Source organism: Bacteroides intestinalis, from assembly GCF_003464595.1.
GTDB lineage: Bacteria > Bacteroidota > Bacteroidia > Bacteroidales > Bacteroidaceae > Bacteroides > Bacteroides intestinalis_A.
Genome location: NZ_QRZF01000004.1, coordinates 403,698 through 461,368, shown reverse-complemented (window position 1 = coordinate 461,368; position 57,671 = coordinate 403,698). Strand labels below are relative to the sequence as shown.

Sequence of the window (57,671 nt, the reverse complement as noted above, 5' to 3'; positions counted from 1 at the left end):
GGAGGATTTTATGAATGGAAGGAAGCGGAGTCTGAGTGCATTACAAAGTGAAGAGTTTGAGATAAAAGATTATCGCCGGTTCGCTTCAGAATATCAGGAACTTTATATGGCTTGGTGTCAGATGAATGAAGATCAGCAGGAATTGGATCGTGATATAAAGGAGAAATACAATAATGAAGTTCTGAAGAATGAAAACCAGAGGATTAGAAACGAGTTGCTGAGCCGTAAGGTATGGTTGTTGTCTATCGGCTTTGGAGCAATGTTTTTGGTTGTAATTGGTTTTGTGTCTTTCCATTTATATAAACGGAATGTTCAGAGGCGTATCGAAAGTTTGCTTGCCCGCCTGAAAGAGAATGAGAAACAATTGGATGAAGGAAGGGTGGAATCGGAAGAAGAACGGGAGCAATTATTGCAAGAGAATAAAGAGTTGTCCCAACAGATAGAAAGATTGTCAGTCCGGCAAAAGGATAAGGATGAACTGAACTCTTGTTTGCAGAAACTGAATATATCCTATACAAAACAACTGAAAGAATATCAGGAAATTCATTCGTTATTGCCTGTTGAACGTACACTTGCATTGAGCCAGTTATGTCAGTTGCGTTGCCAGCCGCTATATGGATTGGTGAAATCGGATGAGGAGTGGATGGAGATATTTGCTATAATCGATACCCTTTATGGTGATATATCGGCAAAACTGGATGATTATAAACTTGGCATGCAGGAACGGAGGATCTGTTATCTTATCCGTGCCGGGTTCACTAATGCCATGATTGCTACTGTTACTAATGTGACCGCAGATGCTATTGCGAAGTCAAAGCAACGTATGAAGGGTAAGTTTTTGTTGTCCGGCGGTGATGCTTTTGATGACTTTATACGGAAATTGTAGAGAATAAGGGGAATGTTTTGTCCGGTTGAGGCTCTTCTTTTTGCTTTAGTTTTGGGGTTAATATATTGATTTTTAATATTATAATCTATTTGTTTTTTGTCCGGTATCTTTTCTTGTTTAAGTGTAGCATCCTGCCTACCTTTGTTATATTCCAAGTGGAGATGTTAGCTGCATTTCAACTTTGATGCTGATACCGTAAGGCTTTGATCATAATGGAGTAGCTGGCTGTTATGATGGATAGGGCGGAGTCTTTTCTCTATTGTTTTACTTAAAATTGAATGCTTATGAAAAAGATTTTAAATGTCTCGGAAATGAAGCAGGTGCGCGGAGGGGCACAACCTTCCAGCATGTGCGGTGAAGGTGAACAACTGTATTTTTGTAGAACCTCTTTTGAAGGAGGGGCTATTAGTACAGGTTCAGTTTGTGCTAAAAGTGCTGCGGCTGCTAATGTTGCAATAATAAAGAAATATATGGATGAAGCGCAAATTGCTGCTACTCCTCAATGTTTTTGATACTTTAAATTAGTACTGATGCAATAAATTGAACTATCATTCTACTGTATTTTGAGAGACTTTTGTTTTTCTTATTTTAATTTGAAAAACGACGTTTTACTATAAAAATATTTATATCATGTGGTACAATGATAATAATAAAATTTATTGTATCAATAGTATTTTTTAATAATGAATATGGGTTCTATGCTTTAAGGAAAAGTGGAAATGGAACCCATATTTTTAATATGATATACAATGAAACAACTTTTCTTGTTAATAGTAACTCTTTTGTTTCTTGGTTGCAATCATCAGCAAAGTACGGAACTTCTGGAAATAAAGCCGATTGATGAATTGCTAACTGAGATACCTGTATCAGAGTTTGCAGATAGTGTTTTTTTGATACAACTTGATAATAGGTTTCTATTGTCAAGCTATGGGAATCCCTGTTTTACTGATAGTTTTTTTTTGTTAGCGTAACAGAAGGTGTTTTGAAGTATTCATATACCGGAGAGTTTCTTATGAAAATAGGAGGAATAGGACAGGCCCCAATGGAGTATAATAGAAATAAATTAATGGCAGTTGATACTTGTAATAAGCGGATTCGTGTTTATAGTATACCGGAAAAAGTGATGATTAATTATTCTTATGATGGGGTGTTTCAGAATCGTGTTTATTATGATTTACCAGATGATACTTATGGCTATCCAATGATGATGCGCATTCTTGGTAACAAGTGCTATTTCTTTTATCCATCAATGTCAGGTTTGTCTGATCCCTATTATTGGGTGATAACAGATACTTGTGGGCAAAGTTTAGAAATTAAACAAAAGCATGGGGAGCCTGTGTTAAAGAATGGGTATGCATGTGGAACTTATTGTGGTTCTTCTTCTAATAATTCTTTGTTATATTATAATCTGTTTAATGATACTATTTTTCGATTTACGGAACAGAGTGTTACACTTGCTTTTTTGTGGGAACGGGGGAAACATCGTGTGTCTGCATTGAATGAAGACATAAGTGAAGATATGATGGTTTTTACGATGTTTGCTGAGACAAAAAGATTCTTGTTTTTTAAGTGGATTGATGCTGGCTTTAAAACTTTCTCTTCTTTTGGTTTCTACGATAAAAAAATGCAAATATTTATGGGGACAAAGAAACTTCTGGATGATTTAAATACTCAAATAAATATTCCTTTAAAATGGGTATTTTCATACTCTCAAAGAGCTAATAGAGATTATATGATAGGAAAGATTGAACCATATGAATTACCGGAAGAAATATTGCAAAGAGAGAATATCGATTCTGAGGGTAATTTAGTCATGATAATGATTCGATTGAAAGATGAATAAAAATCTATAAATCATTGAATGTATGAAAACACTTTTATCAACCTACTTGCGTGAGTTACATATTCCTTTTACCAGAAGCTATGCCGATAAACTGTTTGCAGAACATTCACGTCGTTATAACTTATATGGTTTGTCAGATATGCTATCTGTGTATAAGATAGAAAATGCCGGAATACAGGTGGAGGAAAAAGACTTAAAAGAATTAGCTTCTCTTTTTGTGGCGCATGTCAGTAATGATTTTGTAGTAGTAAGGCAAATGTCTGGTCGGGGAGTCGATTATGTTTAGTGTGAGAAAGAAATATCTATCATATGATGTTGTGTTGTAGTGTTTTAACACGATATCATGTTGTTTACATCCGATAAGGTATGATAAAGATTATTTGTATTATATGCCTCTTTTTGTGTTCATGCCACAGCTATTCAGATACCGGTCTGGTTGTTTGGAATTATGATGATTTCATAAAGAGAGAGATGAAAATGTCTGATATAGCCGATGAGATGACAATCATTCAGCCCGGCTCTATCGATTATAAGGGAGCCCGAATTGTACATGCTTCATCTTTTTTCTTGGCTGGAACGGAGCAAGGAGTATTGAGGTATGATAAAGAAGGGCATTTTATGAACAGGATAGGGGCTATAGGGCAAGGGCCGGGTGAATACAGAAGATTTTATAATATGGCGATAAATGAAACAGACAGGATTATTTATGTTTACTGTATGGACACCTCTACGCTATTATCTTTTTCTTATGAAGGTAATTTCCTTAATAAACATTCTCTTCAGCTTCCTAAAAAAATGGCATGGAAATTCTATTGTTTGAAGGATAAGCTCTATTTCTATTATAGTATAGATGTCGACGATGAATCACTACCCTATATGTATGCAATAACAGATACAATAGGGAATTTATTATATTCTAAATTGGATGAAAGTTTACATTTTGCTTCGGGTAATTATCTTAGTTTTCCATCTGATCATATAGGACTGTTTGGTGACACCATGCTAGTCTGGAATCAATATAGCGATACTATCTATCGAGTTTCAGAAAAGGGAGAAGAAGCTTTTGCAGTATGGGGTGAGTGGGATAAACGATTGACTCCTGCCAAAGTAGAAAAGGAAGAATGTAATCAATCTATGATAATATCTACCATTTTTGAAACAGTTAATTATTATTTATGTATATGGCGTCCCTATGATATAAGGAAGAATAAATGGAATTATTGTTTTTATGATAAAGCATCCGGGAAGTTGTTTAACTCGGAAGGAATCACCGATGACTTATGGGGGCTTCCTTCTGTTTTTCCTTATAATTATTATGTGATGGATGGTCGTGAATATTTGGAATGTGGCTATCCTACTTATAAATTGTTGGATGCTTGGCTAACTTCTGATGATCCTAAGATACGAAAGCAAGCTGAGAGTATAGATGAAGAAGGTAATAACGTATTGATAAGGATTCGGCTGAAGAAAAAATAATATTGGTTTCTAATGTGGCTGCCGATGCTGTTGAGACGTTGAAGTAACGTATGAAGAGTAAATTTTGTTGGCTAACAGTGATGCTTTTGATGATTTTATATGGAAATTGTGGAGAATAAGGAGAATGTCTTGTCCGGTTGATGCTCTTCTTTTTGCTTTAATTCTTGGGATAATATATTGATTCTTAGTGTTATAATCTATTTATTTTTTGTCCTGTATCTTTTCTTGTTTAAGTGTAGTATCCTGTCTAACTTTGCTACATTTCAAGTCGGGATGTTAGCTACATTTCAACTTTGATGCTGATACCGTATAGCATTAATTGTAACGGAGTAGCTGGCTGTTATGATGGATAGGGCGGAGACTTTTCTTTATTGTTTTACTTAAAATTGAATGCTTATGAAAAAGATTTTGAATGTCTCGGAAATGAAGCAGGTGCGTGGCGGAGGCGTAGTTTCTAGTTTATGTGCTCCAGATGAATATTTGTATTCATGTACGACCTCTTTTGGAAATGGTGCTTCTTCAAATGGTAAAGTTTGTGCAAAAAATAATTTTGTTGCTTCGGAGAAGATATTGAATAACTATAGAAGAATGGCACCTGAAATGGTGGAATTAGGAATACTTGCAGATTGCCGGTAATTTCAAGGATGTGGTAAAAGTAAATATTTTCTTTTGCCACATTTTCTATATTATATTTTGATTTGAAATGCGCTATCCTATACTGATAATATTATTTCTATTATATGCTTGTTCAGAACGACATTCTGAATCATGGATTTATGCGATAGAACCTACTGGTACAGTAATTTCTTCAGAAGAGGCTTATAGGCACATTGTGGATACGATATTTTATGTTCAGATAGATGATTCTGTTTTGATTCCTTCTCTTGGAGGTGACTATCACTGCATTACAGATAATTATTTATTCTTTAATACTAAACAGGGATTGTTGAAATATGACTGGAATGGAAAATTTCTGCAAAAGATAGGGGAAATAGGAGAAGGCCCTAAAGAATATTGTCAATATCCGAATATCGCTGTTGATAATGATAACTGTTGCCTTTTTGTATATAGTCGTCCCAAAACTATCCTTGTTTATTCTTTTGATGGAATCTTATTGAATCGTTATCATATTGATATGCCGGAGGATGGGAATTATCCTAAACACCTATATTATTATGATGGATGTTTGTATTTCTTTTATACGAATGGGTTGGGTGGAGATAGAGATAATTATAAACCTTTATTTTGGGTGATTGCTACAACTAATGGGACGATTCTTTCTATTCGTCGGGCTTCACAAGAAAAAGTGAGACAGACATCTTATAAGCTTTACAATAATTTGTCTGCTAATCAAACGTATAGTGATTCATTTATATTTTGGGATTTATTTAATGATACTATATTTTATGTGAATTCAGAGAAAGTGAATACGGCCTATCTGTGGAAAAAAGATAATTATCGTGTTCGAGAGTCAGACTATGATTCTTTGGGCAATAAGAGGTTGTTTTCTCTCAACCTGTTTGATACAAAGAGGTTCTTGTGGATTTTTTGGACAAGTATGGATGTTTCTGATTTATCTAAAAAAAGTATGACTTTATATGATAGAAAGACAAAACAAATCTATCGTTTTGATAATTTATATATTTCAGAGAAAAATTCTAATGTTAGATTGCCCATTAATTTGTCGACTTATATGCAATATAAGGGCCGTGAATATATACTATTTGAAATGAAGTCTAAAGATTTATATAATATTCCGGGTGCATTACGTTGGGGGATAGATGAAAATGACGAGGAAGGTAATCCGGTATTAGTCTTGATTCGATTGAAAGATGAATGAAAATCTATAAATCATTGAATACATGAAAACACTATTATCAACCTATTTGCATGAGTTACATATTCCTTTTACCAGAAGCTATGCCGATAAACTTTTTGCAGAACATCCGCATCGTTATAACTTATATGGTTTGTCAGATATGCTATCTGTATATAAGATAGAAAATGCAGGAATACAGGTGGAGGATAAAGACTTAAGAGAATTAGCTTCTCCTTTTGTGGCGCATGTCAGTAATGATTTTGTGGTAGTAAAGCAAATGTCTGATCAGGGAGTCGATTATGTTTGGCGCGAGAAAGAAATATCTGTATCCGTAGATGAATTTAAAAAGCTATGGTCAGGTATCGCACTTGTTGCTGAACCGGGAGAATCTTCAAGAGAACCAGAATATGAGAAGCACCGGAAAACTGCATTTTTTAATTCTGTTCAGAAAATAGGCGTAATTATGATTTTAGTTATTTTATTGGGCTTGGGGAGTTGGGAGCATCATTTACTCTCTTCTATAACAGGTGGCTTCTTATTGTTTATTAATCTGGCAGGTGTTGGTGTAAGCTTTCTGTTGTTATTGAAACAAGGCAAAATACAGAGTGAGTATACAGATAAAATTTGTTCACTGTTTAAACAAGGTGACTGTAACAGTGTGTTAGAATCTGATGCTGCAAAATTATGGGGGATGTTTAGTTGGAGTGAAATAGGGCTCGGCTATTTTATTTCGAGTCTTACTTTGGTGGTATTTTACCCTCAATGGATGCCCTATTTAATGCTTGTCAACTTATTAGCTTTGCCTTATACAGGTTGGAGTGTCTGGTATCAGTATAAAGTTGCTAAACAATGGTGTCCGTTATGCCTGTCTGTGTTATTGCTTTTGTGGATGACGGCTATTGTGAATGTGTTTGGGCAATGGCGACTACCAACTTTTGAGATGCAAGATATGCTATCTGTGGCAATACTTTATTTACTTCCTTTCTTGTCTTTACATCTGTTGTCAGAACGTTGGTTTCGTTCGGAACAGTTGGAGAATGTGAAGTATGAATTGAATAATCTGAAAGCGTCAGATAGTGTTTTTCTTTCTCAATTGGAGTTACAACCTCATTATGACGTAAATCCAGCTATTTCTCAAATAGTCTGGGGATGTCCACAAGCAAAGTTGCGTATTACGCTCTTGACTAATCCTCATTGTAATCCATGTGCGCAGATGCATAAGCGCATTGGTGCGTTGTTGAAGGAAATGGGAGATAAGGTTTGTGTTCAGTATATCTTTTCTTCCTTTAATAAGGAACTTGAAAAGAGTGCCCGATTTCTTCTTGCCGTTTATCAACAAGAGAATCATGAGAGAGCTGAAGCAATTTATAATGATTGGTTCGCTGGAAAGAAATATCTGGGAGAGACTTATATACTAACGTTTGATTATGACTTGGAGTCTGTGGAAGTTAATCGTGAGCTGAGTAAACATAAAGAATGGCAATTTGAAAACAGATTGACAGCAACTCCTACTGTTTTAATAAATGGTTATCAATTGCCGGATAGTTATAAAGTTGAAGATATGAGACATTTTGGAGATTTAAATATCAATTGATATATAAATGTTACTGTGGAATATCGTAGGGCAGTAACAGTAATGGAATAGCTAACCATTATTATAATTCATACGGTAATACTTAAAATTTTATGCTTATGAAACGAGTTTTAGATGTTGCAGAAATGAAGCAGATTCATGGCGGTGCAGCAGTTTCAAATCTTTGTGCTTCAGGTGAAAAACTTTACACTTGCACTACTATCTATGTGGGTAGCGATGTAACAAGTAAAGGTGTGGTATGCGCCTATAGTGCAAGTGGTGCAGAATTGTTAATTACGATTCAAAGAGAATCGGAAGGAACTGAAGCTTTGGCTTCTTGTCACTAATTAATATAATATCAGTGGTAGGATAAATCTTACCACTGATAAATCACTGACATTATGAAAGTATGTATATACAGTTTGTTTTTAAGTCTTCTCCTTTTATCTTGTTTTAAGAGTGAGAAAAGCCCGTATTTGATTCTTGATCCGAAAGAACATATTTCTGAGTTCATCAGTATTTCTGAATTTGTAGATACAGTTATGTATATTCCTTTAGATACGTCCATACTGATTAAGGGAATAGGAAGACATTTTTTGATTGATGATGACTGTATGTTTTTTGATACTAGTGAAGGAATTTTAAAATATAGTAGACAAGGAACTTTTCTACAGAAAATAGGTCGCGTCGGAGGTGCTCCCCAAGAGTATACCAATTATAAAGCTATAGCAATGGATAAAGAGAATGAAAGAATATATGTCTACAGTTTACCAAGGAAGCTTATAGTTTATAATTTTGATGGAGAGTTTCTGAATTCCTTTTCAGTAGAACTTCCCGATGATGGTCTATATCCTATACAAATGTACTATAGAAATGGATTGATATATTTTTTTTATCGAAATTGTTTGGGAGGTGAGACGCGTAAGTCTTTATTTTGGATAATTACGGATACTAAGGGACAGATGAAGACATATCGGCGTAGTAATGAGATTCAACTTGGAGCTGATTATGCAGCTTCGTATGGGTTATTTGGTGTTAATGTAAAAGATAAAGATTCGTTTGTATATTGGGATCTTTTTAATGATACCGTTTTTCATGTTAATGGGATGGAAACAGAGATAGCTTATCTATGGGACAAAGGAAAGTTTCGTTTGTTGGATACTGACAATTTTGAAGTTCCTGATGATGACCGGAGAATATGTACGGCTCTCGTTGATGCTGATCATTTTTTATTACTTCGTTGGAATACAATGAGGCATGTCAGTGCACAAGTCTTTTTATCTTATTATGATAAAAAGGAAAAGAAAACTTATAAATTGGATGATTCACATGTAGTGCCGAAAAGTAAGTTGTCGCTTTTGAATCACTTTTTTGCTTATGAACGAATAGATGGGCGCGAATATCTTTTGATGGGAGCAAAGGTAAATGAGTTACCGGATGATATGAAAGATTCTTTGGGGAATTTATCATATGAGGATGAGGATAATCCTATTTTGGTATTAATAAGGCTGAATAAATGAAACACTCGTTCCCATATTATCATCAGGCGGATGCAATGGATTGTGGTCCTACCTGTTTGCGGATGATTGCTAAATACTATGGTAAAAGCTATTCATTACAGACATTGCGTGCACGCTCATTTATATCCCGTGAAGGAGTATCATTATTGGGGATTAGTGATGCGGGAGAGGCTATTGGTTTTCGGACGTCAGGAGTTTATGTATCATTTGAACAATTTATTACGGATGTACCGTTACCTTGCATCTTACATTGGGATCAAAACCATTTTGTAGTTTGCTATGGCATTAAAAAAAGAAAAGGGGAATATTGGTTTCAGATTGCTGATCCCGGAAAGCAGATGGTGACTTATAATGAACAGGAATTTAAGAAGTGCTGGCTGTCGACAAGGACAGAGGGGGAAGATGTCGGTACTGCATTGATATTGGAACCCGGACCGGACTTTTATCATCGTGAGGATGAACCGGAAATTAGGGAAAGAGGATTGCTTTTCTTTCTGAGATATCTCACCCCTTATAAAAAACAATTGATACAGTTGATATTGGGGATGCTAACAGTCAGCTTGTTGCAATTGATTCTCCCTTTTCTGACGCAATCATTGGTGGACGTAGGTATCCGTGATAGCAATTTGAATTTTATCATTCTGGTACTGATAGCACAAATCATAATTTCTGTTTCGCAACTTTCGGTAGAGTTTATTCGCAGTTGGATACTATTACATGTTAACACACGTATTACTATTTCTTTAATATCTGATTTTCTGGCTAAGCTAATGAAATTGCCATTGCACTTCTTTGACTCAAAAATGGTAGGTGATATTATGCAACGTATCGGTGATCATGAACGTATCAAAACATTCCTGACAGGGTCATCCATTACCACACTCTTTTCCTTTGTTAATTTCTTTATTTTTGGCTTTGTACTTGCTTATTATAATTTGACAGTGTTAGGTATCTTCTTATTGGGCAACACTTTGTATGTGTGTTGGATACTCGTTTTTATGAAGTATCGGCGGGAATTGGATATACGCCGTTTTGCACAAGCGGCAGGCGAACAAAGCAACCTGATACAAATTGTAACTGCTATGCAGGAAATCAAACTAAATAACTGTGAGACTCAGAAACGCTGGCAGTGGGAACGTATACAGGTGAAACTGTTCAAAATTAGCATAAAAGGTTTGGCACTGGGACAAATTCAGCAAGTGGGTTCCATATTCTTTAATCAAACTACCAACATTGTGATTTCCTTTATTGCGGCAAAAGCTGTAATAGATGGACAGATGACGTTGGGTATGATGATGTCTCTGACCTATATTATCGGTCAGTTGAGTTCTCCGGTATCTTCTTTTATTGGTTTTGCACAGCAATTTCAGGATGCCAAAATTAGTTTGGAGCGTCTGAACGAGATACATGGACGGAAAGACGAGGAACAGGATATTTCGTCAAAACTTACAGTGTTACCGGAAAAAGGAGATATACGGCTAGAGAATGTTTCATTCAGTTATGACGGTGCAAACAGAGATTATGTACTGGATGATGTTTCTTTCAATATCCCTCAGCATAAAGTGACGGCGATTGTAGGGGCAAGTGGTAGTGGTAAAACAACTTTGATAAAATTGATGCTTGGCTTTTATACTCCCAATAAAGGAGCGATAAAGATACAGGATACTCCGTTAGAGAACATTAATCCACATTTATGGCGTGCCCGAACCGGGTCTGTGATGCAGGATGGTTTTATATTCTCCGAGACAATTGCACAGAATATTGCGGTAGGTGAGGAGCAGATTGATATTGAACGTTTGAGACATGCGGTGACCATTGCCAATATTCGTGACTTTATAGATTCCTTACCGTTGGGATACAATACTAAAATCGGTATGGAAGGAAATGGCATCAGCCAAGGGCAGAGACAGCGTATTTTGATAGCCCGTGCGGTGTATAAGAATCCGGATTATCTGTTTTTTGATGAAGCTACCAATGCACTGGATGCGAATAATGAGCGCGAGATAATGGAGCATTTGCATGTATTTTATAAAGGGAAAACAGTTGTTGTTGTGGCTCACCGGCTGAGTACGGTGAGAGATGCAGATAATATCATAGTACTGGATAAAGGCAAAATAGCCGAAGAGGGAACCCACAAGGAATTGGCGGAACGGAAGGGTTTATATTACCAGTTGGTAAAGAATCAATTGGAGCTGGGTAATTAGAAATTGGTAATTTAAGATAGTGGAAGAGGAGAAGAAATATAAAGAGATAGAACTGCGCAGCGAGGAAGTGCAGGAAGTGATGAATCACATTTCACCTTGGGTGGTGAGATGGGGGATAACTGTGCTGTTCATTATTCTGTTAGCTTTACTGGCAGGGGGCTGGATTTTTAAATATCCGGATGTTTTGCAGGCGGAAGTGACACTGACCACTGAGGAACCTCCAGCTTTTATATTGGCACGTTCTATGGGTAAAATAGATACTTTATATGTACACAATGGCGATACGGTGAGGGCAGGCGAACATTTGGGAGTCATTCAGAATGCTTCTGTTACGGAAGATGTACTATGGCTGACAGACCGTATGAAAGAGTGGGGAATAGCAGGTTATGAACCGGCGAAAGGGGCTGAATATTTTATAGGTAAGCGTTTGCAGTTGGGAGAATTGCAGTCTGCATATGCTTCATTTATGATTGCTCTTTCAGATTATGTTCGCTTTATCCAGCAAGATTATTATGCAAAGAAGATGGATGCAGGAAAGAAACAACTGGCTGGGCAACGCTCTTATCTTAACTTGGTGGAGCGTGAACATACACTGACCGAAAAAGAAATGGAACTGGCGCAGAGTATGTACGACCGGGATTCCATTTTGTATGCGAGAAATGCAATGATTGTGGCAGAATTTGAAGAGTCGGGCAGCCGTTATTTACAGAGTTTACGTACCAGAGAAACTTCCGGCATGAGTTTGCTGCAGGCTGAAATGCAGTTAAAACAACAGGAGGAAAACTTGCTGGACTTGGGTAAACAGGCTTATGATGAGGAACAGAACCGCAGGCTTGAATTGAAAAATGCAATTGAGCAGCTTCAGGCACAACTGAGTTCGTGGGCACAGAACTATCTGTTTAGTAGTCCTATTTGCGGTAAGATAACTTTTATGACAGTTTGGAGCCGCAATCAGAATGTACAGTCGGGTGAGACTGTTTTTGTGGTTCAGCCTTCCGAAGAGTCGAAAGTGGTTGGTAAAGCCAAACTCCCTTTACAAGGTTCGGGAAAGGTGCAAGTAGGACAGAAAGTGCATATCCGTATGGATAATTACCCCGATCAAGAGTTTGGCTATGTGAGAGGAAAGGTGGAAAGTATCTCTCCGGCTCCGACGGAAGATGGACTTTATGTAGTGGAAATAGTATTGCCGGAAGGTTTGCACACGAATTATGGTAAAACCCTTCCGACTTTACGTGAATTGAAAGGCACGGCAGACATTATATTGGCAGACAGAAATGTATTGGAACGTTTATTAGCCCCGTTAAGGAAGATAGTAGAATACGAAGACTAAATAAAACCTTTGCTACTTTCCGCCAACTCCCGAACTTTTTCGTACTTTTGCCCATTCAATTAGTATGAACGATGGAAGTAACTTTAATCGTTCAATCGTAAATCGTCTAATCGTAAATAATCAAATGTTAACAAAAGTAATAGAACAAGCCAAAATAGATCGTTTTGCCAGATGGATGGGGCATGCGGAGAGAATTGTAATTGTAGCCCATGTAGCGCCGGATGGCGATGCCATAGGCTCTTCATTGGGATTGTGGCACTTCCTGAATTCACAAGATAAAACGGTAAATGTCATTGTGCCGAATGCTTTCCCCGACTTTCTGCGATGGATGCCGGGTAGCAAAGATGTATTACTCTATGACCGCTACAAAGAATTTGCCGATAAGCTGATTGCTGAGGCTGAAATAATCTGTTGTCTGGATTTCAATGCTTTGAGTCGTATTGATGCAATGGCGGATGCAATAAAGGCAGCAAAAGGGAAGAAGATTTTGGTAGACCATCATCTGTATCCCGAAGATTTTTGTGATATCACAATTTCACACCCCAATATTTCTTCTACTTCGGAGCTTGTATTCCGCTTGATATGCCGCATGGGGTATTTCAATGAAATAACCAAAGAAGGAGCAGAGTGCATCTATACCGGTATGATGACCGATACGGGTGGATTTACTTATAACTCCAATAACCGGGAGATTTATTTTATCATCAGTGAATTACTTTCCAAGGGTATCGATAAGGATGACATTTACCGGAAAGTTTATAATACTTACTCTGAAAGTCGCTTGCGACTGATGGGGTATGTGCTTTCAAATATGCAGGTTTATCCCGATTATCATTCTGCCTTGATCTCATTGACAAAAAATGAGCAGGGACGTTTCAATTATATCCGGGGAGACAGCGAGGGATTTGTAAATATTCCTTTGAGTATAAAAGACGTGGTTTTCTCTTGCTTCCTGCGTGAAGACACGGAGAAGCCGATGATTAAGGTTTCATTGCGTTCTGTGGGTACATTTCCTTGCAATCAATTAGCTGCTGAATTCTTCAATGGAGGCGGACATCTGAATGCTTCCGGTGGTGAATTTTATGGTACGCTGGAGGAAGCAAAGAAAGTCCTGGAACGTGCTTTAGAGAAATTCAAGCCTTTATTGAATGCGAAAGGATAAAAAAAGAGGGGCACAAAGGTTAAAAGATACGAACTTTCCTCGTAGAGCTTTCAACTTTCAACGAAATCGAATACTTTTGTACGGAATTACTAAATAACAGATAATGAAGAAACTTACATTATTCTTTTTGTCTTTGCTGGCATGTGGTCTGGCTTTCCAGGCTTGTGATAACACCAAGACTTATGCAGAAATGCTGGAGGAGGAAAAAGATGCCATCAAAGCATTTATAAAGGACAATAATATTAAGGTTATATCCCAAACGGAGTTTTACAGAAACGACTCGACTACGGATACACTAAAGAATGAATATGTGCAACTTGCCAGCGGCGTATATATGCAAATACGGGATAAAGGCTCTAAAAATCCTGCTGATACAGTAAAAGCGAACGACCAAATATTGGTACGTTTCATGGAATACGGCCTCATTCAAGGAGATACGACAATGTCTAACTTAGGATTTGCGGAAGTAGTGGATGAATTTAATTACCGGGTAACGAGTTCTTCCATTGCCGGTCAGTTTACTCAAGGATTGATGTATTCTTATTATGGAACTTCTGTTCCCGCAGGCTGGTTGGTGCCGTTGACCTATGTACGTGACATGGCACACGTCAGACTGATCGTTCCTTCAAAGATGGGACACAGCACAGCTATGCAGTCCGTATACCCTTATTACTATGATATCCGTAAATACCAAATCTATAGGTAATTATAGTATATAACCAACAATCTTTAAATCATTAACCTAATGACTCTAATCAAATCTATCTCTGGAATCCGCGGAACTATTGGCGGAGGAGCCGGTGTGGGCTTGAATCCGCTTGACATTGTGAAATTCACATCAGCGTATGCCACACTTATTCGCAAAACGTGCACGGTAAAAAGCAACAAAATTGTAGTAGGACGCGACGCCCGTATTTCGGGTGAAATGGTAAAGAATGTAGTAGTAGGTACCCTGATGGGTATGGGATGGGATGTAGTGGACATCGATCTGGCTTCTACACCGACCACTGAATTGGCCGTAACTATGGAAGGCGCCAGTGGTGGTATTATCCTGACTGCTTCGCACAATCCGAAACAATGGAATGCCCTGAAATTGTTGAATGAACGCGGCGAATTTCTGAATGCTGCCGAAGGTAACGAAGTACTCCGCATTGCCGAGGCTGAAGAATTTGACTTTGCTGATGTAGATCATCTGGGATCATATCGCAAGGATCTGACTTACAATCAAAAACATATAGACAGTGTGTTGGCGCTTAGTCTGGTAGATGTAGAAGCTATCAGAAAGGCGAACTTCCGCGTGGCTATTGACTGTGTGAACTCTGTGGGTGGTATTATTCTGCCTGAGTTACTGGAACAATTGGGTGTACAGCATGTAGAGAAACTCTATTGCGAACCGACCGGTGATTTCCAACATAATCCCGAACCACTTGAAAAGAATCTGGGTGACATTATGGACCTGATGAAAGGTGGCAAGGCTGATGTGGCTTTCGTAGTTGACCCTGACGTAGACCGCTTGGCAATGATTTGCGAAGATGGAAAAATGTATGGCGAAGAATACACGCTGGTGAGTGTAGCCGATTATGTGTTGAAGCATACTCCGGGTAATACAGTTTCTAACTTGAGTTCTACACGTGCTTTGCGTGATGTAACCCGCAAGTATGGCAAGGAATATTTTGCTTCTGCCGTAGGCGAAGTAAACGTTACCACCAAGATGAAAGAAGTGGGTGCCGTAATTGGTGGCGAAGGTAATGGCGGAGTCATTTATCCGGAAAGTCACTACGGACGTGATGCGCTGGTTGGTATTGCCTTGTTCCTGAGCCATCTGGCACATGAAGGCAAGAAGGTGAGCGAGCTTCGTGCAACTTATCCTGCTTACTTCATGGCAAAGAATCGCGTAGATCTGACTCCAGAAACGGATGTGGATGCTATTCTGGCTAAGGTGAAAGAAATTTATAAGGATGAAGAAATCAATGACATTGATGGTGTGAAAATAGACTTTGCCGATAAGTGGGTACACTTGCGTAAAAGTAACACCGAGCCGATTATCCGCGTGTATAGTGAAGCGTCTACAGCAGAAGCGGCAGAAGAAATCGGTCAGAAGATAATGAAGGTGATTGAAGATTTAGCGAAGTAAGCTGAATTAAACGATAATGACAAGTCCCGCTTTTCCAGAAGAGAAAGGCGGGACTTTTTTCTGATTAACGTAGCCGATGGAATCATAATTTGCGCAAACGGGGGTGAAAATCGGTGTTTGCGCAGATTATAAGTTTATAATTTGCGTAAACGGGTGTTTTTTGTTATGTTTGCGCAAGTTATAAATGGAGGAAAGACCGATGAACGTAAAGTTGATAGGACGTAAAAAGGAATTGGAAGCCTTGAGGGAATACATCAGTTCCAATAAGTCGGAATTTGTAGCGGTCTATGGTCGTCGTCGTGTAGGAAAAACATTTCTTATCCGTCAGATGGCAGCGGACAACTTTGCTTTTTATGTAACAGGGATGGATAATGCAAGTATGAAAGAGCAGTTGACGAACTTCGGCATTGCTCTTCAAAGGCATAAAAGATCGCCTACCTTGTCTGTACCCGAAAGCTGGATCTTGGCTTTTTATGAACTTGCCCGTTATCTGGAGACATTACCCGATGGGCCGAAGGTGATCTTTATAGACGAACTGCCGTGGATGGACACGCCTAAATCGGGGTTTGTCAGTGCACTTGAGAATTTCTGGAATAGCTGGGCAGCCGTTCGCACGGATGTGAAGTTGATTGTTTGCGGTTCTGCCACTTCATGGATGATAAACAAGTTGATAAAGAATCGCGGTGGTTTGCACAACCGCATTACGCACCGGATGATTATTGAACCTTTTGTGCTTAATGAATGTGAGCAGTACTTCATGGCGAATGGTTTCTCTTATTCCCATCGAGACATTGCAGAGTGTTATATGGTGCTGGGCGGCATTCCTTATTATCTTTCTTTTATGCGGAAAGACCGCAGTTTGGCGCAGAATATTGACCGGTTGTTTTTTGAAAGTGGAGCAGAGCTGTCCGATGAATTTGAAAACCTCTATCGTGCCTTGTTCAAGAATGCTGGTTTGCATATACAGATAGTAACTGCACTTGCCACGAAGGCTAAAGGACTGAATCGTAAAGAATTGCTCAGGGTTACAGGACTGACCAATAACGGGGCTTTCAGCATAGCCCTTGAAGAATTGGAGAGTTGTGGTTTTATTCGCCGGTATGAACCTTTCGGAAAGCCGAGGATGAGCCCGACAGGAAGGTTGCAGCGAGATGCTTTGTTTCAATTGGTGGACTTCTATACTTTATTTTACTTTCGCTTCATACGTACCAATCGTTATCGCGATGAACATTTCTGGACTACTTCGCAGAACACTCCACTACATGCCTCTTGGAGCGGTTATGCCTTCGAGATGCTTTGTCTGGACCATGTGCGGCAGATAAAGGCGGCACTCGGAATAGCCGGTGTGCAGACGTTGGTTTGTTCATGGAGTAGTTCTACTGTAGATAAAGGGGCACAGATAGACTTGGTAATTGATCGTAAGGATGAAACTGTAAATCTCTGTGAGATGAAATATTACTCTACGGTGTTTGCGATAGACAAAGGCTATGAAGAAAAGTTAAGAAACAAGATTGCCGCTTTTCGAGAAGAAACAAATACACGAAAGTCGTTGATGCTGACTTTTGTCACCACTTACGGGTTAAAAGAGAATATGTATTCCGGTTGTGTTCAGAGCCAGGTGCTTTTGGACGATTTGTTCAAGGAATGACGGTGTAACTTTGCTTTTTTGTCAAGAGCAGATTTATATAAGATTAACAGACGGGAGGTTTAAACCTCCCGTTTTTGCTTTCGGAACAGACCGTCTGTTTACCTCAAACGCATCATCTGTTTGCCTCAATTGCATTATCCGTTTCGCAGGGCTGAATAACCGAAATGTCGTACCTCAGTAATCCGAATACCACACCTCAACAGGTGAAATGGCTTGCATTTAGATTGTTAAGGTGTGGTATTCGGATTACTGAGGTGCGGCATTCGGGAAACTGACATGTGGCATTTCAAATGGGAGCAGTAGAGATAAAAAAAGAACGGAGAAGCGATGCCTCTCCGTTTATGCTAATTTAAAATTGAATCTTAAATAGATTTACCGATACAAATATACGACATCGAGGAGGCGATGTCAAGTGTTTAGGGGATTTTTTGTATTAGAAGTTGCAGATTAATGGGATTATTTTAAATAGATGCTTTGATAAAGTTCTGCATAATTACAGTTAGTATCAAGGTTAAAGTGGTTCGATTACTTTCTCTATCTCCCCCTCAAAGTTCGGTGTAAACACACCTTTCCCCATATTTTCTTTAATCTCCTCTATGGTCCAGAAACGACCATCGTCCAATTCATCGCTTGGTTGTATCTCGCCGTCGTAAACCGTTTTGTGTACAAAGACAAGCTCTTTTTCGCGTGCAGATTCAAAGACGTAACTCGTAATAGTTTCGGGAGTAAAGTCGGTGATGCCTAACTCTTCGCGTACTTCGCGCTTCAACGCCATTTCTACACTTTCACCCAGGTCTACATGTCCTCCTACCGAAGTATCCCACTTTCCCGGCTGGATATCTTTCCATTCGGGACGTTTCTGCATATACAGTTCGCCTTTGGAATTAAAAACGTGAAGGTGAATGACCGGATGCAAGAGTTTGCTACCACTGTGGCATTCGCCACGTGTAGCGGCACCTGTGATATTTCCCTGTTCGTCGACGATAGGAAACATTTCTTGGCTATTATCGCTGTTCATTGTTGTGAATCATTTTTAAATCCTTTCACGGCAATGCGTCCGGGATTGGATTGGTTAAGTTGTAGTTTGAGAGATATTTCTGCTATGGCGTTGAAGAGACTTTCGTGATCTCGTTCATTACTTTCTAAATCTTCGGCTATTTCGGCAAGTTGTTGTTTTATTTGTTCCAATTCATCTTTTACGGAAAGATTATTTTCTTTGTATGCAAAAATAAGTTGATGCATTCGCGTAAATGCTCGCATTATGTTGATGTTGATTTGAATAGCAAGCGGGCTGCGCAGGACAGATGAAAGCATAGATACACCATTTTCTGTAAAGGCAAATACACTTGTAGCACCAATATTATATTCGGGGGGTATCACATTTTGTGATACCCCTATGTGTATCAGATTATTAGCTTCTTCTTTAGTCAGCGTAAACATAAAGTCTTCAGGAAATCGCTCAATATTTCGTCTTACAGCTTGCTTTAATGTTCTTGTTTCTATTCCATAAAGTTCCGCCAAGTCAAAATCCAGCATGACTTTAGTTCCACGTACTTCGTAAATCTTATTTTCAATTAATGTTAGTTCGTCGTTCATAATAGATATTTTTGGGCCTTATATGTACCAGCTATGATTACGGTATTAATAATGAAGAATCTCCATAACTCAGAAAACGGAAGTCATGACCTAATGCGAAGTCATATATCTTGCGCCAGTTACCTTTTACAAAAGCCGAGACAAGCAATAGCAATGTACTTTGTGGTTGATGGAAATTAGTGACCATGGCACATACAATCTTGTAGTCGTATCCCGGTGCGATAATGATCTGCGTGCTGGTGTGCAAGGCTTCCATATTGTGATGGTTCAGATAGTCGAGTATAGCTTGCAGAGCTTTTACAGATGTAATATTTGCAGTTTCTTCAGCTGTTTCATAAGGTTGCCATTGGCAGACGTGAAGTTCTTCTTCTGTGGCATCCGGATTTTTTAGTAGAGTAACGCCGATATGGTAGAGGCTTTCCAGTGTTCTTACTGAAGTAGTACCTACTGCAATTGCTTTTCCATCGTGTGCTATCAGCTTTTCAATGGTTCCGCGTGACACGGAAATATATTCCGTATGCATTTCGTGCCCTTCAATCTCTTCACTTTTAACGGGTTTGAAAGTACCTGCACCTACGTGCAATGTCAGTTCTTCGAGATCAATACCTTTTTCTTTCAGAGCATCCAGTACACGGGGGGTAAAGTGTAGTCCGGCAGTAGGAGCAGCTACGGAGCCTTTTATTTTAGAATAAACAGTCTGATAGGTTTCCTTGTCGCTTTCCTGAGTATCCCGGTTCAAGTATGGCGGAATGGGGAGTTCTCCGAATACTTCAAGAATATCAGCAAAAGTAATCTCCGGATTATCCCAACGGAAATCAACCCAATGACTGGTGCCATGACATTCACCACGAGTGGCAGTCAGAGTTATCGGTTGCCCTTTTACGGTCATTTCCCGTTTTAGCGTGCCTTCTTTCCATTTCTTCAGATTACCGATCATGCAGAGCCAGGCAGCGTGTTCGGTTTGCTGGAAATTGAGGACATAGTCGTTTGGTTCAATGGGTTCCAGGCAAAATACTTCAATCAGAGCACCGGTGTCTTTGCGGAAGTGCAGTCGTGCCTGTATCACTTTCGTATTATTGAATATCATCAGACTTCCTGCCGGCAGATAGGATGGAAGTGAAGTGAAGTGATCTTCGGAAACTTCGCCGTGACGGTAGACCAGGAGTTTGGACTGATCGCGCACCGGCAGAGGAAATTTGGCAATGCGCTCATCCGGTAATGGATAATTGAATTCGCTGATACGGATATGTTTTGGATCTTCTTTCATGATAAACTTCTTTACGGGCTGCAAAGGTACGGATATTTATCGTCTTTTTTCTATCTTTTTTTATTGAGTTACCGTATCTTTGTAGAACGATTGTTTGTTTAAGCAACTCCAATCATAAATTGTAAATAGCTAAATTGTAAATGATATGATGAAAATTGGTGATAAAGTACGTTTCCTCAATGAAATCGGCGGAGGAATCGTGAAAGGATTCAGGGGGAAAGATATTGTATTGGTGGAAGATGCCGATGGCTTTGATATTCCGATGCCCATGCGTGAGTGCGTAGTAATTGATACGGATGATTATAATATGACCCGGCCGGTGCCGAAGGCAGCTCCGAAGAAAGCGGAGGAAAAGCCGGTACGTTCTTCTATTTCTCACCCGGTTCAGGAAGATAGTGAAGTGCAGCGCTTGTCCAAGCCGCAGGTATCTGTTTACCGTCAGCCGGAAATGCGTGGGGGAGATATTCTAAATGTTTTTCTGGCTTTTGTACCGGAAGATATTAAGGCTGTCAGTACTACTCCTTTCGAATCTTATCTGGTGAATGATAGCAATTACTATCTGTATTACACTTACCTCTGTGCAGAAGGAAAAGCATGGAATGTCCGTTCCAATGGAATAGTAGAGCCGAATACGAAGTTGCTGCTGGAAGAATTTGAGAAGGTGGAACTGAATGACCGTGAACATGTTGCAGTACAGTTCATTGCTTTTAAAGAGGATCGTTCTTTTGCTTTGAAGCCGGCAGTCAGTGTGGAACTTCGCATAGATACGGTGAAGTTCTATAAACTACACACATTCCAGGAATCAGAATTCTTTGAGACACCTGCACTGATTTATGATATAGTGAAAGATGATGTTCCCACCAAACAGGTGTATGTATCAGCTGAAGATTTACAATCTGCTTTGCTGCAAAAGAAAACTGAAGATAAACCAAAGTCTCAGCCAATTGTGAAGCGCGGTGGACAAAATGGTATCATCGAGATTGATTTACATATCGGAGAATTGCTGGACGATACTAAAGGGATGAGTAACAGTGAAATATTGAATTACCAGTTGGACAAATTCCGAGAAGTTTTGGAGCAATATAAGAATAAACGTGAACAGCGCATTGTTTTTATTCACGGTAAGGGTGATGGCGTGTTGCGCAAAGCATTGCTGGAAGAGCTGAAACGTAAATATCCGAATTTCCGGCATCAGGATGCTTCTTTCCAGGAATATGGTTTTGGAGCGACGATGGTGACGATAAAATAGTTACGGGGTTACGAGCTACAAGCTACAAGTAGCTGCGCTTTCATTCCGAAAGGCACTCGTACTTGTAGCTCGTAGCTTTGTAGCTCTTATATCTTCTTTCTTCCCAAAGGAATAGAAAGTCCGATGAAAGCATTTACATGTTTGGAGTTATTTCCGAAGAACATATAGTCAGTACCCAGCATCAAAGGACCTACCTTGAAAGCAAAGCCGAATGTTTCACCACCTTGAAGCATGGAGTAACTTAATGTAGCGTTGATTAAAGTGTTCGGACGATAGTTGGCGGATAAAGTCAATTCGGAATATGTCTTTAACTGACCGAAGCGGGTAGTTGATAATAATCCTACTCCCAGTTTATTATTCAGGAATCCGTATTCTCCTCCTAAAACCATAGTCGGGGATAAGGAAGTGGTGCGGGATTTATTCTCTTTCTTCTGCAAACCGTACAATTCAAAGTCCAGTACATCAGTAGATTCACTGTAATTATCTTTATCAATAGCGATATCTTTGTTTGATTCGGCTATCTGGGTGCTTGATTTACCCCAAGAGATAAAACCTAAGTCGAGGATGGCAGCAGAGAACGTAAGGTTTTTCATAACCTGATAGCTTGCTCCCAGATCTAAGCCTGCTCCGTATCCACTGATACCGAAATTATTATAGTCCAGATCCGTGATGTATCCATTTTCTTCTTCCAAGTCCAGACCTTTAGCAGAGGCTTCCAGATAGGCATCTGATTTTAGTTGAAATTCGGAGTCTAGGCCTGCTTCTTTGCCTGATATATAAAGTTGGTTGATTTTTAAATTCAGGTTTCCGGCACCTAACAATAGTTTGGCTTTACCACCTATGGTCAGACGGTCGTTTATAGCACGTGAATAACCTGCCCCCACCTCTATATAAGAGTTCAGACGTAATTTCTCATTCTGGATATTAAAGGTTCTGCTACTTCCCCAAGTAAAATCTTCTGTATCTATGGCACGCAGATATTCGAACATGGTTTTAGGAATAGTTGCATCCACATCTACACGTGCTCCTACATTGAATGACCAGAATCCTTTGCCTCTATAGAATCCGAAAGAGATGACATCCGTATTGAGATTGATGTTCAGCTCATTCATTCCTTTCAGACGGTTGTAGAACTTATCATTGTTGTAAAACTCTCCGTCAGAGTCAAAGACGTCAATAACATCCTGGATACCCAGAGAGTTGGAGGATACCTCGGCTGCTAATGAACCTATTACAGGTAAATTGACATAGCCACGCTTGGGTTGCATTGCCGGATTCAACTGCATGCGGGTACTGCTACCTTCCATAAAGTAAGATGAGCGCATGTATTGCGCTTGCATAACTGTGGGGAGAAGAAAAGAGATGCAAATCCCCAGAAGTAAAAGCTTTCTCATTGTGCTTCGTAAATTGTGGGTTACTGTTAATGATTACTTATATCTGTTGTCGCAAAGTTAAAAGAACTATTCGTTATATCAAAATTATATAATAAATAAAAATTGGATAAACGGCCGTTTTTATGACTATATGGTTTTATAATTGGATTGAGTGGGAAGAATAAGATGATAATATTCATTTTAGTTCTTCTCTTTGTACTTCATCCACTCCCTTTATGCGATTGATGTGACTGATAATAATTTGTAACTCATTGAATGAGTGGACCGAAAAATTAATGAAACAGTCCACTATTTCGTCTGTTGTGGTGGTGTGTAAACTTTCAATAGAAAGCTTTAGTTTATTGGTGATGCAGTCAATCAGGTCACTTAACAGATGATAGCGGTCTATTGCCTTGATATGAATTCGTACCGGATACAGAATATCATTGTCTTCTTTGAATTCGATGGATACAATGGAATCACCCTTCTGTGAAGCCAAACGGATAGCTGTGGGGCAATCACGTTTATGAATGGTTACTGATTTGTCATTTTCTGTAAATCCGATGACTTCATCTCCCGGGAGTGGGTGACAGTAGGGGCAACGTTGATATGGTATCTTTTTCATCCGATACAGATAAGTGCGCAAATAACGTTTTGCCTTATAAGTTAAGACGTGATTGATCCAATCCGGCTGTGGATGTGTTTGTTCGTTTGCTCCAACTTCTACACAATCCCCACGGTGAAGTACGGTCTTGATAGAGCATAATTTTCCATTGATACGGGCATATTGGGCATGTTCTCCTAACCGGCTGTGTATTTCAAAGGCGAAGTCCAAAGCCGTGGCATGTTGTGGTAGAATAACTGCTTGCCCCTTGGGAGTAAAGACCATAATGTCATCATTATAAAAAGATGAAACGACATTTTCGATGAACCAGCCATCTTGACTGTGATAAGCAATGTCTTGTAAAACGAACTTGAACTTTTCGATCCACTTCTTTATATTGCTTTCTGAACGGCTGGCTACACAGCCAAACTGTGAATTATAAATCATCCGTTCGCTGCTGATATGTATTTCTTCCCAGACGCCGTGTTCGGACAGTAATTTTACATGAAAACTTTGATAGCCGTTCTCTTTCGGAGAATCCACATAGTTGGCAATACTACCCGGTTTTTCTTTGAATATATCTGTCAATAGTGAGTAGATTTTTAAGCATATGTTCTTTTCCGATGCTTCTAAGTCATCGGGAAAAATGATCTGGATGAAATGCCTATGATCCAGGTGCTTGAAGTCCTTATGGGATTGATTTATCTTATGCCAAAGACTATAGGGCATTCTATATTGTACCTCTATCTTTGCTTGAATATTATGCTTCTGAAGAATACTTCCTATCTTATCAGTGAAAGATTTTAGATCGGTATGATTATCGCTTTTGTCTTGTTGAAGCAGTTCTATGAACTGTGCATATTCATGCGGACAACGGAAACGGAAACTGAGATTTTCCAGTTCTGTTTTTATCTCGTACAAGCCTAGGCGATTAGCTAAAGGGGCATAGAAATAATCAGTTTCACCTGCTATCTTCATTTGTTTATCAGGCTTCATGCTGTCGAGTGTACGCATATTATGCAAGCGGTCCGCTAGTTTTATCAGGATGGCACGTATGTCATAATGTACAGAATCGAGCATCTGTTTGAAATTATCCAGTTGTTTGGACATTTCGTAGTGTTCTTTCTTCTGTTTGGTCACCACACGTACTAAGAAAGCGACATCTTCACCGAATTGTTTCTCAATGTCTTCTACGGTATGTGGTGTGTCTTCTACCACATCGTGTAAGAAAGCAGCAATCACAGGATTTGCTCCCAGCATAAGTTCTTCTGCAACGATACGGGCCACTGCTATCGGATGAATGATATAGGGTTCTCCTGTTTTGCGCGTCTGCCCTTTGTGAGCTTCATGAGCCAGCTGATAAGCTGCTTTAATTTGCTCCATTTCTTTTGGGGTAACCCGTTGCTCCATTGTGTGGAAAAGATTTTCTACACGTTCTTTTATCAGTTTTTCGTAATCTTGTTCCATAGTCTTTATGAATAATATTGTTATTTTACCCGTTCTCCTTTGCCATTCAGTAGCACGCCGTAATCATTCTGAGATTCACAGAGATATAGATCTGCTCCTACAGCAGTGATGGTACTATATGAAGGAGGTGTAATGATTCGACCATCCGGCGACATCAGGCCGTACCATCCTTGTTCTGCCTGATAACACATACATCTGGCGATTGCTTGCATATTGGTTGGTTCGTTATCTTCCGTTTCACTTATTATTTTGCCATTATCATCGTAATTCTTTGTGGTGCCATAGCGCAATTCATTTGTAGGATAGGTGATTTTCTCTACATGGCTGATGTAGAAGTCGTCTATGAGATTGCCTTGCAGATCATATTGACGCATCGTGTGATCCTGCATCGTGCTAAAGATAATACCGTCATGGATCCAGTAACTTGCTTTATCGTAAGGGATGATAGTATTTAACTTAGTGTCCATTACTGTTTCTTCTATACCGTTATTTACTATCAATAACGTGCCATATTGTTGGATAGAGAAATATTGCGGTTCTAAAACCCACTTGCCAGTTAGGTCTATCAGTCCTACTTTGTCTCTACACTCATTATGTACCACACAAAATCCATTATGGAACACATATCCTTCCATACCTGGAATATAGGGTTGATGATTGTCAATAATCACTTTACCGGCCGGATCGATAAATTTTATCCAACCATTATCATCAACTGAAGCTAATCCATCAGAGAATATCCACGCATGATCATATCGGGGTTTTATGGCTGCTTTCCCAGTAAACATATTGAAGTATCCACGCCGTTTCCCATCACTATAACATATTAGCGAATCATTACCCAGAGGTTTAGCTATCCACTGAATATTTTTCAGTGTCTTGTTGTCATTGCGGTCGATGACATATCCCTTTTCGTAATAACTATCACGGCAGAAAGTTGCATTGCGTGAAAGATATTGCGTATAGACTTCTTTCGGGGTATCAGCAAATGTAATATCATAGCGGTTACATAGTGTTTCAAAGAAGCTACAAGTCGCAGCAACAGTGCATAAAATTACGAATAAAGTGAAACAGGTGCCGACAATACGGCGCAGGAGTTTTCCATACTTCGAGTTATCTTTCATTCCTAAAACTACTGTAATCCAATTGGCAATACCGGTCAGAATGCCGGTTAGTCCATGCCAAAATAAAATGATTGCTCGTTTCATTTTTAATCCTCCATTTTATAATAATAGGAAATACAGTTCTCATCACAGAATTCTTTCAATCGGGTAATATCATTATCCGCATCGGGCAATCTGTCAAGAGCCCATTTCAAACCACTCTCATCCTTAATTCCAAGAGTGGTAAATAAAGTCTTTGCATCAATATCCTTAATGATATATGTTTGCTTTGAATCGTTACCAAAACATGAACCGTTACTAGCATCATAACAGAAAAAATATTTTCCATTAATAATACTATAATCTGCCATGAAGGATTTTTTCTTGTGTCTCATACTTCTCTTACTGAATTATTGGCTTTCATTATAGATGTTCATTGCTTTTATTTAGGTGTTGTTTTACCGTGATACAGGTCGTCAGCGATATGCAATACTACATCATGCAGTTCCAGGTCATCTTTATAGAATTGGGGTATCGCATCGTAACCAATAGTTGCACCTAACAAGTTACCAGTTACAGCCCCCGTAGAATCGCTGTCACCTGCATGATTCACAGCTGCGATCATGGCTTTTTCAAAGTTCTCGAAATGGGTTAAAGTACAGTAGATGGCTATAGCAACAGTTTCTTCAGCGACCCAACCTCCCCCTAATTCGTCTTCGATGGTACGTACATCATCAGTTGAAATGTCTGATAAAAGAATAGCCTTCTTTACCAAAGAAACAAATTTTTCAACTTCTTCGGCATGGTTGGAAAACATCCGCTGTGTGGATTCTAGTCCTTCCCTGATATACTCCTTGAATGTTTCCTTTTCCGGATGTTCGTCGGTTGCCAGACGATAAATGAGATGGGAAATAAGAACTGCAGGAATAAAACCTAATGGATGCTGATGAGTAAGTTCTGCTGTATCTGCTGCAAGACGGTCAAGTGCATCTATATTAGATATTCTTCCTTGGGCTAGGCCATATAAAGGGATGGGAGCTATGCGCATAACTCCGCCACATCCTTTGCTGTTATTGTGAGGGCTTTTTCCCGCAATAATATCAGAAAGAGCAGTGAGGCAGGTATTGCCGGGTGCCCTGCGCTGGTTTAATTCCGGAATATCCCCGATCCAGCATTCATTGAAGCGCTTACTCCTCCTACCTAATTGAGTGTAATACCATTCTATATAAGCTTCACAAATGCTGGGTATAGGAGCACTCCCTTTTTCTTTTGCATTTAATATACCACAGGCTGTAAACAAGGTCATCTGTGTATCATCAGAAATCCAAGCTTTCCCGGTAGAATTATCTTCGTTCTTCCACCATTGTCTAACGTCAAGACGGGTAATTCCTGCATCTCCATATCTTCTTTGAATACCTGTATACGAATCTATAAATTCTACAGGATACCCTAAAGCGTCACCTATGGCTCCACCTATTAATGAACCACGTATTCTGTCTTTTTGTGTTTTCTCATCCATAATATTGTTCTTTTTAATTTGCTATGCTGTTATTAATTTGTTTACTGGAGATTTGCAATAACATATCTTCCGGTTGCTGGTATATTATTCGCATAATTTTCGGTATGCAGGTATCAACTGCGTTATAACAAGTTTGGATCATGGCATTTATGATAGAGTAGTTGATAGCACCGTTATCTGTATTAACCATCATCGTAGATACAATTTCTCCATCTTCCTCATCCAAATTGAGGCATATTCCGGGTGCCTCATGATTCATTTTGTTCAGAAGAAGTATAGCAGCAGTTCTTTTTTCTTCCGGAACTTTGGCTGGCATAGGAATGTGGCATCTTATCCAGTCGTTTTCTTCGTTGTACAGAATGAAGGCTTTTAAGTTCATTCCATTGCTTGTCATACCAAAAGCATAGAAGTGATTTTCTTCGTCACATTGATAATCTGCGCCAACGCTTTCTAAGAATTCTTGCAGATGGATTCTTAAGGGTTTCAATGCTGTTGTTTCCATGATTGTTTCCTTTCTATTATAGAGTTCTATGATATTAGTTCATATTTACATTCGGGAAACCATCGTTCCAGAACGTTATTTACTTCCGATTCGATTTCGGGAGTAATGTATTTGCATACTTTTTGATAGGCAATGGTTAGTGATACTACTTCGTCTATCCAGCCGATAATGGGTAGGCGTTTAGCCGAAATTAAATCAATGGGGAGCACTAAGTAGGAGATTGCAGATGCAATGAGTAGCTTGTCTGTTTTCGGAGTATCAGGACTCTTCATTACATAATACAATAAGAGTAAAGGACGTGCACCTGCTCTTCCTGCTTTTCTGGCATACTCGCCAAGCTTTTCCCATAATAGAGGGTAGTTGATAATCGTTTTCTTTCTCATAATAGTTCTTTTTGTTATTTATTTATATAGAGTAGACATACAGAGAAATCTTGCAACTAAAAAGAAAAATAACTATTGGGAGTTATGGTGAGAAAAGGAGACTTGAGATTTATGCTCCTATTGCAGTATGATATGAAATCTGAGGCAAAAGGTTATTTATCTTAATTCATTGCTTACTTTTGCATACGCAATATTGTTTTTCCATCTTAGAGTAATTTATTGATAAAATGTTTGAGTATAGTTTACATTGATAAATGTCAGTGTAGAATTGTTGTTGTATCTAAATGTTTGCTTCATATTAAAGTTAGGAGTGGAAAAGATGTACTTTGTTTTCCACTCCTAAATGTTATAGAAACAGCATATATGTTAGTAAATCCAGAAGAGCCCCTTTGTTTTTACAGTGTTGAGTGTTTGATTTATCGAGCTATTGCATGCAGCTAATGTAGACAATCTGATAGGCTCTGACAGCCTAAACGTTGCACCTTCTTGACATTTACGGAAGTTTTCGCCAAATTGTTTACGTTCGTTCCAATCACGTTCTCTATCATATTTAAGCGTGCCACCAAATATGCCTTGACAGAATAGCGCATCACCAATCTCATAGATTATTCTTGCATCATAATCATTATCTATGGGAGCACTTGAAAAGTCTACCTTATTCCAATTGAGTTGAAATGAGATAGAAGACTTTGTATGAAAACATTCTTGGAAGATTTTGTTTATTTTACCTGATATCATATTGTCGAGTTTTGCGTGAACTTTGTTGGAAACTTGCGTGTTGATTTGAGTTGCATTAGCTCCAATAATACTATTATTGTGTTGCTCTACTTTGTTGAGAAGAGCTCTTAATGTTGTGAACTTCCCTTCAATAAAATCATCGCATATTTTTAATATAGGTGGTAATTGCACTTCCTTGAATGCATCATTAACAGCGTCTTCAATGAACTCAACGAGTATATCATCCGTGAGTTCGTTTTTGATGGTGGTCTCCATTTCCTCAAGCATTTTGCGGAACTTACTATCTGCGTAAGCATACAAGGCAATCCCATCAGAGACTACATAAGATGGATTATTGTCACAAAATACTTCCGTTCCTTGAAAAACATCTTCTACAAGATCTTTAATCCACGGCATACGTGATGCACCGCCTGTTAACAAAATCATTTCCGGTGCCACGCCGCTATTGTGCAGCCTTTTGAGATCGTCTTTTAAATCAGAACGATAATCAGTTAGAATCGGATCGTCTAAAAATTCTTTATTAATATTACAATGGTAGAGAATATCCAAGCAATCATACTTAGTCTCAATTTTATCAGTAAGTATGTCTCCTACTACTCTGCTAGTTTGAAGATTTAAGCCCATTTTATTCTGGCTTTTTGTGTAAAAAACTTCTTTTTGCTCCTTGATGTAATGTCGTACTGACATTTCCCAGTTTATTTTCTTGTTGTCTGTTTCCTCCAAGACAGCTGGGATAACAGATTTTGCTTTTTTATATGTATCTTGTGTTTCTGTGCACCAATCTTGAATAGCACGTTCTACACGACTGGCTCCATTTGCTGCGCCTTGTGGATATTTATTGTTTTCATTATGAGGGTAATAAGTGAAGTCGATAGTGCTTGAACCTAAATCTATAACAAGAATTTTTAGATTAGGATTTTGTTTGGTTAGGTGAATGAATTTAAAGAAGGCAGCATCACTTTCTCGAATGATAAATTTGATCTCATTAATTGGTAGAGCCTCTAAAAAGAAATTTTTATAATCTTCAATGACGGAGTTATGCCCATTTTTATCGTCTTCACCCCACGCTGAAGGACAGGCAATACATAAATCGAAGTTGCGGTCTTGCGGATTGTTCTCATCGAAATGCAGGCTATTATTGTTGGCAATAATAGCCTTGAAAACGAGATTAATAAAAGCTTTATAATGCTCCTTGTCGTCTTCTTCCATTTTGTTAACTTCGGCCTTGAACTGCATGGCGAGATCCGGACGGGCAAAGTCTTCTTGGTCGGTGGCAAATTTCCATTGACCGTCTTCTCCTCGACAAATAACAGTTTCGACCTTGCGTGCTTCGTCAGTACTCCCTTTTAGAATATTGAGTTTAGGTACATCATAAGCACCTTCTTTATTTTCCGGGTAGGTAGCTGTGAGATCAATATATGAGGCTGTTGTTTCTCCGTGACCAAAATCAATGCATACGCAATACTGTTTTTCTTCTTCCATGATTAAATAGTTGTTTAATGTGTTAGAGTATAATAGTAGAATTATTTAGTTTAGGGATATGGGGACTGTTTTATTGGTAGCCTTATTGAGGCTACTGTTCTAAACTTCTGGTAGAAAAACTTTTCCTTTCAGAACAATCTCTCTTCCCTCTTCTTTACGATGGAAAATAGCCGGGGATACTGTGTTAGGTTCTGATACTTCCATTTTGATATGTTCCACATTGAAGTTCTCACTTTCTTCAGGGGAATAAATAATAAGATCATAATCAAAAAAGTCCAAAATATAGCTTATGTCTTCTCTGAAACGTTCGGTGCCAATTTTTTCCAATCGTACTGCATTGTTGTAAAGGCGCTGCATCCATTTGAGAATTTCTAAATGAGAGTCCATTAATGGGTCATCACCTTTGTTTGAACCCTTTATGATTGCGATGACTTGGTTGATACTTGTAATCTGCTCATTAATAAGGTTTTCTATTTCGGTAATGTTTGTTGTAATATGGAGGGTAGGTTCAACTGCTTTTTCTTCTTTTTGTTCCTTTTCTTTTTCAGATATCTGGTGTAGCTTGAAAGAACTGACAGCAAGGTAAATTGCAAGAACTGTAATAAGGAGTGATATGTTTAAAGATAAGATTTCAAAATAAATAAGAACACCTGATAATGCAATTAATATCGAAATTGCGAGATTATAAATAGGAGAAAATATCCTTGTCTTTTCTTGTGATGAAACAATAGGCAGATAGGGCATTTTAATACCCATTGACAAAGGAATAGTTACTTTGTGGCAAATAGCTTCTATTGCCTGTTTCTGTGACGGAGTTAGCCCGTGTAAATTAATGTTGTCAAAAATGATTTGACGAGCGTTGTCTTGAATAGCTTCAACTGAGGCATTTGTATTTAATAATGCTTCAAGTTCTGATTTACTTTGTTTCATATTATTTATTATTTAGTAATTTAATGTTTTAATCTTTAGAGTGTCAGTCCGGTCATATTGAGCGAAAACGACATCCGTTTGCATGATAGGGCCTTGCGTGAGGCTTTTTGCGTCGAAAATAAATAATCGTCGGTATGAAGTGAGCACGAATCCTTCGCGACCATTGCATTTGACGCCTACATGAACAGCTTGCTCCCCCTTCAGAAATGAAACATCTCGAAGATTTATTTCCTGGAGTGTACACTTTACCTTACCGTAATCTGTAACGTAGGCATAGCCTCCATTCAGACATGACACGAAGCTTATAGCAGGTTGTCCATCGGGAGTCATTGAAGCATATGAGGATGTATCGACCTTAAATCCTTCTTGGTTAGTTAAAAAACCTACGGCTTTATTACCAATCATCAAGAGACGTGAAAAGTCACCGGGTTCAATGGATACTGATTCAGATCCTTTTATTTCTATAATAGCAGGTTCACCGTTTTCTGAACAATTGGCAATAAGAACATTCCGAAGGTTACCCTTGTCTTCTTTTTTGTATCGTTCAATAGTGTGACATTCACCGGCATGTACTATATTGACCGGTTTCGACCAGTCTACATCCGATATGCCTTCTTCAGCAAATAGATAGGTAAAGATGCTGTCAATAGCTTTCGGGTTGTCTTCTATGATAATCATTAATGCGGCAACTCCTATTTGCATATTATGTTCAGGAAGTTTGGTGATTCTATGATCATAGTTCCAAAGAACAAAATTCGTGTTACTATTTGTTCTCAGGCATTTGTCTTCCACTTTATATGAACTTAAGTCTTTTCCTTCAATCCAACTGATGATGATATCTAGCATTTGGCAAATTTTTCTGTCATCGGAAAATGCTATACGATGATTATTGTCTTTCCAATATTTTGCAAATGCAAAGCGTGAATTCCAAAAATCCGGAAAGTGGAAAAACTCTCGAAAGTCTTCAATTCGAAGTATGATAACACCTTGTAGTTTCATATTTATTATTTTTAATTAGCGGGGACAAACATCTTTCCAGCGTTTTGTAATGACGAGTCCTGTACATGTGTAGAGTTGCTCATCATATTTGCAGAGTGAAGATAGATAATTGGTGTTCCAGCAAAAATGCTCATCTTCTTTATCTGTAAATAAATCAACAGTGCTAAAGGGAATGACCTCTTTTTCTCCGACACAGCTGAAATTATCTTTGCAGAGTTGAACAAAACATTTGACCATATCAAGCAGATTGGTTTCTCCATAGGTTCGAGTTTCGGAAATTGTCTCTTTCAGAGCTTCGTTAAAAGCTTTGCGAGTGAATACAACAGTCGATTTAGTTCCGGAATGGTATATACGCCTCTTTGCTCCTTCTATAATTGCTTCTATGTCAGCTCCGGTGACAAACTTATTGTTAGGTTTGATGTGACCTGAATCTTTATCATACCGTTCAAGTATGAGGTTATCAAGAAAAGGAGCAAAGTATTCTTTTTTCAGAATTTCTTCAGCAAAAAGGTGTCCTGTTGCATGATCTTCGGCATAAGCAGCTTCTTGTCCACAAACAATTCCATTGAATATTGCTTGGCATTCTTCTGCTGATGGCATATATGAGAAATATTTCCGGTCGAAACGTCCATTGCGAAAAAGCTCCGGTGGAAGGGATGAGACATCATTTGAGGTGGCAACAATGAAGCAACAGACACCGTGCTCGTCTTTCTCTTGCATCCAAGTTAGAAACTTTCCAAACATACGTTTTGTTACTCCTCCATCACCGGCACCTCCGGAAACACCGGCGAAGTTTTTTTCAATTTCATCAATCCAAAGCACACAAGGTGACATGGCTTCAACAAGGTGTAGTGCTTCTTCAAGATTATGTTCAGATTCACCGACATATTTTGATTGAAGTTTACCCATATCTAACTGGATTAGGGGTAACCCCAAACTACGAGCAATAGTCTTGGACATAAGAGATTTGCCAGAACCGGGTATGCCGGAAAGTAAAACTCCTTTAGGAGCACTGATTCTCGCTTCCGTGAGAGCTTGTTCATAGTTTAGAATTAGTGGTTTTACTTCTGTTAACCAATTGTCAAAACGTTTCATGCCAGCTGCTTCTTGCTTTTTTCCAAGTTTGACATATTCAAGAATAGGTGATGTGCGAATCAGTGCGGCTTTTTCATCAGTGATGATTTTTTCGAACTCTTTCTTGTATTCTTCAATGAGGTTTTTACGTGTGGTTTGCCCGATCTCTAATTTTAACCGACGAAATATTTGTTCTATTTTAATTACAGAAAGTCCTTTTAGCTGTCGTACCAGAAAATTCATTTCTTTTCCTGTACGGTCAATCTCTTTATCGTCGTGCTTTTTGATTAATTGTGCAATGAGGTCTGTAATTTCATCTTCTTTCATAGCTTCAAGCCAAATGACTTTGCTGTAAGGCTTTAAGTCAGCCGGAATAGATGGTATCTGAGGGGTGACAATAATTGCCATAGAGTGACGGAGTGCGGATACTGTTAAATAGTCCATATCTTCGTAGCCAAAGCCATTAGAAACTCTGGTGAGATTTTGTAACCCTTTGTAGATATCCTGCCAGATTTTGGTGTTAGGATTTCCGGCATCTTGTGCTCCGGCAGGAAGGAATTGGAGGAAAAGTGAAGGAACTTCTATATCTGTCTTAACTTCGCCTGTGTCTTCATTCACTTCTATTGGAATTTTTGCAAAAAGATTTTGAGGCTTTTTTGTCTTGTCTGCAGACATGAGAACGACAGAAGTCCCATTTTGTGAAGTGTTGACTTTGTCAACTTTCATTGGTTTGCGACTTACCGGTGCAATAAGACGATGTGATTTGTATATAACTTCATGTACAAGTCCTAATTGATCTGTAATAATAAACACAATAGGAATCTCGGCCAACAGTGTTTTTTTTAGTTCCTCTGTTAGTCCTCCTTGCTGTGAAAGGAGATAGTGTTTTGGATTCATATTTTACTCTTGTTTTGATAACTTATCAATAGCTTCCATTATTTCAGAATTCTGAGATCTATATTCTTCTTCTTCCTTTGCCATTAATTCATCTGCCATTTTAAGAATCTCAGGATCAACTTTTTTTCGGTACTCTTCAATGCTTTCTGATACAACAGGACGATGTAGCCAGGCATTCAGTATGTCTGCTGATGCATCTGGTCTACGCGCAATAGTATCAATTGTTAGTAAAGCTCGCAATGGGCTCATCTTCATATCCTTCACTAGACTTTCTACTGTTATGGTGAGTAGATTATCTTTTATCCTTACCTCGTTATTAGGTAATTTTCCTGTGTCAAGCCAATCTTCAATAGCTTCTTTGGTGGATTGGCATGTTCCCAATACTTCGACGTAGATGTTTAAAAAACTACGAATTGATACATTGGGGTTACTACTTTTCAAATAGATGTATAGTTTCTTGAATAAGGGTCGCATAATTTTATTATATAGTTGTTTATATACAATTGAATGTATTATCCTTGGAATACTGATTGGGCAAATCCGCGAGCATCAACTTCGATTTGTTGTCCGTAATAAAACAGAAAATCTTGGTCACCATTTTCATATTTGAGATTATTTTCTACCCAAACGACCAGTGTTGGCGTATCGTAGCCGTACGGATTATTTGTTCCCGCTTGGATTGCTTTCTCTTGGGTTCCATGTTTCAATTCATGATAGATGGTGCGTATTATTTCTCCTTGGCTGTCGCATGCTAAAAAAGGTTCGCTAAAACAAATAGTACCATTTGGACTATAAGATCCATAGCGTGTTGTAGATTCATCGAAAACAATATTGTTAACTTCGACTCCCATGATAGAAGCAGCTTCTTTAGTAAGTGTTATTACTTTTTGTTTACGTTCGTCAATTGACATCTTATTCCAGCATGAAAGGATATCTTCTCCTTTAAAATTCCTGTTTAGGGATTCTGTACAAGCTGCTGCCATTTGTAAATCATTACCATGTGGCTCATAAGTTGCGTCAATATAATTGGTATGTTTGTTTATAATATCTCGAAGCTGTTGTGCTGTATTATAATTCTTTATTGCCACTTTTATAATATAAGTGACTGAGACTCCAACTGCCAGGAGTGCTAGTGTTATAGGTTCCATTTTGCTTAAGTTATTATGTAAGAACTAACTATTGAGGGTATAGAATTACCCTCAATAGTTACGCATGGTTATTATTCAAGGACCACTTGCGGTTGTACATTTGTGCCTGATTCGGTTTCCATAATATTTGCATCAGAAGTTTCAAGATTTTGTACAGCCTCCATTGTTGCAGGGTTATCTTGACGTTTCTTTTCGATCCATTGAATGAGTTTGTCATAAAGTTCGCCCGCTTTATTAATAGTTGGTTCTATGAGATATTTTTGGATGAATTCGGAAACTTCAAAAGAGCCATAAAGAGCGACAGCTAGGGCGATAATTGTTGCGAATGTGCCGGCTCCGAGCCAATTGAAGATTAGCATACATAAAGGCATAATACCGAAAAACGCAAGAAAGATACCGCTGAGAAGAAGTGTTCCCCAGAGTAATACCCCACCAATTATTTTAATCCATTTGGCCCAAGTGGGAAGATCAATAATGTTGTCTTGCAATTGTGTGGTAACTTTAGCTTCTTGAATACCGGCGGCAACTGTCATACCGATGTTTTCAGGCGTTGACTCGCTGAGTTCGTTTATTTTACCGTTACGGCTATCGATATAAGTCAAAACGGCGGTGTAAAGTGTGTTGTCACTGTCCGCGAGAAACTTACGTAATTCTGTGATGTCTCCAGTCGCATTTTCAATACTTTCGGGGATATTTGCTCCGAGAATGTTCATTTCTTCCATGGCAATAATAGCTTCTTGTTGGAGCACTGCAATGGTGTCATCTGCTATTTCGCGTCCGGATATAATCTGTTCACGAAGACTTTTGAGTTGCTCGTCTGTAAGTGTGTTGAGTTCTGATGGATCAATTTTGGAAACACGTGCTACAAGGAGGATGTTCACTAAAAGATCGAAGCATTCTTGTTGGCTTTTTCCTTTAATAAGAGATGTAATTGCTGCTTGGTGATTAAATCCATCTTCTGTTGCAAAAGTGTCAATGCCGCGGTTGAAAGTATCAATGCCAATTTTTATCTTTGCAATAATTTCTTGTGCTTCACTCTGACTTATATTGGGAAGATGGTCAATGATATATTGTTGGCAATATTCATCTTGGGTCATTCCACTTGGGCGGTTACTCCCAAATTGATACGCTCTGTCCATCATTTGCTGGAACTGCTGTTTGTTGAAATCTACATTCATAATAATTCTTTTTTTAATGAGTAAATTAATTTGTTTATTTATATAGAGTCTCAACTCTGTATTTTCTTTCAGTTATTGGTGGTCTTTTTATCTGAAATCTTTGGTTGGATCGATTTTACTTGCCGCTATAGTGAATGAGTCTTTTGCTGTTGACTTTTCATCATAGAAAGTGTCTTCTCCAAGAAGTTCATCAACCATATCTTTATTAAGCGCAAGGTAACTGCGTTCTATAGTTGCTAAAAGTTCCAGCTCATTGTTAGCACGCAGTCGAGAATAGAGAAACTTTCTCTCAGATCGTGATAGCCTGCCTTCTATGTAGGCAATAAGTTCTGCATCGGTAATAAAATATGTTCTCATATTTTTTCTTCTTTTAATAGTTTTTGAAATTCAATTCTTAAGTGCTCTTTTGCCCTTAGTTTGAGTAGGGAAACTGCATTTTGTTTTCGTTTATTGTCCCAATCCTTAATAGGTGGTGATTTTTTTGGTACAATATAAGCTGACAGTTCTTCAAATGCATCAAGTGTATCAGTATCATCCATAATGAGAAGCTCTATTACTTTACGGTCTCGTTCATCTGGTAACCTGTCTTTGGCCTTTAATGCAAGTGATAAAAGAGTGGGATCAATTGTTTCATCAATATCTTCCCTCTGTTCTAATAGAATAGCTACGTCTTCATTTTCTTGCACAGAAATGGAATTTTTATTTAAGCTGTTATTATCTTCTTTCATCTTTTCCTTACGGAAGAAGCGAGAAGTTATACAAGATAGATATGAGGCGAGGCTTGCATCATCCTTATTCTTAAACAAGCATAACTTATGCCATTCGAGGTTTTGGGCTGAGATAAAGAAATAATACGGTGCTATTAGACTTTGATAATATAAAACTCGGCCTGATGTATCTATAGTGACATCTGCATGGATATCTTTTCCAATGCTGTTAAGCATAGGTATAGAGTATTCATTTAGAAAGTATTGAACTTCCTGCTTTGCATTGTTGGAGATACGACGGACAAATTCATGTTCAGCAAAAGTATTTTGCTGTTTTAGTAATTTAATGAGCTGAGGTAATGAGAGGGATGATATTTCTATTTTATTGCAAATTCCTTTGGGGTATTTCATAATATCTATAGATTTATTTGTAAAAAGTATATTGAGTTTGTTTATCGAATGATGACTTTCTTATGAAGAGATTATAGATTTTGCCATCCTACCTTTTTCTTTAGGAATCAAACCGGGGGTAAATGGCAATTTCCATCCCCATAAATATTTAGCATATAATGGTCTGAATATCATCTTTATGGCAATGCCATTTGTGATGAGTCCGATGATTGCTCCTACAAGGGGGCCTATTATTAATTGTGTTTCCATATTCTTTCCTTCTTTGTTAAATTAGAAGGTAGTACGGCTCCAATAATTTAGCTGTTACCTGTTATTTAACGTCTTTTGTATTATGATATAAGAGCTATACTATATTTGTTCAAAAATAAAGTAATAATACTTTATGTGCAAACAACAATTTGTTCAGATACTCTTATTCTGCCGAAAAGATGTCTTATTCTGGTTAAAAAGAGGATTATTCTGACAGTTTTATTAAGAGTTAGGGTTGAAAAGACGGATTAGCTTAGAGTCTGAAACTGGTTTCTTGAGTTTACAGTAATAATATCGCATACAGATGACTTCTATATCTTATGCTCTTGTGTCTGATAATTAGTCTCTTATGGAAGTTCAACTCTTTGTCGACAAGGAATTAACTTCTTGCTTACAAAGAGTTAACTTCTTGTTGACAAGCTCTTAACTTATTGTAAGTAAGATATTTCCTGTTTTTATATAATTTTATAAATAAGATCAGATACTCTTTGTTTTCCAGATGCACCCATAAAAAACTATCTTAAGCTTTTTACAAAGCTTGCGGAACTTCAAATAAAGCAATTGACTGGCAAAAAATCTCGTATAGTATTATCTATGAACCATGGAAAAGAACAGTAATGAGGATGAACCTTTTCTGTTTCGTTAGTGGGTTAATTATCAGTGTATTGCATTTACATTGCATTTGCATGGCGTGGTAAAAGCATTTACCGAAGGATGTAACGCCCTTTACCTCCTATTGTAACGCCCTTTACCTAAGGGTGTAAATGCCTTTACTTCGGCATGTAAATGGAGTTACCATGTGGAGTTAACAAAGTTATACTGTAAGGTCGTGTCTTCGTAAGCTCGCGTCATAATGAAGTCGACTACAATGGGTATATCTGCCGTTTATGCGGGAAAAAAACAAAAAAACATAGATTACGGGTGCGTTTGATATATACACCGTATATAGGATATTATCTTGTAACAGAGGAGGATAAAGCGTAAAAATGTAAAAATCGGGCGTGAGAGTAAGCCTTCTACTCTCACGCTATTTTTTACTCTCACTCATACTTAATATTCTAAATATCACCGATCTATTTCAAGAGTGGTGGTAGTGAGGGTAAAATGAAACTAACTTTTATTGAGACCTGAGTTCAAGTTATAAATGCGATAATTTTTCCGGAAAATTTAATAAACTACTATTGTATATCATCAAAAAACAGTATGTTTGTGCGAATAAATTGCTAATTCTCGTACTATGTGGAAAATAATGTGGATTGAAAGACTACTATGCATTGTAGTAATAGCATTTGTTGTCTTGGCGGCTTGTACACCTCACAAACAAAAAATAGAACAAGATGAGATGCAAGCATTCGAAGCATTTTTCACAGCAAATGGAGATTCCGTATCTATTGCTCCTCGGAAAGTACGTACACAAGCATTGCAAAAAATGCAAGAAATTAAAGACAGTCTGGTACGTTATAACTATCTGATTGTGGCTTCTAAGACTTGTATGATGTCTTCTGATATGGATTCTGCCCGGCTCTTAATACAACAAATCGAAGATTTCACAGAAAGACAGCCCTTCTCTCCGCAATTGGCAGATTTACAGTCTGATTGTTTTAATATGAAGGGGAATATCTATGCGCGTACAGGGCATATGGATTCTGCAGAAGTTTATTTCCGAAAAGCTTATGAACTGCGGATGCATGGCACTAAAATAGAAGTTGTACCTGATATTCTGATGAATCTGGCTGATGCTACTAACCGTTTAGGTAAATTGGACGTGGGAGCGGCATGGTACAGGAGAGCACTGTTATTGTGCGATTCACTAAATATCACTTCTACAAAGAAACCGCCGATTTATTATGGACTAGCACAGATATATGTGGCTTTGCGTGATTTTGAGCAATGTGATTATTATTATAATCTTGCGGCCAGAAGCTATGAGGACATGTTGCCTTTTGAGAAGCATTTCTATCTGAACAACCGCGGGACTTCTTATTATTATCGGGGAGATTATGAAACGGCTATCGATTATTTCCGAAAAGTAACTGATCTTGTTGAAGGTTATCCCGATATGGTTTTCGAGTTGAACTTGGGTTGGTTGAATTTGGGAGATTGCTTCTTGCAAGTGGATGAACCCGATTCTGCAGCTAAATATATCAACAAGTGCCAACTTTTTTTTGAGAAAACAGGAATAACAACTGCACTTTATTATATTGATACACAGAAAATAGAATTGGCACTGATTCAGAAAGACTTGCCTAAAGCTTGGCGTATTTTATCAGAAAGCATAACTTCACCGGATATTGATCCGGATATGGTGAATATACGCAATAAGTATCTGCAGCAATATTATGAAGAAACGGGAGATTATCGGAAGGCATATTTTTATTTGAAAGAAAATAATCGGATGGATGATTCTATCCGTAATGAGCGTGTAGAGATGCGTACGGCTGATCTGGCCTTGCGTTACCAGCAGGATTCTACAGTGATGGCGCAGAAAGTTTTTATCCGGGAAAAGGAGAATGAAGTTCTTGAACTTCGGCAGATGGAGACCTTATGGATTGCCCTTACCACTATTACCTTACTGGTGGTTGTTTTTGTCTATCTGTACAGTAAGAAGAAGCGTGCGTTATTGTTAGCTCAAAACCGTCGTACAGTTTCTTCACTTCGTTTGGAAAATATCCGTAACCGCTTATCTCCTCATTTCATCTTTAATGTGCTTAATCAGGAAATGGCAGGAAGGAAAGCGGAAGAGAAGCAGGAACTATCTTCCTTGGTCAAACTGATGCGGCGTAATTTGGAACTGGCTGAGCAATTATGTGTCACTTTAGCAGAAGAACTGGATTTTGTGAAAACCTATATCGATTTGGAGCGTCGCTCATTAGGGATAACTTTCCATCCGATGATAGAGATTGGTGAAGGTGTGAATCCTGAGCAAGTTCAGCTGCCTTCTATGTTGATACAGATTCCTGTAGAAAATGCGGTGAAGCATGCTCTGAAAGAGAAGGAAGGAGAAAGAAATTTGTGGATTATTATTGCTCGCCAAGCCAATGGAATCTCTATTCAAATCAGGGATAATGGTGGAGGTTATCGTCCAAATAGCCGGAACAGGGGAACTGGTACAGGTATGAAAGTTATTATGCAAACAATTCAGATATTGAATATGAAAAATAAGGAAACAATAGATGTAGCTATACATAATGTTTCTTTATCCAATGGTGAAATTGGATGTGAAGTCACTTTCCTACTGCCGGATAAGTATGATTATAGGATTAAATAATAATGTTTAATCTCGTTTTTAGCAAGGATAGGACGAATAATCACCGGATAATCTATAAAATCACTTTGAGGGTTTTGCCTGAAAACAATATAATCTCTACATTCGTCAAAAGATACATGAAATAGACATGAATAGATATAAAGTTATAATAGTTGACGATGATGATGTAGCACTCGAGAATTTGACTTTCGAGTTAAGTAAAGATGTGCGTTTTTCTTTGGAAAAGACAGCCCGGAATGGTAAGCAAGCCAAAAAAGTGATTGCTAAGATACAACCTGATTTGCTTTTTCTGGATGTGGAAATGCCGGATATGACGGGTATGGAACTGCTGGAGGATATTCGGGATGATGTTTCGTGGAATATGCGGGTTGTTTTTTATACAGCTTACGACAAATATATGATACAGGCCATTCGTGAATCTGCGTTTGACTATTTATTAAAACCTTTCGAAGAGCAAGAATTGAAAGATATATTGGCACGTTTTGTGAAACAGGCTGAGGCGAGACAAAAAGCGGCATTACCTATGAGAATGCCACTGAATAGTGGACAAACGTTCATTGTATTTACTCCGACAAATGATATGCGTGCATTGCGTTCTGCTGAAATTGGTTTTTTCCGGTATTGTTCCGATCGCAGGCAGTGGGAAGTGGTGCTTAATAATCAGCCGCCGTTGGTCTTGCGCCGTGGAATGACTGCTGAACAGATAATTCAGTACTCGCCTTGTTTTGTCCAGATACATCAGTCTTATATTATTAATATTGATTATCTGATGATTATTAAAGATAACAAATGTATATTGTATCCTCCTTTTGATAAGATAACAGAACTTTTAGTCTCAAGAAAGCATAAGAAGGAACTACAAGACAGATATTGTTTGTAAATGAAATTATATTGGTTAGGGAGTCGGCACTTAGATAGTGTTGACAAAGGAAAGAGGGCGCTAAACGTAATGTTCAGCGCCCTCTTTTACAATTTATTTATTAATCAAAAAGGATATTCCTAATTATCGACGTGAAATTATTTCATTTCGATACCCTTGTTCTGCAAAGTGACATTCAATACTCTTGCATATTCAGCATATTGTTTGTCAGTCAGTGCTTTTCTCATCAACTTCAAGTTTCCATAAACTGCATTGTGAAGTTTCTTTTTCTGATCCTTCTTGGCAGTTGTAGCGCGTTCCATCTGTGTAGAGAAGTAATCGCAAATGTTTGCTACTTCTTCATGCTGGTCAGCGGATAAATTCAAATATTTACTCAACTTGGTTACGTTGATGTTACCATCCCATTTTGCAGTTGTAGGTTGATTTCCTGCTGCAAATGTCGTAGCAGTCAGGCAGACTGCTGCCATTAATGTTAATCCTAAACGTTTCATAATACCTACTTTTAATTTGTTATACCTAAAAACAATTCTAACTCTAAAAATCTAATACCTATTGAAAACAGCTCTAAGCGCTTAGCTTTTTCTTTTTACCTGTGCAAATATAGAAATATGTTTTATAACACAAAAACGAAAAAGAAAGAAAGTACTGTTTAGATGACTATTTTTTGATATAGATCAATTATATGATGTTATTTTGATTGTTTGAGGTCTTTTTTGTAATATGAATGTAATATGGTTATCGTACACGGTCGATCAGAATGATAGTGGATGCTTTGCGTGGAATGTATAATAGGCTATCGGGCGGACATGAGTAAATTCAGCTCCTGGCTGATTTCTTCAACAATTTCCCGGGTGGCAAGTGACAGACATTCTGCCATATCATCCAGGCAGCCTTGATTGGCGGCATAGGAATCTTCATAGCTCCGATCTCTGCGAGACTGCTTATGCTTGACATTGTAGGTTTTGTCTAGCAAGCAATTGCCATGGTGCGAAAAACGTATAGAAATGGAAAGTTGAGTTTGTGCCGGGCGGTAACGAGCGCTTTGCAAGGTTATGTAACCACCTTCGAACCAAATAAATCCGCTTTCATTTAAAACAACACCACCAATTGTTTCATTCTGCCTGACTTTTACCTCCAGGCGGTAAACAGAGTCAGCGGGAACTTGATTGTCTTTGTTATCTATTAATTGGAAGCAGGTACTACTATTACATTCGGTTAATAATGCATCCGTGAGGAATTCACGATAAAGTTGGCTGAGAGAATGCTCACCCAGCCGTGTGCGGAAGCGATCCTGTTGTCTATTAAAGATAATCAGTGGAATGAAGAAACCACCTTTCCGCTTGATAGTGCTGTAATAATCAGTGTTGGAGTAATCTATAAAATCCAGATAGATGCTGTCTTTGACTTTGCCGGTATATTCTTGCGAAATAAGCTCATAGAAAAGATTGCTACGCATGCCATTCAATTCTTTCTGCATGCTGCGCGAACTTCGGCAGGAACAGAAAGACACGGCTATTAACAAGAGAAGAATATAATGCTTCATGGTATAATCTTATTGAGTATATGGTGGTAAGTTTTCATTGTCAATAATCTCATCAGGCAGCTGCATTGTCATTCTTGTTTCCGAACTGATTCCTACAAATCCGAGACCGCCTTTTACATTGCTTGGTATGATAACAGGTTCCATGAGTGCTTCCTCATAGTTGTCTGATTCCAGATAGTTTAAAGCTTTCAGATAGCGAAATTCTGCTTCACTGATACTGAGCAGGCGGACAGTGATGCTTTTGGAGCGGCGAGTGACGTTATAAAGTCCTGAATAATCATTATTATAAAGCTGGGTGTAAACTTTCAGTGTACAGGTACTGCCGGAAAAGCGTCCATCTGTGAAAACATTGTATTTGTTTTCAATGTAACTACCGAACGGATCATCTTCGTAATCTTCACTATTACTGGGCTTTCCATCTGTTAATATGATATCTTCCCGATTTATCAAATCTGTATACCGTGAGTAGACAATGGTGTCTTTATAGTTGTTATATTGCCCGTAAACGGTGATGTCATTTCGTATGTCCAGCCGATAATGATTCTTTTCATTGGGACGATCTTGCAAGGTGATTTTAAATTGGCGGTAAGTATTCCAACCATTGTATTCTTTGAGTCTGGCGAGGCATGTATCCACCTGAATCGTATTTACAGGGTAAGGGACAGTCACTTCTGCTGTTGCATGGTATTTCCCGTTTTCTGCTATAGCTTCCAGACGAATGTTATCTCCAGGATTCAGAGTCGTGGTGATACGATACTTCTTTCGCTTTGCAATTTCAGGAAGATTATTGAGAGGTGCGTCTGGATCATAAACTACATCCAGACTACCGATAGGCTTCAATGGAGGTAGTTCTTCGGGAGTTTCGGCAAGTTGTCCATTGATGTAAAGAGTAAGGCTGGCAGTTTCAACATGTGAGATACCCTCTATACCACTTACACTAAGAAAGACGAAATTCTCATGCTCACCGGCATCGAGAAGGGCATTCATAATGAGTTGCGGTTCACGATATGGTGGGGTGTAGGGGATCTCATTCTCACAAGAGGCGAAGAGATTGATACCTACATATATAATAAGGTATAAGAAAAATTTTCTTGTTTTCATTTTCGTCTGAATTTATAGTATAACTGTTCTTCTTAAAATTTATAAGTATAGGTAACAGATGGAATGATTGGCAATAAAGTCAGCTTTTTGATAACAATTTTTGTTTTGTCATAAGCTTCGTACATATTCCCATCATCACTCTGGTACCAAAATTTATTATTATGGTACTGATTTTCATAATATTTATCCATATAATAATCACTGTTTCGTTGTTTGGTATAGATTAATGTTGGGTTCATTGCATTATAAGCATTGTAAATGCTAATGTTCCAGATGCGCATGCCATGCTTCGTTTTCTTATTGAAGTTTATACCAAGGTTCAGGCGATGACTGGAAGGCAGACGATAATTATTACGTCTGGAGATATAATTGGCCTGTGTGATGCTACCATCAGGTTTGATGATAACGGTTTGTTGTTCCGGTATGGTAGCTGTTCCTCCACTGTTAAACACCCAAGAAGCGCCGACATCAATCCGTTTGTTGAATTTATGGTTAAGGGAAAGACTTATATTATGTCTACGGTCATATTTATAAGGAAAACGTTCACCATTGTTGATGCCACCTTCTTTGAACTGACGGTCCGCTTTTGCCAGAGTATATGCCAGCCATCCGGTGGTTTTACCCATTGTTTTCTGCGCCATGAATTCTATTCCCATTGAACGCCCTTTACCCATTTCCACTTTATCTTCCCAGTTAGTAGAACTTCCGAAGAATGAAACACCATTCTGATATTCCAGTACATTACGCATTTGCTTGTAGTAGCCTTCTACTGAGAACTCCCAACCAGGGATTCCTGTATAATATCCACCTATGGAGTATTGATTGGAAAACATAGGGCGTATATTTTTAGTGATAGGTACCCAAAGATCTGTAGGCATGGCAAGAGGAGTAGATGACAATTGATGTACATACTGTGCCATCTGAGAGAAAGATGCTTTTACAGAGAAGTCATGATCGAATCGATAACGGACGGAAACTCGTGGTTGTGCTGAAAAGTAATTCTTACCCTGTGTGTTAAATAGGGAAAAGTGAACTCCTGCATTTATGCTGGTGCGACTTCCAATGTCGAAATTATCCTCTGCGTAGATTGAAACTTCATGTCCATGCAGATAGCTGTTTGAAATTCCGTGATATAAAGTATCTTGTCCTATTTCTCCGTTTTCTTCTTCCTTCATTTTCGAGGTAGTTGTTTCGGGACGGAAGGTATGGTATAAGTATTCCACACCAAACTTTATGTGGTGTGCAGGAATAGGGGTGTAGTCGAAATCTGTCCGAAAACTCCAGTCACGGATCCCCGAACGATAATCCGAATGGTACTGAAAACCATATTGCTCTTTGCTAATGATACGATGTTCTATAGATTTGCTGCGTAACTGCATTCGATAGCTATTGAAAGCTATAGTAGTATTACTGAATAGTTTATTGTTGAATACATAGTTCCAACGTCCTGATACAATGGTATTTCCCCAGTTCAGGCTCGTTTTATCATTATAATTATTCTTCTGATAAGTCTCTGATCCTTCATCGCCGTATGTATAGTCTTCTTTGAGGCTGAAATGATAATGATCTTTTCCGTGGTAGAAACCAAGGAAAAGGCGACTACGGTCACTGAATTTATGATTGACCTTGGCATTGAGATCATAAAAGTAATAATTGTAACTTTCTCCATCACTTGTGAATAAGTTAGATAAAAAAGCAGTATGCGTACCACGTCCGCTAAGCGAAAAAGAAGTGCGATCTTTGATAATAGGTCCTTCCAAATGTATTTTATCAGTGAGTGTACCTATGCTCAGTGCGCCATGATAACGCTTCATATCCCCGTCGTTGGTACGCACATCTACAATAGACGAAAGACGTCCGCCATAGCGTGCCGGAAAAGAACTCTTGAACAGTGTAACCTTTTTCACAGCTTCGGGTGTGAAGATAGAGAAAACACCCAATAGGTGGTCGGCATTATATATAGGAATACCGTCCAGCAATATCAAGTTCTGATCCGGTCCTCCACCACGTACATATAAACCGGAGAAGCCTTCGGTTCCTGCCTGTACGCCTGGCATTAGCTGGATGGTTTTCAATATATCAGCCTCCCCCAGTACAGCGGGTGTATGTTGTATTTGTGCCATGGGAATCTCATGTGCACCCATGGCGGTGGCTTGGATACCAGCTTCCTTTTTATCCGAAAGTATGATCACTTCCGCCAGTTCGTTATTAGTGTTCAGGCGAATATTGAGCACGGTGTCTTGGTTTAGCGGGAACGAACTGTGCCGTGTTTCGTACCCTAAATACGAAAAACTTAATTCTGCATCTCCCTCAGGTAAGGTGAGGGTATAGAAACCGAAAGGATTGGTGGCAGTGCCCACACGCTGACGACTATCGAGAACATTGGCACCAATCAGCGTCTCGGAAGACGCTCCGTCCGTCACGTATCCGCTGATCGTGAACCGTCGGCTTACGGTTTTCTGCGGCATGGGCCGCTTATGTAGCAAAATATGTTTTCCTGATATTTCGAAGCCTATAGGCTGCATTTCAAAAGCCTTCCGCAGGATTTCATTGATAGTGAGATCGCGGACAGCCAATGTGATACGGCTATTCAAGCGTACTTCTTCTCCATAGATGAAGCTGTAACCTGTTTTTTGTTCCATTTGTTTCACAAACTCTTCCAACGTAGCATTTTGTAGTTTAATACTAAAACGCGTTTGTGAAGGGTTGGCCTGTAAAACACAAGTGGCAAATACGAGCGTACTTTGTAGAGTACAGGTCGAGAGGAGAACCGCTCCCACCAGGAATAATTTCCTGATGGTGCGGGGTGAGCAGATAGAGGATTTCATTCTAGTTTAATTTTTGTGTGATCGTTATAGTGTCATTAGTTTTTGTGTATCCAAACTTTTGGTTGCGACAAAGCAAAGAAAGGATTTCTTCCAATGTTTCACCATCGGAAAAAGTAGCCGTCATGTGGTAGTTCTGCAAATCAGTATCTTCTATACGGATGTCCGTATGAAAAGCATTGGAAAGTTGCCGGACAATCTCCTGCAGGGGAATACTTTTAAAAAGCAGTGTTCCGTTTCTCCAGGCAATCTCTTCCGATGCATCCTTTTCGGTGTGTAAAGTTAAGCTCTTTTTATCCTTATTGTAAATGGCACTTTCGTTAGGTGAGAGTACCAGGCTTTCTTCTTCTTTACCGATGAGGCTGACAGCTACAGAACCTTCCAGTAACGTTGTTTTAACTTGCGCATCTTCGGGATAGGCTTCGATATTGAAATGAGTACCCAAAACTTGTACTATAACCGCTTCGGCCTCCACCTTGAAAGGGTGTGCCGCATCTTTACTGACTTCGAAGTAAGCTTCACCCTGCAACTGTACTTTCCGGTCTTTTCCTCTGAACCGTTCGGGGTAAGTCAGAGTTGAATAGCGGTTCAGTACTATTTCTGTTTGGTCGGGTAGCGTTATACTACGTGTTTCTGCCAGCGTGGATACGGTTTGCAATGGTACCGGGGCGAACATATAGTATGCCCACCATCCCAGTACGCAAAGCACGGCAACGGCGGCTGCACTCGCCATAGTGCGCAATGAAAGGATGCGGCGTTGCAGACGTGGTAACCGTTTTTCAAGAAGTATCCAACTGTTAGCTTTGGAAAATTTTCCTCTCGGCGAACGGGTGGAGGCTACGAGTTTATTGAGTATTTTTTCAAAATCTTGTTCCATGTTCTTCATCTTTCTTTCCTATAAAGACAGTTAAAATGAAAAAACTCCCTACGCTAAATCCTTTTTTATTTGAGAAATTGGATCTTTTGCTGATTCATTCTCGTTATTTATTTAAGTTTCGCAAGCTCAACTTATTAGTTAACAAGGTTTCAGTTGACAAGGTGACAAGGGAGATAGTCTCACAAACAATTCTCACCTATCGTATTCTCATGAAAAGTCTGACATTCTTGCCTTGTTCCCTTGTCAACTGAAGCCTTGTTGACTGCGAAAGTTGAGCTTGCGAAACTTGAGTTATTTATTATAGTGAAAGTCAGGTTCAGGTTATTTGGGTTCCAGGTAGACCGTGATTTGTGTTCTTTTTGCTTCCTTGTCCTGCGGGATACAGACTATACGAAACTCTGCTTTATTTTTAATTTTCTTGGGATAGATCTTCACACGCAGATTGGCAGATTTCTTTTTTGCAGGAATAATAACCTTTTTATCCTCGATGCTGAATACGACAGTTTGTCCTGGCATACTTACTCCGTTGATAAGGACTTCCCGATCTTCTTTTTTCTTCTCTGCGGCGATAATTTTAATGTCGAACTCTTCAACATCTTTACTTCTGTCGAATGAATAATTCTTGGTAGTCTTGTCAAAGCCTACATACTCTTCGGGATAATTGGAATTGTTCTCACTGCATGCGGCAAGGATGAAGAGAATAGCTGCAGCTCCCGCCATTTTTTTACAAAGTTGTTTCATACTGTTTTAATTTAGTTTAGTTTATAGTTCATAATTAAAGACAGGGGCGGAAAAAGAACTCCCTATAGGAATAAAACTAAAATGTGTTAATGTGTGGAAGAGGGGGGGATATATGATTATGGCTCTTGTTGGATCATGTATTATCCAGCAAGAGCCATACGATATAAAGAGGCTATACTTTAATTAGCTTGATTCTCAACAGTATTTTGATTGCTGATAGTCTTTACATATTCTATCCGGATATTACTCTGTTCATTTTCCTCTAACAGCATAGAATGAGGTTCCGGTACTGAGAGCTTTATTTCTGTCGCGTTGAAATTCCGTGTAAAACGGATCATTCCTGCCTTCTGAGCCTGTGCTTCAATAGCATGCAGATAGAAATTTTCCAGGCGTAATGAGTCATTTTCACCGGAGGCGGAAATGAATTCCCGTACATAGGTTGTTTTGACATGGGATAAGTATATGTTACGGAAATGAGGATAGCCCTTCTCTGGGGGATCTACCGGGGTGAGCATCGTTTGCCAATGTTCCGGTATTTCTTTACCTTTATACTCTTCAGGCAGTGTACTATAGCTGTATTTAGGATTCCAGTTAGGCTCGGCTCCAAGAACTCTGCGGTTATTTTCGGCTTCTACCCGGGTTACAAAAATATTCTCGATGGTTCCACCACGGGTTGTGGCACTTTTCAGTTGTAATATAACCGAAGTTCCCATGGCTTTGAGGTCGTGAGCCAGTACATTGCGTATGCTGCCGGAAGTTTCGCTGCCGCATGTAATCAATCCTCCACCTTTGTGAGCGATACAATTGCGTATCACTACATTTTCTGTAGGACGGTTCACGCGTAAACCGTCAGCATCTCTACCCGCCTTCAGGCATATATTATCATCGTTACAGTCTATTTCACAGTTTTCTATCAAGATATTTGTGGATGAATCGATATCGATGCCATCCGTACTGGGTCCACGTCCGCCAATATTGTTATTAATAATTAATCCGTCTACTGTACAGTGGTCAGAGTATAAAATCTGGCATCCCCAAAAACCGGTACGCATCAATGTAAAATTACTTAGAGTGACGTCCGAACTGTTTTCAACGAGGATACCGCGGACACGCTTACAGTCGTAATCCACAATCCAGCGTAAACCTTTGGCTTCATATTCTTTCCGCATAGCCCAGTATTTATCCCAAAATATCTTACCCCGGCAATCCAGAGTCCCTTCGCCACTGACAGATGCTTTCTCTTCGCCGATGATATTTATTACTGCTGCGGGCCATACCATTTCAATACCTGCAATGCGTGAGCGGAATTCCGGATAACAATGAATATCAGAACAGGCTATCAGGGTCACGCCTTTACTTATTTGCAGATTAACCCCGCTTTTGACAAAAAGTGCTCCTGTCAGATAATAACCCGGTTGCAGCGTAACGGTTCCTCCTCCGGAGAGTGCGCAACTGTCTATTGCTTTTTGAATGGCATCTGTACTAAGAACCGTACTATCGGCAACAGCACCGAAGGAGTTAGCGGATACCACTGTACTACTATCCGGTAATTGCCGGCTACCTACATTCTCTGCCCAGGAGAAATCCGGTTGTTGAGGGATTTTTCCCCATTCAAAGTTATCAGTATCCAGTCGGGGGTGTGCACACGAAAAAAGAAGCGCTCCAGACAAGAGTAGGGAAAAGGTATATCTTCTTTTCATATAATTAAAGTATTGATTATTAATTGTCATCTGATCTCTATGAATTCTACTGAAAAATTCACCGCTAAAGTAGGGCATTTGCATCATTTGTTATATAGAGGTATGTACAGATGCATGTAATATTTGTTTTCGTATGGCATTTATACCTTGTTCATACCTGGACCGTATCCGAACCGTACTTGCTCCGTACATTCTCCACTCAGAGGTACCTCTACACGGAGAAAGTACGGTGTTGGTACGGAGCAAGTGTGTTTCAGTAGGGGGTGGAAGTACTGGGATTTGATGAAAAACACGATTTTCTATGTTTTTGTCTGTTTTTACATTGCCTCTTTTTTTAAATGGTGCTAAGTTTGCGATACATTTTAATATTATTGAAAAATAGAAGATATGAGACAGCTATTCGTGCTCTTGATTGCACTGGGTATTTGGATGCCGGTAAATGCCAAACAGATAACTTTCACAAAGAAGGGGATAATTCATTACCATATGAGTGGACAAGACACTCTTGTTGTCCAGACTGCTTTTAAAAAACACTATACTTTGGCTATTGCTCCGTATAAAGGTGATAAGGCTTGTGCTATCAGTTATACATTCGACGACGGCTTGGCAGAACAATATTCATTGGTTGCTCCTCAGTTTGAAAAAAGGGGATTCCGAGGGACATTTGCTATTAATGGTTCTAAGATTAATAGCGATGGTGGACTAACTACAGATACCACAAGGATGAGCTGGTCGCAAGTGAAAGACTTATTGGACAGAGGACATGAGATATCAAATCATGGTTGGAAACATAAGAATTTTGCCCGATTTCCATTAGAGGAAATCAGAGAGGATATTTATAAAAACGATAGTGCCATATTTGCCAATACAGGAGTCATGCCCCGTACTTTTGTATATCCTAATAACAATAAGAAAGAAGAGGCTAAGAAGATTGCAGTTCAGAACCGGGTAGGTACAAGAACCAAACAACGTTCTATCGGTAGCAAATCTACTCCTCAGAATCTGGAGGCCTGGGTAAATACTTTAATAGAAACCAATGATTGGGGCGTAGGTATGACACATGGCCTGACCTATGGTTATGACGCTTTTCGTGATCCACAACGCTTTTGGGATCATTTAGATCAGGTCAAGGCAAAGGAAGATAAAATCTGGGTTGGGACATTCCGTGAAGTGGCGGCTTATGTTGAAGAAAAGGGAGTAACTCAGTTGGATATTGTGTGCGAAAAGAATCATTTGAGAATTACTCCGGGATTGACTTTGGATAAGGAGCTATTTATAGAACCACTGACGCTGGTTATTAGAGGAAAGCATATAAAAAAGATTTCCGTCAGACAAGACGGGAAGAAACTGCCTGTGCAACTTCATATAGATAAAGCCGTTTTCGACTTTAATCCTTATGGAGGTGTGATAGAAGTAAATCTTAAATAAGTAAAACCATGAAAAAGATGTCTATTATGAAATAATTGGCAAGCTTGAAACTTGATTGAAAACTTAAAGTTTTTTTTGAGAAAGTGAAGTACAAACGAAAATGAAAATCTAATGAAGCAAGTGATGAAACATCTTATTTTCTCTCTTATTTTTGCTGTAAGTAGCTGTTATATGGCTGCATCCAAGCCGGTCCATGTAATTATTACAGCCGGTCAGTCGAATACTGACGGACGGACCTCAAATAAAGACTTACCAGACTATATTAAAGCATTGGCAAAAGATACTGTAGAGTATTCTGAAGGGGCATATCCTTATTGCCGGATTGCACAGAATGATCCGGACGGAAAATTTATCCCTTTTTGGCCCCGGGCTGCGCGAAGTGAGCGAAATGCCCTATGGGCCTATGACGCTGTGACTTATTATTGGCTGGAACAGTTATTAAAAGAAAAATTTTATGTGATTAAATGGGCAGTTGGCGGAACTTCTATTGCCCCTAACTATGATTCTGCAAAAGGAAGATATTGGTCGGCAAATCCTGAATGGTTATCTCAAACAGAATCGACATCTAAAGGAGGAAGATCGTTATTATTGTCATTTATTCAGGAAATAGATATTTGCATTGATCAAACTCTTTCGAAGTTGGAAGAAGGGTATCAAATAGATGCTTTTCTCTGGCATCAGGGAGAGAGTGATCAGCGTAAGGGAAAAGATTATTATGATAATCTGAAGGCTGTAGTCACTTATGTACGCACACATTTAAGTCAGAAAACAGGCAAGGATTATTCGAAGCTTCCCTTTATATTCGGCACAGTTGCCAGAAGTAATAAATCCTACAGCAGTGAGGTGGAAGCAGGTATGCGCCGCCTGGCAGAGGAAGATTCAAATGCTTATCTGATAGATATGTCTGATGCGGAGCTATTGAACGACCGACTTCATTTTAATAAAAAATCGGCGGAGCATTTGGGTAGGGAAATGTATAAGTGTTTGGCTGAAATTATGTTTTAAAGGAATTATCCCGGAATTAATAAAGTAATCATTTAAACCGTCTTAGATATGTTTGGACTCAATAAAAGAATCATCAAGTCAGCTACTGTATTGTTAGTAGCGGTCAGTTTGTGTAGTTGTAGTAAGGTGCAGAAACCACAAGTAGAATGGCCGACAATTACACCGGAGATGAAACCGTGGACTCGTTGGTGGTGGATGGGGAGTGCCGTTAATGAAAAAGATTTGAATGTTGCACTCGAAGCATATCAGAAGGCTGGACTTGGTGGAGTTGAAATAACTCCTATATATGGGGTTCGTGGAACTGAAGATCAGTTTGTAGAGTATTTGTCTCCTGAATGGGTCGAACATTTCACTTATACTCTTCGGGAAGCGAAGCGGTTAGGGTTGGGAGTGGATCTTGCTAATGCTTCGGGATGGCCTTTCGGAGGTCCCTGGATTGATGAGAGTAAGGCTTCCAAAAATATGAGTTCAAAAGTGTATAGATTGAAAGGCGGACAAACACTAACAGATGTGATTTCTTATAAGCAACAGCCATTAGTGCGTATGCAAAGTAATAGGAAACTGCAAACTACAGACGTGAAATTTCCCTTAGCAGCCAATCAACCACGCCAGGAATATGCTTTTGATCAGGTTCGTTATGAAAAAGAGCTTCCGCTACTGGTAGTAACGGCTAATAGAATCTCAGAGAACGGCTTCAAGGAGGTCATAGATCTGACTGATAAAGTAATTGAAGGTAAGCTTGTATGGACTGCTCCCGAAGGTGAATGGATGATTTGTGCGCTATTTCAGGGTGATCATGGGAAAATGGTAGAACGTTCCGGCCCGGGTGGAGAAGGACTGGTGATAGATCATTTTTCAGAAGATGCATTAAAGACTTATTTGAATAAGTTTGATGAAGCTTTTAAAGGAAAAGATTTAAGCTATTTGAGGTATTATTTTAATGACTCGTATGAAGTGGATGATGCTTCGGGAGAATCTAACTGGACGCCTGAATTCTTTGCGGAGTTTCAGAAGTTCCAGGGATATGATCTGAAAGAATATTTGCCGGCTTTGCTTGGATTGGATACATCGGAGATGAATAGCAGAATATTGTATGATTATCGTATGACTATCAGCGAACTCTTGCTTGATAAGTATACCAAAAACTGGCAACAATGGGCAGCCAGGCAAGGAAAGGGAATCCGAAATCAAGCACATGGTTCTCCTGCTAATGTGCTCGATTTATATGCGGCAAGTGATGTCCCGGAAATAGAGGGAAATGATATTGTAAATCTGAAAAGTGCGTCTTCGGTGGCACATGTCACAGGCAAGAAATTGGTTTCTTCGGAAACGTGTACATGGTTGAGTGAGCATTTTGAATCTACTTTGGGGATGGTGAAGTCGAATGTTGACAAATTCTTGTTAGCTGGAGTCAATCACATATTTTATCACGGCACTGCATATTCTCCTCAGGATGCCATGTGGCCCGGATGGCTTTTCTATGCTGCCGTACATTTTACTCCGGCTAATAGTTTCTGGGAAGATTTTGGAACGATAAACCAATATGTATCCCGGGCACAAAGTTTCTTGCAGGCTGGTAAACCCTCTAATGATATTCTACTTTATTTTTCTATTGCCGATTTATGGTCTGTCCCTAGGAAAAGAGGTCTGTTGAGCCATTTCGATTCCGGTCATCTTTTCAATGAATTGTCAATGAAAGAATGTGGGGATTTCTTTACGGAAAACGGTTATTCATGGGATGCCATATCAGATAAGCAATTGCTTGATGTAACTTATAAAAAGACGGTTTTATCTACAGGTGGAAATGATTATCAAACAATTGTTGTACCTGAAACTCATCTGATCCCTGCGGAGACATTCGAAAAACTGATGAATCTGGCCAATGATGGGGCTACAATATTATTCCATAAAATTCTTCCAACGGGTGTTCCCGGACTATCTGATATGGAGAAGGCCGAAAAACGATTGAATGATCTTAAAGAACAACTGTCGTTTACCGGGCAAGGTAATGTACGTATGGCTTCTTATGGGAAAGGAAAGATTGTTTTGTCTGATGACTTATCTGCATTAGTGGATAAAGCAGAAGTAAGGCCGGAGAAGATTGTAGCTTCCGGTTTACAATGTATCCGTCGCATAAAGGATAATGGTGATTTTTATTATTTTATTAAGAATCCTGCAAAAGAAGCATTTGACGGGTGGATTACACTTAATGTAGATTATCGTTCTGCTGCCTTATATAATCCGATGAGTGGTGTAGCAGGTTATGCAAAGGTGAAGGAAGATGGGGGTAAACATGAAATCTATATTCAGATGAAACCTGATGAGTCTTTGGTTATAGAGACTTTCCAAGGGAAGGCAAATGGAGAATTTTATCCTTATTATGAAGAAAATGGAGATCCGGTGGGCGTTATGGGTGACTGGACGCTGACTTTTGTGAAAGGCGGTCCGGAATTACCTGCTTCAAAAACGGTTCGACAGCTTGAATCCTGGACTACTTGTGGTCCTGAGTACGAAGTGTTTTCCGGCACTGCAGAATATGTAACACAAATTCCTGCATTACCTGCTCAAGCTCCAGTTTGGCTTTTAAGTGTGGAAGAAGTGCATGAAAGTGCCTCTGTTTATGTGGATGATACATACATCGGAACTCTTATCAGTGCTCCTTATAGTATTGAAATTCCCGGAAATCTTCTGAAAGAGGATAGTAAACTTAAAATTAGGGTTTCAAATCTGATGGCTAACCGCATAGCCGATCTTGATAAAAAGGGTATTGAGTGGAGAAAATTCTATAATACCAACTTTAATGCAAGGCGGAAGGAGAATGTAGGAAAGGACGGTAAATTTTCTGCGGAGAATTGGGAACCGAAGCGGTCCGGACTTTGTGGTGTTGTAACGTTAACTCCACTTCGCTTGGTTCAATAAGCGTGATACTTTCATGTAATTTGATGTAATTATGTTTTTAAAGAATTGTATTATAACGAATAAATTATAAGAATGAACTATATGAAAAACATTGCTAAACCAATATTATTGGTGTCAGGAATCGTTGTTACGCTCCTATTCACAGGGACAGTCTTAGGTTATGCTTCGAATAATGAAGATGGAAATGGTACTCTTGAAAATCCGATTGCCGTAGTTTTGCAGCAACCGGGTTTCTGCTCCATATTTCGTTCTTGGGGATTTATAGGCGATTCTCTATGTAGTGGAGAACATGAATATCATAAATCAGATGGAAGTAAAGGATATGCTGATCTATATGAATATTCCTGGGGACAATTCATTTGCTATGCAACCGGAGCGAAAGGAGATAATTATTCACAGGGTGGAGAAACGGCGAGGGGATGGATAGAGCGTTTCTGGAATAATCCTAAAAATAGGAATAACAACATAGATGCTAAGGCAGAACCTAAACAGGCATATATTATTGCTTTAGGAGTGAACGATACGTACAAGAAACATCCGGTTGGTAATGTGGAGTCGGATATAAATAAAAATGATTATACCAAAAATGCCCAGACTTATACAGGATGTTATGCCGGAATCATACAACGTATCCAGAGTATACAGCCTGATGCGAAGATATTTGTTGTTACACGTCCTAAAGAGGAATCCACTAATGAGGCATACAATGAAGTGGTGCGCCGGATGGCCGATATCTTTAAAAATGTATATGTGATAGATTTATATAAATATGCACCGTCGTATAGTAAAGAAGATGATTTCCGTACCAAATACTTCATGGGAGGTCATCTTAATGCAGCCGGATATCAATATACTGCCTGGATGTTTATGACTTATATTGATTGGATTATACGTCATAATCTGAAAGATTTTG

At 38.9% G+C, this 57,671-nt stretch carries 50 protein-coding genes (2 of these 50 cut by a window edge); 23 read left to right on the top strand and 27 right to left on the bottom strand.

All coding sequences use genetic code 11. The annotated features are described in order from the left end of the window. From DWW10_RS08460 to DWW10_RS08380, 16 genes are all read left to right on the top strand, one after another. Window positions 1-886, top strand: partial view of a hypothetical protein gene (locus DWW10_RS08460; RefSeq protein WP_259320441.1) — the 3' portion only. The gene continues 491 nt to the left of window position 1, outside the view; 886 of the gene's 1,377 nt are visible here — the last part of the coding sequence; the start codon falls outside the window, past its left edge; its stop codon occupies window positions 884-886. A gap of 284 nt (window positions 887-1,170) precedes the next feature. After that, window positions 1,171-1,398, top strand: coding sequence for a hypothetical protein (locus DWW10_RS08455; RefSeq protein ID WP_022394183.1), 228 nt, complete (start codon window positions 1,171-1,173; stop codon window positions 1,396-1,398). 470 nt (window positions 1,399-1,868) lie between these two features. Beyond that, window positions 1,869-2,729: a 6-bladed beta-propeller gene (locus tag DWW10_RS08445; protein WP_022394181.1), complete on the top strand. Its 861-nt coding sequence runs from the start codon at window positions 1,869-1,871 to the stop codon at window positions 2,727-2,729. Window positions 2,730-2,751: 22 nt separating this feature from the next. Beyond that, the gene (locus DWW10_RS08440) at window positions 2,752-3,015 is read left to right on the top strand and encodes a hypothetical protein (protein ID WP_259320440.1); all 264 of its coding nucleotides are present in this window, start codon (window positions 2,752-2,754) and stop codon (window positions 3,013-3,015) included. Window positions 3,016-3,095: 80 nt separating this feature from the next. Then, window positions 3,096-4,205 (top strand): 6-bladed beta-propeller, encoded by a 1,110-nt coding sequence (locus tag DWW10_RS08435; RefSeq protein WP_118421196.1) that lies wholly within the window; start codon window positions 3,096-3,098, stop codon window positions 4,203-4,205. Between the two features lie 396 nt (window positions 4,206-4,601). Next, the gene (locus tag DWW10_RS08430; RefSeq protein ID WP_022394178.1) at window positions 4,602-4,841 is read left to right on the top strand and encodes a hypothetical protein; all 240 of its coding nucleotides are present in this window, start codon (window positions 4,602-4,604) and stop codon (window positions 4,839-4,841) included. Window positions 4,842-4,908: 67 nt separating this feature from the next. After that, a complete protein-coding gene (locus DWW10_RS08425) occupies window positions 4,909-6,045 on the top strand; it encodes a 6-bladed beta-propeller (protein WP_022394177.1) in 1,137 nt (378 codons plus the stop codon). Between the two features lie 22 nt (window positions 6,046-6,067). Continuing rightward, a complete protein-coding gene (locus tag DWW10_RS08420) occupies window positions 6,068-7,618 on the top strand; it encodes a vitamin K epoxide reductase family protein (protein WP_022394176.1) in 1,551 nt (516 codons plus the stop codon). 98 nt (window positions 7,619-7,716) lie between these two features. Next, window positions 7,717-7,944, top strand: a complete 228-nt coding sequence (locus tag DWW10_RS08415; protein WP_022394175.1) for a hypothetical protein — start codon at window positions 7,717-7,719, stop codon at window positions 7,942-7,944. 54 nt (window positions 7,945-7,998) lie between these two features. Next, on the top strand, window positions 7,999-9,117 hold the full coding sequence (locus tag DWW10_RS08410) for a 6-bladed beta-propeller (RefSeq protein ID WP_022394174.1): 1,119 nt from the start codon (window positions 7,999-8,001) through the stop codon (window positions 9,115-9,117). Beyond that, on the top strand, window positions 9,114-11,321 hold the full coding sequence (locus tag DWW10_RS08405; protein WP_022394173.1) for a peptidase domain-containing ABC transporter: 2,208 nt from the start codon (window positions 9,114-9,116) through the stop codon (window positions 11,319-11,321). Before DWW10_RS08410 ends, DWW10_RS08405 begins: the two co-directional genes overlap by 4 nt. Before the next feature lie 19 nt (window positions 11,322-11,340). Further along, window positions 11,341-12,651, top strand: coding sequence for an HlyD family secretion protein (locus DWW10_RS08400; RefSeq protein ID WP_022394172.1), 1,311 nt, complete (start codon window positions 11,341-11,343; stop codon window positions 12,649-12,651). 124 nt (window positions 12,652-12,775) lie between these two features. Next, window positions 12,776-13,813: a DHH family phosphoesterase gene (locus DWW10_RS08395; RefSeq protein ID WP_022394171.1), complete on the top strand. Its 1,038-nt coding sequence runs from the start codon at window positions 12,776-12,778 to the stop codon at window positions 13,811-13,813. Between the two features lie 103 nt (window positions 13,814-13,916). Then, complete coding sequence (locus DWW10_RS08390; RefSeq protein ID WP_022394170.1) at window positions 13,917-14,519, top strand: BamK family beta-barrel-assembly machinery protein; 603 nt, start codon at window positions 13,917-13,919, stop codon at window positions 14,517-14,519. A gap of 39 nt (window positions 14,520-14,558) precedes the next feature. Continuing rightward, window positions 14,559-15,947, top strand: coding sequence for a phosphoglucosamine mutase (glmM, locus tag DWW10_RS08385; RefSeq protein ID WP_022394169.1), 1,389 nt, complete (start codon window positions 14,559-14,561; stop codon window positions 15,945-15,947). Window positions 15,948-16,146: 199 nt separating this feature from the next. Further along, the gene (locus DWW10_RS08380; protein ID WP_118421198.1) at window positions 16,147-17,595 is read left to right on the top strand and encodes an AAA family ATPase; all 1,449 of its coding nucleotides are present in this window, start codon (window positions 16,147-16,149) and stop codon (window positions 17,593-17,595) included. Between the two features lie 511 nt (window positions 17,596-18,106). On the opposite strand, the gene DWW10_RS08375 is transcribed toward DWW10_RS08380, so the two are convergent. The 3 genes from DWW10_RS08375 to DWW10_RS08365 are packed head-to-tail and all read right to left on the bottom strand — an operon-like array spanning window position 18,107 to window position 20,458. Continuing rightward, window positions 18,107-18,613, bottom strand: a complete 507-nt coding sequence (locus DWW10_RS08375) for an NUDIX hydrolase (protein WP_022394166.1) — start codon at window positions 18,611-18,613, stop codon at window positions 18,107-18,109. After that, window positions 18,610-19,191 carry an ORF6N domain-containing protein gene (locus tag DWW10_RS08370; RefSeq protein WP_022394165.1) on the bottom strand — a complete coding sequence of 194 codons (582 nt, stop codon included), beginning with the start codon at window positions 19,189-19,191 and terminating at the stop codon, window positions 18,610-18,612. Before DWW10_RS08370 ends, DWW10_RS08375 begins: the two co-directional genes overlap by 4 nt. A gap of 37 nt (window positions 19,192-19,228) precedes the next feature. Then, window positions 19,229-20,458: an S-adenosylmethionine:tRNA ribosyltransferase-isomerase gene (locus tag DWW10_RS08365; RefSeq protein WP_118421276.1), complete on the bottom strand. Its 1,230-nt coding sequence runs from the start codon at window positions 20,456-20,458 to the stop codon at window positions 19,229-19,231. A gap of 148 nt (window positions 20,459-20,606) precedes the next feature. On the opposite strand from DWW10_RS08365, the gene DWW10_RS08360 reads away from it, so the two are divergent. Continuing rightward, window positions 20,607-21,707, top strand: a complete 1,101-nt coding sequence (locus tag DWW10_RS08360) for a DUF2027 domain-containing protein (protein WP_118421277.1) — start codon at window positions 20,607-20,609, stop codon at window positions 21,705-21,707. An 86-nt stretch (window positions 21,708-21,793) separates the two neighbouring features. Here DWW10_RS08360 and DWW10_RS08355 read toward each other — a convergent pair whose 3' ends face one another. The 17 genes from DWW10_RS08355 to DWW10_RS08275 all read right to left on the bottom strand — a co-directional run bounded on the left by DWW10_RS08355 (window position 21,794) and on the right by DWW10_RS08275 (window position 38,471). Further along, on the bottom strand, window positions 21,794-23,101 hold the full coding sequence (locus tag DWW10_RS08355; RefSeq protein WP_118221188.1) for a DUF5723 family protein: 1,308 nt from the start codon (window positions 23,099-23,101) through the stop codon (window positions 21,794-21,796). Between the two features lie 175 nt (window positions 23,102-23,276). Beyond that, window positions 23,277-25,151: a RelA/SpoT family protein gene (locus DWW10_RS08350; protein WP_022394161.1), complete on the bottom strand. Its 1,875-nt coding sequence runs from the start codon at window positions 25,149-25,151 to the stop codon at window positions 23,277-23,279. A gap of 20 nt (window positions 25,152-25,171) precedes the next feature. Continuing rightward, the gene (locus DWW10_RS08345; protein WP_022394160.1) at window positions 25,172-26,359 is read right to left on the bottom strand and encodes a WG repeat-containing protein; all 1,188 of its coding nucleotides are present in this window, start codon (window positions 26,357-26,359) and stop codon (window positions 25,172-25,174) included. A gap of 2 nt (window positions 26,360-26,361) precedes the next feature. Further along, window positions 26,362-26,649, bottom strand: a complete 288-nt coding sequence (locus DWW10_RS08340; RefSeq protein ID WP_022394159.1) for a hypothetical protein — start codon at window positions 26,647-26,649, stop codon at window positions 26,362-26,364. Between the two features lie 47 nt (window positions 26,650-26,696). Then, the gene (locus tag DWW10_RS08335; RefSeq protein ID WP_022394158.1) at window positions 26,697-27,773 is read right to left on the bottom strand and encodes an ADP-ribosylglycohydrolase family protein; all 1,077 of its coding nucleotides are present in this window, start codon (window positions 27,771-27,773) and stop codon (window positions 26,697-26,699) included. 13 nt (window positions 27,774-27,786) lie between these two features. Further along, window positions 27,787-28,275 carry a YbjN domain-containing protein gene (locus DWW10_RS08330; protein ID WP_022394157.1) on the bottom strand — a complete coding sequence of 163 codons (489 nt, stop codon included), beginning with the start codon at window positions 28,273-28,275 and terminating at the stop codon, window positions 27,787-27,789. A gap of 26 nt (window positions 28,276-28,301) precedes the next feature. After that, entirely contained in the window at window positions 28,302-28,661 is a 360-nt protein-coding gene (locus DWW10_RS08325; protein ID WP_182021373.1) for a YkvA family protein, read from the bottom strand. Between the two features lie 363 nt (window positions 28,662-29,024). Continuing rightward, window positions 29,025-30,878 (bottom strand): Hsp70 family protein, encoded by a 1,854-nt coding sequence (locus DWW10_RS08320; RefSeq protein WP_022394155.1) that lies wholly within the window; start codon window positions 30,876-30,878, stop codon window positions 29,025-29,027. Window positions 30,879-30,977: 99 nt separating this feature from the next. Next, window positions 30,978-31,808, bottom strand: coding sequence for a hypothetical protein (locus DWW10_RS08315; protein ID WP_022394154.1), 831 nt, complete (start codon window positions 31,806-31,808; stop codon window positions 30,978-30,980). Window positions 31,809-31,820: 12 nt separating this feature from the next. After that, complete coding sequence (locus DWW10_RS08310) at window positions 31,821-32,654, bottom strand: hypothetical protein (protein WP_147350463.1); 834 nt, start codon at window positions 32,652-32,654, stop codon at window positions 31,821-31,823. 168 nt (window positions 32,655-32,822) lie between these two features. Then, on the bottom strand, window positions 32,823-34,778 hold the full coding sequence (locus tag DWW10_RS08305) for an AAA family ATPase (RefSeq protein WP_022394152.1): 1,956 nt from the start codon (window positions 34,776-34,778) through the stop codon (window positions 32,823-32,825). A 3-nt stretch (window positions 34,779-34,781) separates the two neighbouring features. After that, window positions 34,782-35,219 carry a hypothetical protein gene (locus tag DWW10_RS08300; RefSeq protein WP_147350462.1) on the bottom strand — a complete coding sequence of 146 codons (438 nt, stop codon included), beginning with the start codon at window positions 35,217-35,219 and terminating at the stop codon, window positions 34,782-34,784. A 71-nt stretch (window positions 35,220-35,290) separates the two neighbouring features. Continuing rightward, window positions 35,291-35,926, bottom strand: coding sequence for a M48 family metallopeptidase (locus DWW10_RS08295; protein WP_022394150.1), 636 nt, complete (start codon window positions 35,924-35,926; stop codon window positions 35,291-35,293). A 71-nt stretch (window positions 35,927-35,997) separates the two neighbouring features. Then, window positions 35,998-37,104: a hypothetical protein gene (locus DWW10_RS08290; RefSeq protein WP_022394149.1), complete on the bottom strand. Its 1,107-nt coding sequence runs from the start codon at window positions 37,102-37,104 to the stop codon at window positions 35,998-36,000. An 87-nt stretch (window positions 37,105-37,191) separates the two neighbouring features. Continuing rightward, complete coding sequence (locus tag DWW10_RS08285; protein WP_022394148.1) at window positions 37,192-37,461, bottom strand: hypothetical protein; 270 nt, start codon at window positions 37,459-37,461, stop codon at window positions 37,192-37,194. After that, window positions 37,458-38,222: a hypothetical protein gene (locus tag DWW10_RS08280; RefSeq protein ID WP_022394147.1), complete on the bottom strand. Its 765-nt coding sequence runs from the start codon at window positions 38,220-38,222 to the stop codon at window positions 37,458-37,460. The genes DWW10_RS08285 and DWW10_RS08280 overlap by 4 nt, the downstream gene beginning before the upstream one ends. A 60-nt stretch (window positions 38,223-38,282) precedes the next feature. After that, on the bottom strand, window positions 38,283-38,471 hold the full coding sequence (locus tag DWW10_RS08275) for a DUF445 family protein (RefSeq protein WP_022394146.1): 189 nt from the start codon (window positions 38,469-38,471) through the stop codon (window positions 38,283-38,285). A 1,237-nt stretch (window positions 38,472-39,708) separates the two neighbouring features. Between DWW10_RS08275 and DWW10_RS08270 the strand changes: the two genes are divergently transcribed. Further along, window positions 39,709-41,739 (top strand): tetratricopeptide repeat-containing sensor histidine kinase, encoded by a 2,031-nt coding sequence (locus tag DWW10_RS08270; protein WP_022394145.1) that lies wholly within the window; start codon window positions 39,709-39,711, stop codon window positions 41,737-41,739. Between the two features lie 127 nt (window positions 41,740-41,866). After that, on the top strand, window positions 41,867-42,619 hold the full coding sequence (locus DWW10_RS08265) for a LytR/AlgR family response regulator transcription factor (RefSeq protein WP_022394144.1): 753 nt from the start codon (window positions 41,867-41,869) through the stop codon (window positions 42,617-42,619). A gap of 137 nt (window positions 42,620-42,756) precedes the next feature. Here DWW10_RS08265 and DWW10_RS08260 read toward each other — a convergent pair whose 3' ends face one another. The 7 genes from DWW10_RS08260 to DWW10_RS08230 all read right to left on the bottom strand — a co-directional run bounded on the left by DWW10_RS08260 (window position 42,757) and on the right by DWW10_RS08230 (window position 51,406). Next, window positions 42,757-43,110, bottom strand: a complete 354-nt coding sequence (locus DWW10_RS08260) for a hypothetical protein (protein ID WP_007660134.1) — start codon at window positions 43,108-43,110, stop codon at window positions 42,757-42,759. A gap of 302 nt (window positions 43,111-43,412) precedes the next feature. Continuing rightward, the gene (locus DWW10_RS08255; protein ID WP_022394143.1) at window positions 43,413-44,162 is read right to left on the bottom strand and encodes a hypothetical protein; all 750 of its coding nucleotides are present in this window, start codon (window positions 44,160-44,162) and stop codon (window positions 43,413-43,415) included. Between the two features lie 9 nt (window positions 44,163-44,171). Next, window positions 44,172-45,263, bottom strand: coding sequence for a DUF4249 domain-containing protein (locus DWW10_RS08250; protein WP_022394142.1), 1,092 nt, complete (start codon window positions 45,261-45,263; stop codon window positions 44,172-44,174). A gap of 32 nt (window positions 45,264-45,295) precedes the next feature. Beyond that, window positions 45,296-48,091 (bottom strand): TonB-dependent receptor, encoded by a 2,796-nt coding sequence (locus DWW10_RS08245; RefSeq protein WP_022394141.1) that lies wholly within the window; start codon window positions 48,089-48,091, stop codon window positions 45,296-45,298. A gap of 1 nt (window position 48,092) precedes the next feature. Then, a complete protein-coding gene (locus DWW10_RS08240) occupies window positions 48,093-48,974 on the bottom strand; it encodes a FecR family protein (RefSeq protein WP_182021370.1) in 882 nt (293 codons plus the stop codon). A gap of 312 nt (window positions 48,975-49,286) precedes the next feature. Further along, window positions 49,287-49,706, bottom strand: a complete 420-nt coding sequence (locus DWW10_RS08235; RefSeq protein WP_022394138.1) for a hypothetical protein — start codon at window positions 49,704-49,706, stop codon at window positions 49,287-49,289. A 179-nt stretch (window positions 49,707-49,885) separates the two neighbouring features. Further along, window positions 49,886-51,406 (bottom strand): glycoside hydrolase family 28 protein, encoded by a 1,521-nt coding sequence (locus tag DWW10_RS08230; RefSeq protein WP_118421201.1) that lies wholly within the window; start codon window positions 51,404-51,406, stop codon window positions 49,886-49,888. Between the two features lie 387 nt (window positions 51,407-51,793). On the opposite strand from DWW10_RS08230, the gene DWW10_RS08225 reads away from it, so the two are divergent. The 4 genes from DWW10_RS08225 to DWW10_RS08210 form a co-directional block, all read left to right on the top strand. Further along, window positions 51,794-52,834 carry a polysaccharide deacetylase family protein gene (locus tag DWW10_RS08225; protein ID WP_022394136.1) on the top strand — a complete coding sequence of 347 codons (1,041 nt, stop codon included), beginning with the start codon at window positions 51,794-51,796 and terminating at the stop codon, window positions 52,832-52,834. A 123-nt stretch (window positions 52,835-52,957) separates the two neighbouring features. Further along, a complete protein-coding gene (locus DWW10_RS08220) occupies window positions 52,958-53,839 on the top strand; it encodes a sialate O-acetylesterase (RefSeq protein WP_022394135.1) in 882 nt (293 codons plus the stop codon). A 48-nt stretch (window positions 53,840-53,887) separates the two neighbouring features. Beyond that, window positions 53,888-56,758 carry a glycosyl hydrolase gene (locus DWW10_RS08215; RefSeq protein ID WP_022394134.1) on the top strand — a complete coding sequence of 957 codons (2,871 nt, stop codon included), beginning with the start codon at window positions 53,888-53,890 and terminating at the stop codon, window positions 56,756-56,758. Window positions 56,759-56,839: 81 nt separating this feature from the next. Beyond that, window positions 56,840-57,671, top strand: partial view of an SGNH/GDSL hydrolase family protein gene (locus DWW10_RS08210; RefSeq protein WP_022394133.1) — the 5' portion only. 38 nt of this gene lie beyond the right edge of the window; the window shows 832 of its 870 coding nt (coding positions 1-832); the start codon lies at window positions 56,840-56,842; the stop codon falls past the right edge of the window.

Excerpts from the sequence above, each read along its gene's own strand:
- DWW10_RS08320 (WP_022394155.1), bottom strand. The coding sequence starts at position 30,878 with ATGGAAGAAGAAAAACAGTATTGCGTATGCATTGATTTTGGTCACGGA.
- DWW10_RS08355 (WP_118221188.1), bottom strand. The coding sequence starts at position 23,101 with ATGAGAAAGCTTTTACTTCTGGGGATTTGCATCTCTTTTCTTCTCCCC.
- DWW10_RS08410 (WP_022394174.1), top strand. The coding sequence starts at position 7,999 with ATGAAAGTATGTATATACAGTTTGTTTTTAAGTCTTCTCCTTTTATCT.
- DWW10_RS08380 (WP_118421198.1), top strand. The coding sequence starts at position 16,147 with ATGAACGTAAAGTTGATAGGACGTAAAAAGGAATTGGAAGCCTTGAGG.
- DWW10_RS08350 (WP_022394161.1), bottom strand. The coding sequence starts at position 25,151 with ATGGAACAAGATTACGAAAAACTGATAAAAGAACGTGTAGAAAATCTT.
- DWW10_RS08425 (WP_022394177.1), top strand. The coding sequence starts at position 4,909 with ATGCGCTATCCTATACTGATAATATTATTTCTATTATATGCTTGTTCA.
- DWW10_RS08290 (WP_022394149.1), bottom strand. The coding sequence starts at position 37,104 with ATGAATGTAGATTTCAACAAACAGCAGTTCCAGCAAATGATGGACAGA.
- DWW10_RS08330 (WP_022394157.1), bottom strand. The coding sequence starts at position 28,275 with ATGGAAACAACAGCATTGAAACCCTTAAGAATCCATCTGCAAGAATTC.
- DWW10_RS08265 (WP_022394144.1), top strand. The coding sequence starts at position 41,867 with ATGAATAGATATAAAGTTATAATAGTTGACGATGATGATGTAGCACTC.
- DWW10_RS08255 (WP_022394143.1), bottom strand. The coding sequence starts at position 44,162 with ATGAAGCATTATATTCTTCTCTTGTTAATAGCCGTGTCTTTCTGTTCC.
- DWW10_RS08415 (WP_022394175.1), top strand. The coding sequence starts at position 7,717 with ATGAAACGAGTTTTAGATGTTGCAGAAATGAAGCAGATTCATGGCGGT.
- DWW10_RS08430 (WP_022394178.1), top strand. The coding sequence starts at position 4,602 with ATGAAAAAGATTTTGAATGTCTCGGAAATGAAGCAGGTGCGTGGCGGA.
- DWW10_RS08335 (WP_022394158.1), bottom strand. The coding sequence starts at position 27,773 with ATGGATGAGAAAACACAAAAAGACAGAATACGTGGTTCATTAATAGGT.
- DWW10_RS08375 (WP_022394166.1), bottom strand. The coding sequence starts at position 18,613 with ATGAACAGCGATAATAGCCAAGAAATGTTTCCTATCGTCGACGAACAG.
- DWW10_RS08220 (WP_022394135.1), top strand. The coding sequence starts at position 52,958 with ATGAAACATCTTATTTTCTCTCTTATTTTTGCTGTAAGTAGCTGTTAT.
- DWW10_RS08225 (WP_022394136.1), top strand. The coding sequence starts at position 51,794 with ATGAGACAGCTATTCGTGCTCTTGATTGCACTGGGTATTTGGATGCCG.
- DWW10_RS08285 (WP_022394148.1), bottom strand. The coding sequence starts at position 37,461 with ATGAGAACATATTTTATTACCGATGCAGAACTTATTGCCTACATAGAA.
- DWW10_RS08420 (WP_022394176.1), top strand. The coding sequence starts at position 6,068 with ATGAAAACACTATTATCAACCTATTTGCATGAGTTACATATTCCTTTT.
- DWW10_RS08245 (WP_022394141.1), bottom strand. The coding sequence starts at position 48,091 with ATGAAATCCTCTATCTGCTCACCCCGCACCATCAGGAAATTATTCCTG.
- DWW10_RS08370 (WP_022394165.1), bottom strand. The coding sequence starts at position 19,191 with ATGAACGACGAACTAACATTAATTGAAAATAAGATTTACGAAGTACGT.
- DWW10_RS08395 (WP_022394171.1), top strand. The coding sequence starts at position 12,776 with ATGTTAACAAAAGTAATAGAACAAGCCAAAATAGATCGTTTTGCCAGA.
- DWW10_RS08315 (WP_022394154.1), bottom strand. The coding sequence starts at position 31,808 with ATGAAACAAAGTAAATCAGAACTTGAAGCATTATTAAATACAAATGCC.
- DWW10_RS08440 (WP_259320440.1), top strand. The coding sequence starts at position 2,752 with ATGAAAACACTTTTATCAACCTACTTGCGTGAGTTACATATTCCTTTT.
- DWW10_RS08360 (WP_118421277.1), top strand. The coding sequence starts at position 20,607 with ATGAAAATTGGTGATAAAGTACGTTTCCTCAATGAAATCGGCGGAGGA.
- DWW10_RS08230 (WP_118421201.1), bottom strand. The coding sequence starts at position 51,406 with ATGAAAAGAAGATATACCTTTTCCCTACTCTTGTCTGGAGCGCTTCTT.
- DWW10_RS08295 (WP_022394150.1), bottom strand. The coding sequence starts at position 35,926 with ATGGAACCTATAACACTAGCACTCCTGGCAGTTGGAGTCTCAGTCACT.
- DWW10_RS08280 (WP_022394147.1), bottom strand. The coding sequence starts at position 38,222 with ATGAAATACCCCAAAGGAATTTGCAATAAAATAGAAATATCATCCCTC.
- DWW10_RS08390 (WP_022394170.1), top strand. The coding sequence starts at position 13,917 with ATGAAGAAACTTACATTATTCTTTTTGTCTTTGCTGGCATGTGGTCTG.
- DWW10_RS08455 (WP_022394183.1), top strand. The coding sequence starts at position 1,171 with ATGAAAAAGATTTTAAATGTCTCGGAAATGAAGCAGGTGCGCGGAGGG.
- DWW10_RS08365 (WP_118421276.1), bottom strand. The coding sequence starts at position 20,458 with ATGAAAGAAGATCCAAAACATATCCGTATCAGCGAATTCAATTATCCA.
- glmM (WP_022394169.1), top strand. The coding sequence starts at position 14,559 with ATGACTCTAATCAAATCTATCTCTGGAATCCGCGGAACTATTGGCGGA.
- DWW10_RS08270 (WP_022394145.1), top strand. The coding sequence starts at position 39,709 with ATGTGGAAAATAATGTGGATTGAAAGACTACTATGCATTGTAGTAATA.
- DWW10_RS08260 (WP_007660134.1), bottom strand. The coding sequence starts at position 43,110 with ATGAAACGTTTAGGATTAACATTAATGGCAGCAGTCTGCCTGACTGCT.
- DWW10_RS08310 (WP_147350463.1), bottom strand. The coding sequence starts at position 32,654 with ATGCTAGATATCATCATCAGTTGGATTGAAGGAAAAGACTTAAGTTCA.
- DWW10_RS08305 (WP_022394152.1), bottom strand. The coding sequence starts at position 34,778 with ATGAATCCAAAACACTATCTCCTTTCACAGCAAGGAGGACTAACAGAG.
- DWW10_RS08250 (WP_022394142.1), bottom strand. The coding sequence starts at position 45,263 with ATGAAAACAAGAAAATTTTTCTTATACCTTATTATATATGTAGGTATC.
- DWW10_RS08405 (WP_022394173.1), top strand. The coding sequence starts at position 9,114 with ATGAAACACTCGTTCCCATATTATCATCAGGCGGATGCAATGGATTGT.
- DWW10_RS08235 (WP_022394138.1), bottom strand. The coding sequence starts at position 49,706 with ATGAAACAACTTTGTAAAAAAATGGCGGGAGCTGCAGCTATTCTCTTC.
- DWW10_RS08340 (WP_022394159.1), bottom strand. The coding sequence starts at position 26,649 with ATGAGACACAAGAAAAAATCCTTCATGGCAGATTATAGTATTATTAAT.
- DWW10_RS08345 (WP_022394160.1), bottom strand. The coding sequence starts at position 26,359 with ATGAAACGAGCAATCATTTTATTTTGGCATGGACTAACCGGCATTCTG.
- DWW10_RS08275 (WP_022394146.1), bottom strand. The coding sequence starts at position 38,471 with ATGGAAACACAATTAATAATAGGCCCCCTTGTAGGAGCAATCATCGGA.
- DWW10_RS08215 (WP_022394134.1), top strand. The coding sequence starts at position 53,888 with ATGTTTGGACTCAATAAAAGAATCATCAAGTCAGCTACTGTATTGTTA.
- DWW10_RS08240 (WP_182021370.1), bottom strand. The coding sequence starts at position 48,974 with ATGAAGAACATGGAACAAGATTTTGAAAAAATACTCAATAAACTCGTA.
- DWW10_RS08435 (WP_118421196.1), top strand. The coding sequence starts at position 3,096 with ATGATAAAGATTATTTGTATTATATGCCTCTTTTTGTGTTCATGCCAC.